The organism is Planococcus sp. TJ-201 (assembly GCF_058268495.1).
Map to the genome: position 1 here is coordinate 1 of NZ_JBZDOG010000003.1, position 57,671 is coordinate 57,671.

Genomic DNA, 57,671 nt, shown 5'->3' on the forward strand with positions numbered 1-57,671 from the left:
TGGTACGTGTTCTTCCCTCACAACAGAGTTTTACGATCCGAAAACCTTCGTCACTCACGCGGCGTTGCTCCGTCAGACTTGCGTCCATTGCGGAAGATTCCCTACTGCTGCCTCCCGTAGGAGTCTGGGCCGTGTCTCAGTCCCAGTGTGGCCGATCACCCTCTCAGGTCGGCTACGCATCGTCGCCTTGGTAGGCCATTACCCCACCAACTAGCTAATGCGCCGCGGGCCCATCCTGCAGTGACAGCCGAAACCGTCTTTCCGTGCCGCCTCAGGAGAGGCGGCAAACTATTCGGTATTAGCACCGGTTTCCCGGAGTTATCCCGATCTGCAGGGCAGGTTGCCCACGTGTTACTCACCCGTCCGCCGCTAAACCAATGGAGCAAGCTCCAATGGTTCCGCTCGACTTGCATGTATTAGGCACGCCGCCAGCGTTCGTCCTGAGCCAGGATCAAACTCTCCATTATAGAGTAGTATTGATTGCTCAAATACTTGCTGGCGTTTCGCGGTCCGAAGACGCGCGATTCGCTCGTGATCTGCATACGCTGATCAGTAAGTTTTGCGCGGGCCGTTTTGCGCGGCCGTTGCTGTTTGTTGACGTTTTGCTGTTCAGTTTTCAAGGTTCAATTTGTTTGCCGCGCTCATTGGCGACTTGATTAATATACCATGCTGACATATGAGAGTCAACAGTTTATGCAAAAAACTTTGGTTTTATCGAAAACTTCTTTTGAAGTGAAGATCTCACTATTTTTATTAGAGTAGAATCACAGTGAAATTTAAGATCTAGAACCTTCTCAAAAAACATGGATTGTAAATAAAAAGCAAGATGGGCTTTAGCCGGTAGTGAAAGATATCAAAAACTGAATTAATAACTCACACCTCTATTCAGGATACTAATAAAGTTCTAGTAGCATCAGTTTCACTAACAGCAGAACAGTTAGCCCATTAATTTAAGTTAAGACAGTAAAATTTCTGCACCGTCTAACACCCTCTGGCACGTGCTATTGTTCCAGACACTATAAAATAGCTTTTAATTCTCACACACCATCTGCGCTTCTATATTTACTAAGACAATCCTAGAGATCTATTCGTTCCAGAATAAAATAATACTTTTCGTTAGTAAAAAATTTTGCTGCCAAGGATTGCCATATCCAACTGCTATGGAAATTTTTATCTGGAGGCTGCATAAAGAGAGAATTGAGGCAGCTCTTTAAAGGTGCTTGTCTATCAGACGCTTCATTGATAGGAACCAGACAACTCACTGTATAATTTTTAGCATAAAAAACCCGCTGAATAGCATCAGCGGGCGGCAAAGTTATTTTTATTCTTCGTCTTCTTCTGGAGTTTCTTCTATATCATCAATCTTTTCATCAGCAACAACATCTTCTGCTTCATAGACATCTGCTTCTGCACTTTCTTCGATCAATGTTTTTTCGACATCCTCTTCAATCTCTTCCAGATCTTCAGGGATCTCAATATCTTTTTTGACTTTAGCCACAGTCGCGACAATCTCATCGTCACCGAGACGAATTAACCGAACACCTTGTGTGCTTCTGCCTGTTGTCGAAATATCGTTGACGTCCATGCGGATCAATATTCCGTTAACGGTGATCAGCATGATGTCCTCTGTTCCATTAACAGTCCTAACAGCTACAAGCGGTCCGTTTTTATCCGTGATCTGACACGTTTTGATTCCCATGCCGCCTCTGGATTGGACACGGTACTCAGCTTCTTTGGTCTGTTTGCCGTATCCTTTTTCGGTGATAACCAGTACGTTGTCGTTCGGATCCAAAATCTCCATGCCGACTACTGCATCCCCTTCACGAAGACGGATGCCTCGAACGCCACTGGCTGTTCGGCCCATGCTGCGAATGTCGGTTTCAGGGAATCGGATCAAGGCGCCATTTTTTGTACCAATAACCATTTCCTTGTTGCCGTCTGTTAACTTAACTGAAATCAGCTCGTCTTCTTCGCGAAGGCTGATGGCAATCAAACCATTTTGGCGAATATTGGCGTAATTCGTCACAGGGGTCCGTTTGCTAATGCCTTCACGTGTCGTAAAGAAGAAGAACGCATCTTCTTTAAATTCGTTGACGCGTATTACGGCTGTAACTTTCTCTTCTTTGCTGATTTCCAATAAGTTAACCAGCGGCAAGCCTTTGGCAGTACGGCCGTACTCAGGAATCTGATAGCCTTTTTTGCGGTACACTTTTCCTTTGTTCGTAAAGAACAAAATGGTGTCGTGTGTCGACGTATACAGCAAATGTTCCACGAAGTCATCTTCGTTGGTGCCCATTCCCTGCACTCCGCGCCCGCCGCGTTTTTGGCTGCGGTACGTGTTTGCCGGCAAACGTTTGATATACCCGTTGTGCGTCAGCGTTAATACTGAAGCTTCCACTGGAATCAAATCTTCGTCTTCGAACATTTCCGCTCCGCCAGTCGTAATTTCGGTTCTGCGTTTATCGCTGAAGCGCTCTTTGATTTCAAGCATCTCTTCCTGGATGATTTCAAGAATGCGGTGTTCATTCGCTAGAATGTCACGAAGTTCTTCAATCAATTTTACGAGGCCTAAATACTCTTCCTCGATTTTATCGCGTTCCAATCCAGTTAAACGCTGCAAACGCATGTCTAAAATCGCTTGCGATTGGCGTTCAGTTAAATTGAAATCGGTCATCAATCCATTGCGTGCCTGCTCGGCCGTTTGTGAACCACGGATCAAGGCAATGATTGCATCGATGTGATCCAATGCAATCCGAAGACCTTCCAGAATGTGGGCGCGGTCTTCTGCTTTGGTCAATTCAAATTGGGTACGGCGGCGAATGACCACTTTTTGGTGCTCCAGGTAATGGAAAAGAATTTCTTTCAAGCCCAGAACTTTCGGATGGCCGTCTACCAGCGCCAGCATATTGATGCCGAAGCTCGTTTGCATCGCGGTTTGCTTGTATAAATTATTCAATAAGACACTTGCGCTGGCATCTCTGCGAACTTCGATGACGATGCGCATGCCGTTGCGGTCAGATTCATCCCGCAGATCGGTGATGCCGTCAATTCGCTTATCGCGAACCAATTCAGCAATCTTCTCGATCAAGCGGGCTTTGTTTACCTGGTAAGGAATTTCGTTGACGATGATGACTTCCTTGCCATTGGCTTTTGTTTCGATGTCGACAACTGACCGCACGAGGACGGAACCTTTACCCGTTTCATAAGCACGGCGAATGCCGCTGCGGCCAAGAATGATGCCGCCTGTCGGGAAATCAGGGCCTGGAATAAATTCCATCAATTCTTCAGTCGTGATGGCTGGGTTATCAGCCAATGCCAACACTGCATCAATGGTTTCACCCAAATGATGCGGTGGAATATTGGTCGCCATCCCAACTGCTATACCGGAAGTTCCGTTTACTAGCAAGTTCGGGAAACGGCTCGGCAAAACAATCGGCTCTTTTTCCTGGCCATCATAGTTATCTCTATAGTCAATTGTGTTTTTATTTAAGTCGCGCAGCAATTCCATGGAAATCTTCGACATTTTCGACTCCGTGTAACGCATCGCTGCAGCTGAATCTCCATCAACAGACCCGAAATTTCCGTGTCCGTCCACCAGCATATAGCGGTAACTGAAATCTTGTGCCATGCGGACCATGGTTTCATAAACAGCTGTGTCACCGTGAGGATGGTATTTACCAATAACGTCTCCCACAATACGCGCTGATTTTTTATAAGCTTTGTCTGAGGTAATCCCCAAATCGTACATTGCATAAAGAATGCGGCGGTGAACCGGTTTTAACCCGTCACGCACATCCGGCAAGGCACGGGATACGATTACGCTCATTGCATAATCCAAAAAAGAAGTTCGCATTTCCGTACTTATGTTTATTTCTTCAACACCACTGCTAGGCCGTTCAGCCATACCCGCAGCCTCCTCTCAACTCTACATCACTTAAACGTCCAGGTTTTTAACGTATTTCGCATTTTCTTCGATAAAGTTACGGCGTGGTTCAACGTCGTCTCCCATTAAGATGTGGAAGGTTTCGTCCGCTACCATTGCATCGTTTAACGTGACTTGCAGCAAAGTCCGGACATCCGGATCCATTGTCGTGTCCCATAGCTGTGTTGCGTTCATTTCTCCCAACCCTTTATACCGCTGAATATTCGGCTTTGGTGTTGGAGACAATTTTTCAAGTGCATCTTTTAATTGCTGATCTGTATACACGTAATCCACGTGCTTGCCTTGTTTGATCTGGAACAATGGCGGCTGGGCAATATAAATATAGCCAGCTTCAAGCAACGGGCGCATGTAACGGAACAAGAACGTCAGCAGCAAGGTACGGATGTGAGCTCCATCGACATCCGCATCAGTCATGATAACGACTTTATGGTAGCGTGCTTTTGCCAAATTGAATTCTTCACCGATTCCTGTGCCCAGCGCCGTAATGATGTTGCGAATTTCAGCATTGGTGAGAATACGGTCAAGGCGGGCTTTTTCTACGTTCAGGATTTTTCCTCGAAGCGGCAAAATGGCCTGGAAATGACGGTCACGGCCAGATTTGGCTGAGCCTCCCGCTGAGTCACCCTCAACGATGTAAATTTCACTGATTTTAGGATCGCGTGATGAACAGTCGGCCAGTTTACCTGGAAGACTTGAAACTTCCAGTACCGATTTGCGGCGTGTAAATTCACGGGCTTTTTTAGCAGCCATCCGTGCGTGTGAAGCCATAATTCCTTTTTCAATGATTTTTCGCGAAACGGATGGATTCTCCAATAAGAATCGTTCAAATCCGCCAGAGAATAAATTATTGACGATGGTGCTGACTTCCGTATTGCCTAATTTTGTTTTTGTCTGACCTTCAAATTGTGGATCCGGATGCTTAATCGAAATAATTGCAGTTAATCCTTCGCGCACATCGTCGCCCGTCAAATTGAGGTCCTGCTCTTTCAACATGCCATTTTTGCGGCCATAGTCATTGACTACACGCGTCAAAGCGGTTTTAAAGCCGGATTCATGCGTTCCGCCCTCGTGGGTATTGATATTATTGGCAAAAGAAAAAATATTGGCTGCATAGCCGGCATTGTATTGCATCGCAACTTCCACGGTAATGCCTTCCCTTTCAGCTTCGACGAAAATGGCTTCTTCGTGCAGCGGATCTTTTGTTTTGTTTAAATGCTCCACGTAGGACTTGATGCCGCCTTCAAAATGATAGACTTTTTCTTTTTCTTCCCCTTCGCGCTCATCTTTTACGACGATTTTTAAGCCACGGTTCAAATAAGCAAGTTCGCGCAGGCGATGATCTAAAATATCAAATTCATAAACTGTGGTTTCTTTGAAAATTTCCGCATCCGCTTTGAAACGGATCGTTGTGCCTGTATGATCGGAGTCTCCGATGACATGCAAGTCTTCGGTGACTGCACCGCGTTCAAATTTAATATAATGTCTTTTTTCATCACGGTTAACGTAAACTTCCGTTGTCTCAGACAAGGCATTTACTACTGAAGCACCTACACCGTGAAGGCCACCGGATACTTTATAGCCGCCGCCGCCAAACTTACCGCCGGCGTGCAGTACAGTCATGATAACTTCAACTGCCGGGCGTCCCATTTTTTCCTGCATGCCCACGGGAATTCCACGGCCGTTATCTTCCACGCGGATCCAGTTGTCAGGTTCAATCGCAACTTTGATTTCGGTACAGTGACCGGCCAAAGCTTCATCTATGCTATTGTCGACAATTTCCCATACTAAATGGTGAAGCCCTCTCGAACCCGTCGAACCAATATACATTCCGGGTCTTTTTCGAACAGCTTCCAATCCTTCTAATACTTGTATTTGACTCGCTTCATAGGACTCTTGTAAACCTTTTTCTTCCATAGCCATTCCACTCACCTGCTCTTTCTTACGCATTTCTAATCACTCGTGTCCGATAAAATTTTATAAGTGCAATCTTTACTTACAATCGGCCGCACAAAAGCAGCCGGCATCTTATTTTTGTATGGGATGACGGCAAACGTTCTAACTATTCGAAAGACATACTGCGCTAATCAACAGATTAACGCACAGTCACACCTTGACTGTGCCGTTGGTAACTTCAAAAAGACGGGCACTTTGGATTGTTTCGTGCTGGATGCCTTCGACACTTGTCGTTGTGACAAAGGTTTGGACAGACCCTTTAATCGTATTCAGTAAATGAGATTGTCTGTAATCATCTAATTCAGAAAGCACATCATCAAGCAACAGTACTGGCGCTTCTCCGACTTCCTGCTTGATTAACTCGATTTCAGCTAATTTTAAGGATAAAGCCGTGGTCCGCTGCTGTCCTTGCGAACCATAAGTCTGGACATCGTACCCATTAACAAAAAATTGGAGTTCGTCCCGGTGAGGACCTACGAGCGTCACTCCTCGTTCGATTTCCCGTTTCCGGACTTCTGCCAGTTTTTGCTCTAAAAAAGACGCCATTTCTGCAGGCGTCCATTCGGGCTTTAAACCACTGATCGGTTGATAGCGGATTTGAAGTTGTTCCAGCCCTCGGGAAATGCCGTGATGGATCGGTTCGGCCCATTTCTGCAAAAGTTCCATAAACTGATACCGTTTGCGGATGATTTTGACAGCCGATTCGATAAATTGTTCTGTATAGACATCAAACATGACATCATTGATGGTTTGTTTCCCATAATGTTGCTTCAATATATGGTTTCTTTGTTTAAGCAGTTTTTGATAAGTAACCAAATCATGCAAATACACCGGAGAAATCTGGCCAATTTCCATATCAATAAAACGTCTCCGTACTTGCGGGCTTCCTTTGACCAAGTGCAAATCTTCAGGTGCAAACATGACAACGTTTAATTGGCCAACATAATCGCTCAGCCTGCGCTGTTCGAGATGATTGACTTTTGCTTTTTTCCCTTTTTTTGACAAGGTAATTTCAAGGGGAAGTTTGCCGTATTTACGGAAAACATCAGCTTTAATTTTACCATATTCGGCCTCCCAACGGACCAATTCTTTGTCATTGGATGTACGGTGGGATTTAGCCATGGATAAAACATACAAGGATTCCATGATATTGGTTTTACCTTGTGCATTTTCTCCTATAAAGACGTTGATCTCTGGAGAAAATTCCAGCTCTAACGATTCATAGTTTCGATAATTGACAAGCTCGAGACGGTCAATCCGCATCGAAGCTCATGCCTTCAGCGGTCACAATACGAAAATCTCCAAACTCTGGAATATTCACCAGATCATTTGGACGTAGCTTGCGCCCTCTGCGGTTTTCAGCTTCACCATTTACAAAAACTTCGTGTTCGCCTAAAAACCATTTGGCCATTCCGCCTGAACTTATTGTATCCGTCATTTTTAACAATTGCCCAAGTGTTATATATTCAGTCTCAATCCCGATTTCTCTCAAAATGCACTCATCCTTCGATTCATAGTCTATCCCTCTATTTTACCCTATTTTAGCTAAAAAGTAAAAAGGATAGCCTAGATGGCTATCCTGGGGGTCTGTTTTAAATTTAATATGTTCGGACGGGAAGAATCAGCTGCAAAATCGAGTCGTCCAACGCTGATTTCAAAATGAACGGACGCATCGCTCCAGTAAACTGAATGACCACATCTTGTCCATCGATTGCTTTTAATGCATCCATCATAAATTTAGCGCTAAAAGAGATTTTCAGTTCTTCTCCTTCAATGCTGTGAGCCTGCAGCTGCTCTTCTACTTTCCCTACTTCAGGTGAGTTAGAAGAAACTTCTACTTCGTTTCCAGCGCTTGCTGAAAAACGAACAACGTTATTGCGTTCTTCCCTTGCGAGCAATGACGCCCGGTCAATTGCCTGCAGGAGCGAACGGCCGTTTACAGTTACGGTAGTTTTATATTCTGCCGGGATTAAACGAGTTGTATCCGGATAGTTCCCTTCTAATAGACGGGAAAAGAAAAGAATGTGCTTAGATTTGAATAAAACTTGCTGATTGGTCATAACGATTTCAACAGCTTCAGAAGTGTCATCCAAAATTTTATTCAACTCAGTCAAACTTTTCCCAGGAATTACAACGCTGTATTCCCCTTCTGGCAAAGTTTCCAATTTCGTTTTACGGCGAGCCAGTCGGTGACTGTCAGTTGCTACACAAACAAGTTCTCCATCTTTTACTTCCCAATGGACGCCTGTTAAGACAGGACGCGTTTCAGAACTTGATACCGCAAAGACTGTTTCACGGTTAATGGTTTTTAGCAGATCTGCCGGAATCGTAAACAGGCGGTCATCTTGAATATCCGGTAATTGTGGATAATCCATTGAATCCAAGCCAATTAGGTGGAATTCGGATTTTCCTGAACGGATATGCGTTTGGAAATTCCCTGTAATTTCGATTTCTACTTCATTTGTCGGCAGCTTACGAATGATTTCGCCGAATACCTTAGCTTGAAGAACAATGCTTCCTCCATCTGTTACTTGGATGATTTGTTCTCCATCTTCTTCTGCTGGGATAAATGTTTGGATCGTGATATCAGAATCACTGCCCGTCAATCTCATTCCATCTGAAGAAACATCCATTTTAATTCCCGTTAAGATCGGAATTGTGGTTTTTGAACTTACTGCTTTCATTACATCGTTTAATCCTTCAACTAATCGCTCACGTTTTATCTCGAATTTCATTCTCGAACCTCGCTTATATATATATTTTATTTAAGGGCTTTTAAAGTAATAGTAGTAGTAGGGGCTGTGAATATGTGGATAAGCCACTTAGAGCCAATAAAAGCAGCTTATCCACATGTAGACAGCCTGTGCATAAACTGCTTGCTAATTTATTGGGTTATCCACAACTCTTTTTACTTGCCAAGCGCACTTTTGATGTCCTTGACGTCTTGCTGAAGCTGCTGATTGTCTTTCAGCATTTTAGAAATTTTGTCATGTGCGTGAATAACCGTTGTGTGATCGCGTCCGCCAAATTCCTCGCCAATTTTAGGCAAAGAGAAATCCGTCATTTCACGGGACAGGTACATAGCGACCTGGCGTGGGTAGGCAATATCTTTTGTGCGGCGTTTTGTTTTAAAATCTTCTAATTTGACGTTAAACTGCTCACCGACTGCGTTTTGGATGTCCAAAATGGTAATAACTTTCGGTTTTGAGTTCGGCATAATATCTTTTAAAGCTTCTGCAGCTAGTTCAGCACTCATGTCGCGGTTGATCAAAGAGGAATAAGCCACAACGCGGATTAAGGCCCCTTCAAGTTCGCGAATATTCGAGTCGATGGAATTGGCGATGTACGTCATGACGTCGTTTGGAATATCCAATCCATCTGCTTTTGCTTTTTTGCGCAAAATTGCAATTCGTGTTTCCAAGTCAGGCGGTGTAATGTCCGTGATCAAGCCCCATTCAAAGCGGGAGCGAAGTCGGTCTTCCAGTGTCGGGATCTCTTTTGGAGGCCGATCACTGGAAATAATGATCTGTTTGGATTCTTCGTGCAAGGTGTTGAATGTATGGAAAAATTCTTCCTGTGTCTGCTCTTTGCCCGCTAAAAACTGAATATCGTCAATAAGAAGAATGTCGACACCCCTGTATTTGTCGCGGAATTCGCCTGTTTTGTTGTCACGAATGGAATTGATGAATTCGTTTGTAAACTTTTCCGAAGACAAGTAAACCACTTTGGCATTCGGATTGTGTTCCAGGACATAATGTCCAATTGCGTGCATTAAATGCGTCTTGCCAAGTCCAACTCCCCCATAGATAAACAGCGGGTTATAAGCTTTTGCCGGTGCTTCGGCCACGGCCAAAGATGCGGCATGGGCAAAGCGGTTGCCTGAACCAATTACAAACGTATCGAAAGTATATTTCGGATTCAGCATGCCAGGCAAAAACTCTTGCTGCTGGTCTTGTCCCGGTTTAACTCGAGGTGCAGGGAGTTGAAAATCATCCATATCCTGATCTTTGGGCACAACAAATTTGATCATCATATCATCACCGGTGGAATCCGATAAAATTCCAGTAATCAAGTGTACGTAGTGGTTTTCCAACCAATCACGTGCAAACGAATTCGGTGCTGAAATAGTGACTGTATCATCCTGGTAGGATAAAAGTTTTGTCGATTTTAACCACGTTTCAAAACTTGGTTTGGAGATTTTAGTTTCAACTTGGGCTAAGACACTCGACCAAAGTTCGTCTAAGTGTTCCAATAGCTCTTCTCCTTTATATATAACTATATTTTAAAGTATATCATACACAAAATCACAGCTTGTGGATAACATTTGCAAACAAGGTGGTGAATAACTATCCACACCTTACCCACAATTTGTGGATAACTTATTTAGGGTGAAAACTATTAACAAGTGAAAACAAGTTAATGTTACCAAAAAAGATGAGACAATACAAGAAGTTCTTTAAGTTATCCACACATCTTTTTTTGCTCACACCAGAACTATCCACAAGGGGTTTGTATGTTAAAAAACTGTAGATAAGGCATGTGGATAAATATTTTTGAGAAAAAAATAGTGCACAGGCCATCAAGAGAGAAAGGAATGATCTGTGTATAACTTAAAAGGGAAGGAGGAGGGAGATTCAGAAGGCTTTTACAATAAGACGTTGACATTTATACCCGTACGCCTTTATAATAGTCGAGACTGTCTTTAGTAAAAATAGTTAACTCTTATTATAGGAGGTGTCACATATGACATTGCGCACATACCAACCAAATACACGCAAACACAGCAAAGTACACGGCTTCAGAGCACGTATGAGCACAAAAAACGGACGCAGAGTAATAGCTGCACGCCGTCGTAAAGGAAGAAAAGTATTATCAGCTTAAGTCCACTGACCGCATCAGTGGTCTTTTTTTCTTTTCTGCACGTTTTTGTCGGAAAAGCATTAAAATAAGCAGGTGAAAGAATGAACAAGCACCAACGGATCAAGAAGAACAAAGAATTTCAGCAAATATTTAAAAGAGGAAAATCTTTTGCGAATCGGCAGTTCATTGTTTACGTATTAAAAGATGAACAAACCGAATTTCGCTTAGGATTGTCCGTCAGCAAAAAAGTAGGGAACGCAGTCGCCCGCAACCGCATTAAACGCTATATCCGGCAAACTTTCTTGGAATTGAAAGATGACTTATTGCCGAATGCAGACTACATTATTATCGCCCGACCACAGGCGGCCACATTGGATTTTCACGAAAGCAAGAAAAGTCTTGAACATGTATTGAAGATCGCACGCGCATTGCCCAGGAAGTAGAAGACAACACAGAATAGATGTTATTATAGAAGTAATTGAAATTAGTTTGGGGGAAGAAGGGTGAATAAGAAATTAGTTTTGCTTATTTCACTGATTGCAGTAACGTTGCTGCTTTCTGGCTGTACCGAGTTTGATCAGCCGATCAGTGACCAGAGTGAAGGGTTTTGGAATGAATTTATCGTTTGGCCATTGGTATCAGCCATTGTATTCTTCAAAGATTTGCTGGGAACTTACGGCTTCGGAATTATCGCAGTTACAGTCATCATCCGGTTGGTAATGCTGCCATTGATGATCAAACAAACGAAAAGTTCAAAACGTATGCAGGAAGTACAGCCTGAGCTTGTGAAGTTGAAAGAAAAGTACAAGTCAAAAGATGCCGTTACGCAGCAGAAGTACCAAAAAGAAATGATGGCGCTGTTCCAAGAAAAAGGCGTGAATCCAATGGCGGGTTGTTTGCCTGTATTGATTCAAATGCCGGTTCTGATCGGTTTCTATCATGCAATCAGCCGCATGAACAGCACACCTGAAATCGATTTGGGCTCATTTCTGATTTTCCCACTGGCAGAACCAAGCATTATTTTAGCTATTATTGCTGGATTGATGCAGTTTATCGTTTTGCGCACGGGTCCAACAATGGACAATCCGCAAATGAAAATCATGATGTATTTCATGCCGGTAATGATTATCGGATTTGGTATTGTCTTGCCATCCGCACTAACACTTTATTGGGTTATCGGGAATATCATTTCGCTTATCCAAAACTTGTTCATCTACCGTCCATGGGAGAAAAAAGAAGTACCTCAGCAGCAACCTGTTAAAACGAAAGCAGGAGGGGTTAAAAAGTGAAACAGATTACGCAAACGGGTCCAACTGTTGAAAACGCGATATCTGAAGCATTAGAAAAACTCCAAGTTACACGTGAAGAAGTAAGCATAGAAGTTATTCAGGAAGAAAAAAAGGGGTTCTTCGGTTTCGGCGCCAAAAAAGCAGAAGTTGAAGTTACTGTTATTGAAAAAAACCCGCTTCCTGAAAAAGAAAAATCGAATGCTGCAGCAGAAAAAGCGGTTGAAATCGACGAAATACTTGAGGTTTCGCCTGCAAAAGAGGAACAAGCGGAAGAAATTCCTGCAATCTCGAATGAACAGGCGATTCAAGAAACAAAAAACTACATCCAATCGATTGCTAAAGGGATGAAAATCGATGATTTATCGATTACTCATGAGCATCGAGGCAAAAAAGTTAGTTTTTATTTGGAAAGTGACAAAGTCGCCATGCTGATCGGCAAACGAGGACAAACTTTGAACTCTCTTCAGCAGCTGGCACAGCTTGTTGCCAACAAATACTCCAACCAATTCATGATGGTTCAACTGGACGCTGAGAATTACCGTGAACGCCGCCAGGAGACGCTGGAGCAATTGGCGGATCGAATGGCCGACAAAGCCATTCGGACCGGTGGACGGGTTCAGTTTGAACCGATGCCATCATACGAGCGAAAAGTCATTCACCAAGCATTATCAAGACGTTTAGACATTGATACGCATTCGGAAGGGAAAGACCCCAACCGTTATCTCGTCATTGAACCACATAAATAAGATGAAGTCCGCCGACATGGCGGGCTTTTTTTATGCCGAATTAATGAAATTTATCAAAACAAAGCACTGTGTCTTTTGATTTCGAGTACTTTATGCTATTGTAGTATGTTAGAAAGCCATGTGCATTTACTGGTTGTCCACATGTGGACAACTTTTTTAGAGTGTAAATTAAAGTTATGAACATATATTTTGGCATTCGGGTTGTTGCGCTGCTTTGTTTTTTATCCACAGCTGGCGCTGCTGCTTTTCTCAAAAGGGGGAACCATCATGGAATTCGATACAATTGCTGCCATATCAACACCGAGCGGAGAGGGAGCAATCGCGATTGTTCGTCTGAGCGGTCCGGAAGCTGTTGCTATTGCAGATAAGCTGTTTCGGGCTGCCAGTAAGAAAGCATTGGCTGCTCAACCTACCCATACCATCCATTACGGTCATCTTGAAGATCCGGCAACAGCGGAAGTAGTGGAAGAAGTTATGGTGTCGCTGATGAAAGCGCCCAAAACGTTCACACGTGAAGATGTTATTGAAATCAACTGCCACGGCGGAATTGTATCGGTCAATCGAGTGCTCGAGCTAGCATTGCGTGCAGGAGCCAGGCTTGCGGAGCCAGGCGAGTTCACAAAACGGGCATTTTTGAATGGCCGCATTGATTTGTCCCAGGCAGAAGCCGTTATGGACCTGATTCGTGCGAAGACGGACCGTGCCATGGATGTTGCACTCAACCAGATGGAAGGGAAACTGTCGAAACTGATTGGGACGCTGCGTCAGGCCCTGTTGGAATCGATTGCCCAAATGGAAGTGAATATTGATTACCCGGAATATGACGATGTAGAAGAAATGACGCGTCCAATTATGCTGGAAAAATCAAAATGGGTCCGTTCGGAAATTGATAAATTGCTGAAGACATCCTCGCAAGGGAAAATTTTGCGAGAAGGACTTTCAACCGTCATTTTGGGGCGTCCCAATGTTGGGAAATCTTCTCTATTAAACAGTTTGGTTCAGGAAAATAAAGCCATTGTCACAGAAATAGCGGGAACAACCCGTGATATAATAGAAGAATACGTAAATGTCCGCGGTGTGCCGCTGCGCTTGGTCGATACGGCAGGAATTCGGGAAACCGAAGACATTGTCGAACGGATTGGCGTTGAACGGTCACGTAAAGTGTTGAAAGAAGCCGATTTGATTCTTTACGTATTAAATTATGCAGAATCATTGACTCCTGAAGACGAGCTGCTGTTTGAAACGGTAAAAGATATGGACTATATTGTCGTTATCAATAAAACCGATTTGCCGCAAAAAATCGATCTGGAACAGGTGCAGAAACTGGCCGGTGATAAATTACTGGTGACAACTTCCCTAATCGAAGAAGAAGGCATCGATCAGCTTGAAGAAGCCATCGCTGACTTGTTTTTCCAAGGGGAAATCGAAGCAGGGGACATGACCTATGTGTCCAATGTGCGCCACATTGCATTGCTGCATCAGGCTCACCAAACCATCTCAGATGCCATAAATGCGGCTGAAATGGAAGTTCCTGTAGATATGATTCAAATTGATGTCACTCGAACATGGGAAATTCTTGGGGAAATTATTGGAGACACCGCAGATGACGGCCTCCTGAACCAGTTATTCTCTCAGTTCTGTCTAGGGAAATAAAACTCGAAGGGAATGAACGAACATGCCACAATACGAAGCAGGCACGTTCGATGTCATCGTAGTAGGAGCTGGACATGCAGGAGCAGAAGCTGCTCTTGCCTCAGCACGAATGGGCGCTAAAACGCTTGTTTTGACGATGAATCTGGATATGATCGCATTTATGCCATGCAACCCATCCATTGGTGGGCCCGCAAAAGGCATTGTTGTACGTGAAATTGACGCACTTGGCGGAGCCATGGGACGCGTTATCGATAAAACACACATTCAAATGAGAATGTTGAATACAGCAAAAGGACCGGCTGTCCGCGCGCTGCGTGCACAAGCCGACAAAGTGCTTTACCAGCAGGAAATGAAACGCCTGATGGAAGAAGAACCAAATTTAACGTTGCACCAGGGCATCGCTGAAGAATTAGTTGTCGAAGATGGCAAAATCCAAGGATTGATCACGCAAGCAGGGGGCATTTACCGTGCTAATTCCGTCGTTATTACGACCGGAACATTCCTGCGCGGCGAAATCATCATCGGGGATCTGCGTTATTCAAGCGGACCGAACAATCAGCAGCCTTCCATTAAATTGGCAGAAAATCTGGAGAAGCTCGGCTTTGAAACGGTTCGTTTTAAAACGGGAACGCCTCCACGTGTCAACAGCAACAGCATTGACTACAGCAAAACCGAAATTCAGCCTGGCGATGATGTGCCGCGTGCCTTCAGCTACGAAACCACTGAATACATCACCGATCAGCTGCCATGCTGGTTGACTTATACAAACGAACAGACGCATCAAGTCATTGACGACAATCTTCACCTGTCGCCAATGTATTCGGGAATGATTAAAGGAACTGGACCGCGCTATTGTCCTTCGATTGAAGATAAAGTCGTCCGTTTCAACGATAAACCGCGCCATCAGATTTTCTTGGAGCCTGAAGGCCGTAATACGCGTGAGGTTTACGTACAAGGCCTTTCAACCAGTTTGCCTGAACATGTTCAGCGGAAGCTCTTAGAATCGATTCCGGGGCTTGAGAAGGCTGAAATGATGCGTGCTGGCTACGCCATCGAATATGATTCCATCGTACCAACGCAATTATGGCCGACATTGGAGTCAAAACGGATTGAAAATCTTTATACAGCAGGGCAGATCAACGGAACTTCCGGCTACGAAGAAGCAGCTGGCCAAGGACTGATGGCTGGGATCAATGCAGCAGCTAAAGTGCTCGGCAAAGAAGAAGTTATTTTGAGCCGTTCGGATGCTTATATCGGTGTTTTGATCGATGATTTAGTGACAAAAGGAACCAATGAACCTTATCGTTTGCTGACTTCCCGTGCAGAATACCGGTTATTGCTGCGCCACGATAACGCAGACATACGGTTGACTGAACTGGCTTATGCAATCGGCATGGTCAAAGAAGAACGCTACGTGAAGTTCCTGGCGAAAAAAGAGCGCATTGAAGAAGAAATCAAACGCTTGAGAGGCATTATAATCAAGCCTAATGAAATCACCCAGCAAGTGATCCGGGACGCTGGAGGCAGTGAATTGAAAGATGGCATTCGCGGAGCGGATTTGTTGAAACGCCCAGAAATGACATACGACATGATTTCACAGCTGACTGCCTCAACCGTAGAGCTTGAAGATGAAGTCAAAGAACAAGTCGAAATTCATATTAAATACGAAGGCTATATCGAAAAATCATTGCAGCAAGTTGATAAACTCAAGAAGATGGAAAACAAGAAAATTCCGGAAAATATTGATTATCATGCAATTTCGGGAATTGCGACCGAAGCACGCGGCAAGCTGACAGAGGTTCGTCCGCTGTCGATTGCACAGGCTTCCCGCATCTCCGGCGTAAATCCGGCTGACATATCCATCTTATTGGTGTATATTGAACAAGGAAAGATTGCGAAAATCTCAGTTTGATCTTAAAGGCATAAGCTAGACAACAAAATGGGCTGGCGCATACCAGTCCATTTTCTTTTACATAGAACGCCCGTGAAAAAGAGGGAGGAAGCCAGCTTGAATGAACAACAGTTTAAAGAGGCCCTCAGTGAAAAGGGGATCCTTTTGACCGAGCAGCAGCTAGAGCAATTTCGAATTTACTACAAGGAATTGGTTGAATGGAACGAAAAAATGAACCTGACAGCAATAACAGAGCAACCAGCCGTTTACTTAAAACACTTTTATGATTCGATCAGTGCCGCATTCTATTTGGATTTCACAAAGTCGATGAAACTTTGCGATGTCGGAGCGGGAGCCGGATTCCCCAGCATTCCACTAAAAATTTGTTTTCCTCATATTGAAGTGACGATTGTCGATTCATTGAACAAGCGCATTCAGTTTCTGGAGCATTTGAGCAGTAAGCTTGAACTTAATAAGATGCAATTCGTCCATTCAAGAGCAGAAGATTTTGGACAGTCACTGCACCGTGAAAGCTATGATTTGGTAACAGCGCGTGCTGTAGCTCGATTGTCAGTTTTGGCTGAATTATGTGTCCCACTTGTTAAAAAGGGTGGAGTATTTGCGGCCATGAAAGCTGCATCTGCTGCAGACGAATTGGGCGACGCGGAAAAAGCATTGCAGAAACTTGGGGTGGAATTGGAAGCTGTACATTCATTCCTTTTGCCGATAGAAGAAAGTGAACGCTATATCCAAGTTTTCAAGAAGTTCAAAGAAACGCCAAGAAAATACCCACGAAAAGCGGGCATTCCTAATAAATCTCCCATTTCTTAATGTTTCACGTGAAACAATTTACTCTTTAAGGAATATCGGTGATCTAGATTCAGCAGTAAAGTGAGCAAGTAAAAGGTGGTGCTTGAGGATGAAAAGTCCTTTTTCCCGTTTCTTCGGAGGCGGCGATAAAGCAAATGAGACAGCGAAGAAAGAAGCGACAGAACCTAAGTCTTCAGAAGAAGTATTAAAATTGCCACTCGATAAAATACACGCCAATAAGTTTCAGCCAAGAACCGTATTTGATCAAGAGAAGATTGAAGAACTGGCACGAACGATTCATGTTCACGGCGTCATCCAGCCGATTGTCGTTCGGAAATCTGATACTGAAGGGGAATACGAAATCATTGCTGGAGAACGGCGTTTCCGTGCCATGAAGTCCTTGGATTGGAAGGAAGTCCCGGCAATCCTTCGCAATCTCAGTGATAAAGAAACTGCTTCCATTGCCTTAATAGAAAACCTGCAACGGGAAGAGTTGACATCAATTGAAGAAGCTCATGCCTATCAAAATCTGCTGGAGATTCAGGAAATTACGCAGGAGGCACTGGCGCAGCGCCTTGGCAAAGGACAGTCAACGGTAGCCAATAAGCTACGGCTTTTGAAATTGCCTGAAGAAATTCAAACGGCTTTGCTCAATCGGTTATTGACGGAGCGGCATGCAAGAGCGCTGTTGCAAGTCAAGGATGCCGAAGCACAGAAAAAGCTATTCGATGAAACAATCGAAGAAAGCTTGAATGTAAAACAGCTGGAAGCAAAAGTGACGAAGCTGCTTTCGGACGATCCCCAAAAGCCAAAGTCTCGCAGAAAAGCAGTTAGTCGAGACGTACGAATTGCAATGAACACCATTAAACAGTCTTTGGATATGGTTTCCCAAAGTGGCATCGATTTGACCACAGAGGAAGAAGAACATGAAGAATATTATCAAATCACAGTGAAAATTCCAAAAAAGAAATTATAAAGTGCTCTTTCCAGTATGGAAAGAGCTTTTTTAATGGCTTTGTCATCGTATTGTTGAAAAATTTTGATACAATAAAGAAATGGGAGCCTAACAGAATGGCTAAAATACTGGTTCCGCAGTAAAATGAAGAGAAGATTAAAGAAAGTTGGTGCAAGTGTGGGTAGAACTATTGCGATCGCCAATCAAAAGGGCGGCGTAGGAAAAACAACGTCTTCAGTGAACTTAAGTGCCTGCCTTGCTTATTTAGGCAAAAAAGTTCTATTAATAGATATAGATCCTCAAGGAAATGCCACTAGCGGAGTAGGGGTAAACAAAGGGGATGTCAATCAGTGCATTTACGAAGTGTTAATTGACGATGTCGATGTAAAAAGCACAATTATGGAAACAAAAGTAGAAAATTTGCATGTGGTTCCTGCCACAATTTCTCTTGCGGGTGCTGAAATTGAGTTGGTGTCGACCATTTCAAGAGAAGCACGCCTGAAAAATGCCTTGGAAGAAGTCAAAGATATGTACGATTACATAATCATTGATTGCCCGCCTTCATTAGGATTGCTGACATTAAATTCCTTAACAGCGTCTGATGCCATTATTATTCCTGTGCAATGCGAGTACTATGCGTTAGAAGGACTAAGCCAATTATTAAGTACTATTCGCTTAGTGCAAAAGCATTTAAATCATGATTTAATGATTGATGGTGTCCTATTAACAATGCTGGATGCGCGGACAAACTTGGGAATTCAAGTAATCGAAGAAGTAAAAAAATATTTCCAGGACAAAGTCTACAAAACAATCATTCCAAGAAACGTAAGATTGAGTGAAGCACCGAGCCACGGAGAGCCAATTATTATTTATGATCCAAAATCCAGAGGCGCAGAAGTGTATTTAGAATTGGCGAAGGAAGTGATTCATAATGGCTAAAGGATTGGGAAAAGGCATTAATGCATTGTTTCCAGGTGAGACAATCAATGAAGCAGACAAAGTGAACCAAATCAGTGTCGGTGAAATCCGGACGAATCCTTACCAACCAAGAAAAATTTTCGATCAGGCTGCATTAGAAGAATTGGCGGAATCCATTAAAGAACATGGAATTTTACAGCCGATTGTTGTGAGAAAAGCTGGTGATAAATTTGAGCTGGTTGTAGGAGAACGCCGATTCCGCGCAGCCAAATTGATTAAATTAAAAGAAGTTCCAGCCATTATTAAAGAGTTGACCGATCAACAAATGATGGAACTTGCTATATTAGAAAACCTTCAACGGGAAGATTTAACGCCGATTGAAGAAGCAGAAGCCTACCAGAAATTGATGGAAGCTTTAAACTTAACCCAAGAACAGCTTGCTTTCCGCTTAGGCAAGAGTCGTCCTCATATTGCCAACCATGTCCGTCTTTTGGCTTTGCCTCAAAATGTCCGCAAACTTATCTCTGATAAAGAGTTGTCAATGGGACATGGACGTACGTTATTGGGGTTAAGAAGCAAAAAACTGATTCCTGAAACAGCAGAAAAGGTAGTCAAAGAAAACTTGAATGTTCGTCAACTTGAGAATTTAGTTCAACGTTTAAATGAAGATGTTCCACGTGAAACAATTGAAAAAAAGAAAGATATTTTTATAGAAGAAAAACAATCTGAACTTAGAGATCGCTTCGGTACAAATGTGCAAATTAAGAAAAACAAGAACAAAGGCAAAATTGAAATCGAGTTTTTCTCGGAAGATGATTTGGAACGTATTTTAGAATTGTTAAGCTAAAGAGTGCCTATTTCCCAAAAGGGGAATAGGTTCTGTTTTTGAAAAAGAGTATGTGCAATAACTAAAGTGCAGGGACTTATTCTTTTAAAAAGAGGGAGAAGAGAATAAGTTGATAAAAAGAACCTTGTAAGGGGGAGAAGCAGTGGTTCTGTTTGGGACGTTGATCAATGCGCTTTTAATTGTTGTGGGAACCATTTTAGGAAGGGCTCTACGTAATATTCCTGAAAAAATGAAAGAAACGGTCATGTACGTTATTGGGCTGGCCGTAGTTGTCCTTGGACTGCAAATGGGATTTGAGAGCCAAAATTTCGTTATTGTCATCATTAGCTTAGTGCTGGGGGCCGTTCTTGGGGAATGGTCAAACATAGATGGTAAACTAAATGCATTTGGCCATTGGATTGAACGCATGCTGGGAGCAAAGGAAAGCAAAGGCAGCATCGCCCAAGGTTTTGTTACCGCAACATTGATTTTTGTCATAGGTGCGATGGGAATCATTGGAGCAATGGAAAGCGGCTTGAGCAATGAACATGGAGTCTTGATTTCGAAAGGGATTATTGATGGTTTTACGTCCATCGTTCTGGCCTCTACGCTCGGCTTTGGCGTTTTGCTCGCCGCTATTCCGGTATTTGTGTACCAAGGTTTGATTGCTTTGTTTGCAACTCAAATTAGTTTGGCCATCCCTGCGGATGCACTTGACATGTTCATCATGGAAATGAGTGCAACGGGTGGAGTTATGATCGCAGCCATTGGTTTGAATATGATGGGGGTCACAAAAATTAGAGTAGCAAACTTGTTGCCGGGAATATTGGTAGTTGGAATCGTGGTTACGGTTATTTATAAATTTAATTTGATGTGAAGGTGAAAGAGTGAATGTTGAAAAAATAACAGAGCAAGTAATGGGTGTTCTTTCAGATGAAGCAATGTGGATAGGCTTAGTCGTTATTTTTCTAAAAGTGATTTTGATAACGGTAGCAGCGGTGATTTTAGTGAAAGTGCTGCGTGTATTGATCCGCAAGACTTTTTCGGTCCGAATTAAAGGCCCGATGCTGTATAACGAACGGCGGCAGCAAACCTTATCGAAACTATTATCGAATGTCGTGGCCTATGTAGTTTATTTCATAGCAGGTGTTTCGATTCTGTCGACGTTTACCATTGATATTACCGGTTTGATTGCCGGTGCAGGGGTGTTGGGTCTGGCAATCGGTTTTGGTGCTCAAAACTTGGTGCGGGATGTTATCACCGGTTTCTTTATTATTTTTGAAGATCAGTTTTCGGTAGGGGATTATGTTCGCATCGGCGCGGCTGAAGGAACTGTGGAAGAGATTGGATTGCGGACGACAAAAGTAAAAGCGTGGACCGGTGAATTGTTTATTTTTCCGAATGGCACGATTACGGATGTTGTAAACTTTTCCATCCATAATTCCATTGCAGTGGTCGACGTCAATATTTCGTATGAATCGGATATTACACGCGTTGAGAGTTTAATTATGGAGTTTTTGGACAGCTTGCAAGACCGCTATGAACAAATCATTAAACCGGCGGAACTATTGGGTGTCCAAAACTTAACGACAACTGAAATTGTCATGCGTATCACCGCAGAAACTTTGCCAATGCAGCATTTTGCTGTGGCCCGAGGGATGCGCCGTGATTTGAAGGATTTCCTGGATCAGCGCGGTGTTGAAATTCCTTACCCGCGTATGGTAATGATGCAGCGTTCTCCGGAAGAAGCTGCAACCGCAAAAGATGTGAAAGTTTAAAAGAGGGAGGCAAACTCATGGAGATGAAAGAGTTTGGACTGAACGATGTAGTTGAAATGAAAAAAGGCCACCCGTGTGGAGCCAATGCCTGGAAAATTATCCGTATGGGAGCTGACGTCCGCATTAAATGTGAGGGCTGCCAGCACAGCGTTATGCTGCCTCGTGTGGAATTCAACAAAAAGATGAAAAAAGTTTTGGTTAAAGCCGAAGCGGAATGAAAAATGGACAATTTCAAGTTTCGTTCTTATAATGAAATGGTTGTGTAAAAAATAATTCGTTTGATATAGAGGAAAGGTTGTGAATCCTATGGCATTAACTGCAGGGATTGTAGGATTACCAAACGTGGGGAAATCCACATTATTTAATGCAATTACGAAAGCGGGAGCCGAGGCGGCAAACTACCCGTTCTGTACAATAGATCCAAACGTCGGGATTGTCGAAGTTCCAGATGAGCGTCTGAACAAATTGACAGAATTAGTGGATCCGAAAAAAACTGTACCAACAGCTTTCGAGTTTACTGATATTGCAGGAATTGTTGAGGGCGCCAGCAAAGGCGAAGGTCTGGGCAACAAGTTCTTGTCTCACATTCGCGAAGTTGATGCAATTTGCCAAGTGGTTCGCTGCTTTGCAGACGACAATATCACGCATGTAACTGGTAAAGTAGACCCGATTTCCGATATTGAAGTCATTAACCTGGAATTGGTGTTGGCGGATATGGAAAGCATCGAAAAGCGTATTGTGCGTGCTGCAAAATTGATCAAACAAAGAGACAAAGATGCAGTTGCAGAAGAACCTGTCTTGATGAAACTACGTGAAGCTTTTGAAAACGGCGATTTGGCGCGTTCGATCGAATTCACAGAAGATGAGCTGCAGATTGCCAAAGGATTCAACTTATTGACACTCAAACCAATGCTTTATGTAGCAAACGTTTCAGAAGATGAGATCGCAGATGCCGATAACAACGAATACGTTCAAAAGGTTCGCGAATTCGCAGCCAAAGACAATGCCGATGTTATCGTAATTTGCGCGAAAATCGAAGAAGAAATGGCTGAACTGGAAGACGAGGAAAAAGAAATGTTCCTTGAAGAGCTGGGCATTAAAGAATCTGGGTTGGATCAATTGGTTAAAGCTTCATACAGCCTTCTTGGATTAGCCACTTACTTTACGGCCGGCGTTCAAGAAGTACGTGCATGGACATTCAAAAAAGGCATGAAAGCACCACAATGTGCCGGCGTTATCCACTCTGACTTCGAACGCGGATTTATCCGTGCCGAAACGGTTGCTTACGAAGAACTGGTTGAAGCCGGATCAATGGCATCAGCGAAAGAAGCCGGAAAAGTGCGTCAAGAAGGCAAAGAATACATCGTCAAAGACGGCGACGTTATGTTATTTAGATTTAATGTCTAAAAGCGAGGATGGCCGTCAAGGTTCGACAGGTATAAGGCGGACCAGCAGAGTGGCGTTCTTTGCCACGTCGCTGGGGTGACTTATGACCCGAGAATCTGGCCACCGCAGCTGGATAGAACTAAAAGCGGAGGCGCCTGTCCAGTCCCGACAAGCGCTGGAGACCTTGCAGGTAATGGCGTATTTTGCCATTGCAGGCAGGGTCGAAGCGACTCGAGGGACTAGGCGCCGCAGCTAGATATACTAAAAGCGGAAACGACAGCTGGAACACGAAGTACCAAAAACTAAAAAAAACCGGGTGCAGTGCTGCATCCGGTTTTTGCATGGAGGAATAGGAAATGTTGTTATTTGCATACGGAACGCTGAAACGCGGCGGGAAGTATCATTGTTATTTGGAAGAAGCGGAATTAGTGGAAGAACAAGCGACGGCAAAAGGAAGCCTATACGATACTGGAATGGGCTATCCGGCCATGGCATTAACGGGCAGCGGGCAGGTTGAAGGGGAAGTCTATGAAATTCCGGATGTGTTGTGGCCGGCATTGGATTACTTGGAAGATTACGCTGGTAACCCTGATACGGATTTATATGAAAAAACGACCATTGAGGTAGAAGCAGGCGGCAAATCTCTGGAAACAGTTGTGTATGTTGCAAAAGATAAAAAACTGCTGAAACAGCATATTCCAACAGGAACGTGGGAAGTCGAACAATTTGTACGATAGAAAAAAGCGCCGCTGCTAGTCGGCGCTTTCGGATTCAGGATAGTGATCGTAAACATGAAGGCGCGGCAGTGCAGGGTCATCAATGATCCAGGCCGCGTTTTTTTCTTTGCGCAATTCTCGGTACATGATAAAATCTCCAAACGCTCCCGCAGTCAGCATGGCACCCAGCAGCACCAATACTTGGCTGTCAAACCAAAATCCCAAAACTGTCGGGATGAAGGCAGTGGTCCAAAATGGCAGCAGCATCACTTTGCGCATGGCGCGATTTTGGACGGGGTGTGTGGTGGTGGCATAAGCGATGCCCATTTTCAGGTTGAAGCCGTAATTCAATGAAGAAACCGGGACTTTTCCAAAAAGGACAAAGCCAATCAAATGGAAAACTTCATGAACCACAATCAACACTGCGTAGCCCACTGCAAAGAAGAGGATTCCACTCAAAGAAAAATGGAATGCTAAAGGCTCGTTTAAAAAATGGTAGGCCGTTGCAAATGCGACCAGCAAAAACAGGTTGAACCAAAGGGCTTTGGGAGCTATTTCATCCATTTTTAACTCAATGATGTGGGAAGGGGTCATAGCTTCACGTCCTTCTGTGTCTGTACAAAAAGTATAGAGGATTTCTCCTGCAAAATCATGCTTGCGAGCCTATATGAGATGTGATACAATACAGTGATGTGAGTAATATTTATGAATTGCTTGCTCCTTGCCCGCTGGATACAGCAGGGCCCAAGTCCATGAGGAGGTGACAACACGATGAGAGAATATGAATTAATGTATATCATTCAGCCTGCAATTGAAGAGGAAGCGAAGAAAGCTCTAATTGAGCGTTTCAACGACATCCTTACTTCTAACGGTGCTGAGATCATCGAGTCGAAAGAGTGGGGTAAACGTCGTTTAGCTTATGAAATCAACGATTTACGTGAAGGTTTCTACCAAATCGTAAAAGTAAACGCTGGTTCTGAAGCTATCAACGAATACACACGTCTTGCGAACATTAACGAAGACATTATTCGTCATATCGCTGTACGCAAAGACGCGTAAACAGGATACTGGCACTGCAATTTTTTTGACTTGAAGGAGGTTGAATTCTGATGATTAACCGAGTTGTTTTAGTCGGAAGACTGACAAAAGATCCAGATCTTCGTTACACACCAAGCGGCGCGGCAGTTGCCCGTTTTACACTAGCTGTAAGCCGGACATTCTCGAACGCTCAAGGTGAACGCGAAACTGATTTCATTAATTGTACCGTTTGGCGCAAACAAGCTGAAAACACAGCGAATTTCCTGAAAAAAGGAAGCTTGGCTGGCGTTGAAGGCCGCATTCAGACAGGTAGCTACGAGGGACAAGACGGGAAACGCGTTTATACGACAGAAGTAGTGGCAGACAGTGTTCAATTCCTTGAACCGAAAAGCGCCAATACGGACCGTTCACAAGGACAGCAGCCTTCCTATCAACAGAACAACCAATCACCGAGTCCAAGTCAGCAAAATCATACTCGTGTAGATGAAGATCCATTCTCAAGCGGCAGCGGCCCGATCGAAGTATCGGACGACGATTTGCCGTTCTAAGATGAATTGAATCTGACGATCAACTTTTAAGTAAAGGAGGTAATTCGATATGGCACCACGTCGCGGAGGAAAAAAACGGAAAAAGGTTTGTTACTTCACTTCCAACAACATCACGCACATTGACTATAAAGATACTGACCTTTTGAAGAAATTCATTTCTGAAAGAGGAAAAATCTTGCCACGTCGTGTTACAGGCACTAGCGCTAAATGGCAACGTAAGTTGACAATCGCTATCAAACGCTCTCGTATCATGGCACTTCTACCGTTTGTTGCGGAAGAAAGATAATTAAAGAAAAGCGAAAGCACCCGGAATTTGGGTGTTGGCGTCTGGACGATGATTTCAAAAAGACCGGGAAACCGGTCTTTTTTTTATGCGGTAAAACAATAATGCAACGCCAGAAGGAAGAAGTTGCCCGAGTATGATGGTTGTTAAGACACAGGAAGATTGATTTTCGAATACAAGCATGCGATAAAGCAATTCGACAAACTAAAGTGCTGTACGCTTTGTGTCACCTTCTGCCCTCGGGCAATTATGCTTTACCACGGAACCGCTCGTTTTGTTCAGATTCTTGAATCATGGTACAATTACAAGGATGAAATCTGCCCGAAAGAGGGGAAAAAACAGTCATATGCAAAATCAACAAACGAGACAACTTACAAACGGGGCAATGATGGCTGCGGTGTTTACGGTCCTGCTGGCAATCTCGGTGTACGTGCCTGTTTTGAGTTTAGTAAGTACTTTGATTCTAGCATTGCCGGTCGCTTGGTATAGCGCCAAGTATCCATGGAAAGCTTCTGCGCTCTTCGCATCGGTCTGCCTGGTACTGTCGTTCATCATTGGCGGTCTTTTATCAGTACCGCTTGCACTGATCCATGTGCCGTTGGGCTTAGCGATTGGTATTTCAATTTATTATAAAAAAAGCAAATTATTCATGTTCATGGGTGCCAGCATTGTATTATTGGTGTCCTTGATGGTCCAATACGTGGCTTCGATTGCGTTGTTTGGCATTAATGTCCTGGAAGAGTTTTCGGCCATGTTCGATCAATCCTATGAACAAACAGGTTCATTAATGGAACGTTTTGGTGCTACGGAAACATCCATGGAAGAGTACAATGAACTTGTTGCGCAACTGCAGTTTTCGTTTGAAACGCTGTTGCCGGTTTTATTGGTGCTTGGGGTTTTCATGTCAGTGTGGGTGCTTTTGCTGATCCTGTTGCCAATCTTGAAACGTCTTGGAATCGCAGCTCCTAAGTTCCCGCCGTTTCGAAACATGAAATTGCCAAAATCTGTTTTATGGTATTATTTAATCGTATTGCTCGTTTCGCTGTTATCAGAACTTGAACCTGGAACGATGGCATATATGATTTTTATTAACGCAACCGTGTTGCTTCAATTCTTACTGTTTTTGCAAGGTGTTTCTTTCTATCACTTCTATATCCATCAGGAAGGCTGGCCAAAATGGGTGACGGTGCTGGTAACGATATTGGCATTGCCGCTGCAATCATTTACGAGTATTGTCGGAATCGTGGACCTTGGATTCGATATCCGGGGTTGGGTCAAGCGGGCACACGAGTTTAAAGGAAAATAAGGAGCTGAAGAATAATGTCGGCTTTTTTTAGAAAAAGAAAACTTCGATATCCGCTGATCGCATTGCTGTCTCTTGGTATGGCGGCAGCGATTCTGATTTCGCTTTGGTCGGAATGGGCAGCTGGAATTTTTACGCTGCTCTTTACGCTCGCCTTTACGGCGGCGTGGGTGACGGAAAAAAGAGTGTACGAAGCCACTGAAAAACACATCGAAACCTTGTCCTACCGGATGAAAAAAGTCGGAGAAGAAGCACTGCTGGAGATGCCGATTGGAATTTTGCTGGTCAATGATAAATACAACATTGATTGGGCGAATCCTTATATGACATCGACACTCGAGTACGATACGCTAATTGGCGAGTCTCTCTATACACTGTCGGATGATTTTCAAGCACTTGTGAAATCTGATGACGAAAAAGACGCGATCATTACCTTGGGCGGCCGAAAATACCGCGTTTACTATAAAGCGGATGATCGGTTGTTTTACCTTTTTGATATTACCGAGCAACTGGAAATTGAGACGCTTTATCACGCAGACCGCACTGTCATCGGCATCTTGTTTATTGACAATTACGATGAGCTTGCTCAGGGCATGGATGACCAAACGCGCAGCAATTTAAACAGTTTGGTGACATCGCTCGTCAATCAGTGGGGGGCGACGCAAGGCATTTTTGTCAAGCGCATTTCGTCTGACCGCTTTATGGCGGTTTTTAACGAATCGATTTTGACAGAGCTGGAACAGTCGAAGTTTGCTATTCTGGATGACATTCGTGAAGTAACGGCCAAAGACAATTTGGCTTTAACTTTGAGCATCGGGGTAGGTGCCGGTTCCGGATCGCTGGTTGAACTTGGCGGTTTGGCTCAATCGGGCTTGGACTTGGTACTCGGCCGCGGCGGAGACCAGGTTGCCATTAAGCATCCAAGCGGAAAAGTGAAATTTTACGGCGGCAAGACCAACCCAGTTGAAAAACGGACCCGGGTTCGGGCGCGCGTTATTTCGCATGCATTGCGTGACTTGATTCAGGAAAGTGATCAGGTATTTGTTATGGGCCATAAAATGCCCGATATGGATTCAATCGGCGCCGCAGTCGGCGTGGCCAAAATGGCGGCTATGAATAAAGTCAAAGGTCGGATCATCATTGATTTTGATGAATACGACCGTAGTGTCATGAGGCTGATGGAAGAAATCGAAGGGGCACCTGAGCTGTTTGAGCAGTTTATTACACCAGAAGAAGCTTTGGCAGACATGACCGAGCATTCATTGCTGGTCATCGTGGATACGCATAAGCCATCAATGGTTATCGATGAACGGGTCTTGCAGCGGATGGAACGGGTCGTCTTGATTGATCACCACCGCAGAGGCGAGGAGTTTATTACCAATACGATGCTGGTTTATATGGAGCCTTACGCTTCTTCAACTGCTGAATTGGTGACTGAACTGATTGAGTACCAGCCAAAGCACGAAAAACTGTCTATGCTGGAAGCTACCGCAATGCTTGCAGGAATTATTGTGGACACGAAAAGCTTTACGTTGAGGACCGGTGCACGGACATTCGAAGCCGCGTCTTACTTGCGTTCGAATGGAGCCGATACAGTGCTCGTCCAGCGCATCCTGAAAGAAGATTTGGAAACTTACGTTGAACGTGCGAAAATTGTCCAGACCGTGGAATTTGTCAGCAACGGCATTGCCATTGCCAAAGGAGAACCTGATCGTGTTTACAGCCCGGTGTTGATTGCACAAACCGCCGATATCCTGTTGACCATGAAAGACGTCAATGCCTCTTTTGTGGTGGCTGAGCGATCAGAAGGCGGCATTGGCATCAGTGCGCGTTCACTCGGGGAAGTAAACGTCCAAATCATTATGGAGAATCTTGGCGGCGGCGGCCATTTAACCAATGCAGCCACCCAGATGCCAAATGCAACAATAGACGAAGCCGTGAGACAATTAAAAGCGGTCATCTTGGAAGATTATGAAGGAGGAACAAACGAATGAAAGTAATATTCTTGAAAGACGTAAAAGGCAAAGGCAAAAAAGGTGAAATTAAAAACGTAGCGGATGGCTACGCACATAACTTCCTATTAAAAAACAACTTGGCAATTGAAGCCAATCAGGCAACGATCAGCAAATTGGATGGCCAGAAGAAAAAAGAACAAAAAGAAGCAGATCACGAGCGTGAGGAAGCGGAACAGCTAAAAGAAAAGCTAGAAAGCCTGACAATCGAATTGACGGCTAAATCCGGAGAAGGCGGGCGCCTTTTCGGTTCGATTACAACAAAACAAGTAGCAACCGCCCTTGAGAAAAAACACGGCATTAAATTGGACAAGCGCAAAATGGATTTAGACGATGCAATCCGCGCGCTTGGCTATACCAACATTCCTGTAAAATTGCATCAAGATGTGACCGCTACGCTTCGAGTTCATGTTACTGAAGAAGCGTAAGGTGGGAGATTGATGAACGAAGCAATTGATCGCGTCCCCCCACACAACCATGAAGCCGAACAATCGGTCATTGGCGCCATCTTTTTAGAACCGCCTTCTCTTATCACAGTTGCTGAAATTGTGATGGCAGAAGATTTTTACCGGATTGCCCACCAAAAGATTTTCCAGACGATGCTGAATCTGTCAGATCACGGAAAAGCGATAGATGTGGTAACCGTGACAGAAGAGCTTTCTGTCAAAAAAGAATTGGAAGACGTCGGCGGTTTATCCTACTTAACAGAAATCGCCAACGCCGTGCCAACGGCAGCAAACGTCGCGCATTACGCCCACATTGTGGAAGAAAAAGCGCTGCTGCGCCGGCTTATCCGGGTAGCGACAACGATTGTGGAAGATGGCTTTACCCGTGAAGACGAAGTGGAAGCCTTGCTTTCCGAAGCGGAAAAGAAAATGATGGAAGTATCGAGCCGGAAAAAAGCCGGTGACTTTACCCACATCAAAGATGTCTTAGTCAAGACTTATGACAACATTGAACTGCTGCATACCCGTAAAGGGGACGTTACGGGCATCCCTACAGGCTTCCGTGACCTTGATAAGATAACAGCAGGGTTTCAGCGCAACGACCTTATCATCGTGGCTGCACGGCCTTCTGTTGGTAAAACGGCTTTCGCTTTGAACGTTGCGCAAAACGTTGCGACGAAAACCGACGAGAACGTCGCCATCTTCAGTCTGGAGATGGGTGCTGAACAGCTGGTCATGCGTATGCTTTGTGCTGAAGGCAATATCGATGCGCAGGTGCTGCGTACAGGTGCGCTTCAAAACGAAGACTGGCGCAAGCTGACGATGGCAATGGGCAGTTTGTCGAATGCCGGAATTTTCATCGACGATACACCGGGGATCCGGGTCAATGATATTCGCGCCAAATGTCGCCGTCTAAAACAGGAATACGGCCTCGGCATGATCATGATCGATTACCTTCAGTTGATCGCGGGACCCGGTAAATCCGGCGAAAACCGCCAGCAGGAAGTATCGGATATTTCCCGTTCTTTGAAAGGGCTGGCGCGTGAGTTAGAAGTGCCGGTCATCGCATTGTCTCAGCTGTCCCGTGGAGTGGAGCAGCGGCAGGACAAGCGGCCGATGATGTCGGATTTGCGTGAATCCGGAAGTATTGAGCAGGATGCCGATATTGTATCCTTTCTGTACCGCGAAGATTATTACGACAAAGAAACCGAAGACCAAAACATGATTGAAATCATCATTGCCAAACAGCGTAACGGCCCGACCGGTACGGTAAAATTGGCATTTGTGAAAGAATACAATAAATTCGTCACCATCGACTGGAGCGAACACGAATCCGGTGGAGACTTTTAAACACGAACATTAAATGTGGTAACACATTTATACGTTCGTGTTTTCTTCTGTTTTGTATTGACGATTGGTCATTCTATTGGTACAATAAATACTGTTTGAGACAGGGCATATGCCTAACGGAGGTGCGGACGATGACATCAGTCGTAGTAGTAGGAACGCAATGGGGAGACGAAGGAAAAGGGAAGATCACTGATTTTCTATCTGAACATGCAGAAGTAATTGCACGTTACCAAGGCGGGAACAACGCTGGACATACCATTATTTTTGGTGGAGAAACGTACAAATTGCATTTGATTCCTTCAGGGATTTTTTATAAAGATAAAACATCGGTTATCGGAAACGGCATGGTCGTGGATCCGAAAGCGCTTGTGAAAGAATTAAAAGGCCTGCATGACCGTGGAGTGACAACGGAGAATTTGCGCATTTCCAACCGTGCACACGTCTTGTTGCCATATCACATCAAGCAGGACGAAGTGGAAGAAGAGCGCCGCGGAGTAAATAAAATCGGAACAACAGGCAAAGGCATCGGCCCTGCTTATATGGACAAAGCAGCACGTGTCGGAATTCGCATGGCGGATTTGTTGGATCATGTTGTGTTCGAAGAAAAACTGCGTATGAACTTAAAAGAGAAAAACCGTCTGTTCGAGAAGTTTTACGAAACAGAAGGATTTACTGTAGAAGAAATCATGGAAGAGTATTACGCATATGGCCAGGAAATCGCCAAATACGTAACGGACACATCAAAAGTGTTGAACGATGCCATTGACTCAGGCCTGCGGGTCCTGTTTGAAGGCGCACAAGGCGTTATGCTCGATATCGATCAAGGGACGTATCCATTTGTTACATCTTCCAACCCGGTAGCGGGCGGAGTGACAATCGGTGCGGGTGTTGGCCCGACAACAATTCAGCATGTTATTGGTGTCTGCAAAGCCTATACATCGCGTGTTGGCGACGGACCGTTCCCGACAGAATTGCATGACGAAGTGGGTCAACAGATCCGCGAAGTCGGCAAAGAATACGGAACCACCACTGGACGCCCACGCCGCATTGGCTGGTTTGACAGCGTGGTAGTGCGCCATGCACGCCGTGTCAGCGGTTTGACGGATTTGACGGTTAACTCGATTGACGTGTTGACAGGCCTTGAAACGGTGAAGATTTGTACAGCTTACCGCTACCAGGGAGAACTGATCACCGAGTACCCAGCAAACCTGCGTATGCTGGATGAGTGCGAACCGGTTTATGAAGAACTTCCAGGCTGGTCGGAAGATGTGACAAGCTGCAAATCATTGGATGAACTTCCTGCAAACGCGCGCCATTACTTGGAGCGCATCTCTCAATTAACAGGCGTTCAGATTTCGATTTTTTCAGTCGGTCCTGACCGTAACCAAACGAATATTGTAACGAGTGTGTGGAGATAATTTTTAATAGCAGTAGATGAATCGGGTTAATTGATTTGCTGGGGTTGCTATTCCGCATAACAACTCCGCTTTCCTGCGGACTTGCGCCGAACTAACTCGGCCTAAACGTCCGAGTGGATTTCGGTCCCGCGTTATTCCGCGGGAGTCTCCGTTGTTATGCTCCATAGCTAAGTGATTAATGGTCTAAAGAGCAAATTCTACAATTCATCGTTACCATTTTTATTAAGCAGTCGCCTTTGGCGGCTGTTTTTTTGCCGTTCACTTTTTAGAGAATAAAAGAGGAAGAAAGAGATGGATAAGGTCTGTATGACAAAGAAAAGGCTGTGGTGTAACACAGCGCTTGTATGGCCTGCTTGGGTTTCCGGGAGTGCCCAAGGTGCACAGCCGCTGAATAGGTGCGAAACGGCCTAAAGAATGATAAAGTATAGGGTAGTAAAGAGTGTTCAATGGACAAAATAGGGTGTACGTGGAAAGAAAAAAAGGGGAGAAAAATGATGAGTAAAACAATATTGGTTGTAGACGATGAGAAGCCGATTGCAGACATTCTGCAGTTTAACTTAAAAAAAGAAGGATTTAATGTAGTGTGTGCATATGATGGAGACGAAGCAATCAAGATTGCGGGAGAAATTCAGCCAGACTTGATGCTGTTGGATATTATGCTGCCAAACCGTGACGGCATGGAAGTGTGCCGCGAAATTCGCAAAAAGTTTGATTTTCCAATTATCATGTTAACAGCCAAAGACTCGGAAATCGATAAAGTGCTGGGCCTTGAATTGGGTGCAGATGATTACGTCACAAAGCCTTTTTCGACACGTGAATTAATCGCGCGCGTAAAAGCGAATTTGCGCCGCCAAAATATCGCGCCCGCAGAAGACGAAGGGCAAAATTCAAACGATATTCAAGTGGGTTCTTTGACGATCCAACCTGATGCGTATCTTGTGCTAAAGCGTGAGGAAACCATCGAATTGACGCACCGTGAATTCGAATTGCTTCACTACCTCGGCAAGCATATCGGCCAGGTCATGACCCGCGAGCACTTGCTGCAGACGGTATGGGGCTATGATTATTTTGGCGACGTCCGAACCGTGGATGTGACCATCCGCCGCTTGCGTGAGAAAATTGAAGACAACCCGAGTCATCCTGCGTGGATCGTGACGCGCCGTGGTGTCGGGTATTATTTGCGAAATCCTGAGCAGGAGTAATTGAATGTCAAAAGTTAATTTTTTAAAATCGATACACGTAAAATTTGTGTTAATTTACATTTTGCTGATTCTTTTGGCCATGCAGATTATTGGGCTTTATTTTGCCCAACAGCTGGAAGAAACACTGAAAGGGAACTTTGAAAGCTCCATTAGAGACCGAATGGAAATTATCGAGTTCAGTGTCCGTGAAGAAATGATCAAAGAGCGGACAGATGAAGATTTGACGCTTGAGCAGACGCTGCGAACCGTTTTATACGGTTTCCAGTCGGACGATCTCATTGAAATACGAGTCGTCGATACGCGCTACAGCATTCTGGCCTCATCAGACATCGAGAGCCAGTCATTGGTTGGGCAACGTTCGACCACTGATTTGGTGCGGCGCTCTATTGTCGGCGAAACCGAGCTGGAGCAAACGTTTGTTGATGAAGAAAGCGATGAGCGGATTTGGGTGCGGACTCAGCCAATTATCGCTGCAGGCGGAGAGATTCTCGGAACCTTATATGTCGTGGCGGAAGTTGAAAATGTCTATGATCAAATGGACGATATCAACTCGATTCTTGCAGTGGGTACCGCGATTTCTCTGGTCATAACCGCAATTTTAGGGATTTTGGTTGCCCAAACCATTTCCCGGCCGATTGCGGATATGCGGAGGCAGGCACAGGCGATGGCCAAAGGGAATTTCTCTCGTAAAGTACGGGTTTACAGCGATGACGAAATCGGTCAGCTTGCCCGTGCCTTTAACCATTTGACAAACAGGCTGCAAGAATCCCAGCAGTCAACGGAAAGTGAACGCCGCAAATTAGCATCGGTTCTTTCCAATATGACAGATGGTGTCTTGTCGACCGATCGACGTGGACGAATTATTTTAATCAATGATCCAGCATTGCAATTGTTGAATGTTTCACGTGAAACGGTGATCAACCGGCCAGTCACCAGCGTCTTGGGGCTGGAGGAAGAATACACCTTTGAAGATTTGATTGATATGAAAGAAGCAGTGACACTTGATTTTAGTTCGTATGAACAAAGCACCTTATTGCGAACGACATTTTCAGTCATCCAAAAAGAAACAGGATTTGTTAACGGACTGATTGCGGTTCTGCACGACAACACAGAGCAGGAAAAAATTGATATTGAACGCCGCGAATTTGTGGCCAATGTATCTCATGAATTAAGAACGCCGCTCACGACGATGCGCAGTTATTTGGAAGCTTTAGCTGATGGCGCATGGCAAGATCCGAATCTTGCGCCGAACTTCCTGAATGTGACGCAAACAGAAACTGAGCGGATGATCCGGCTCGTTAATGATTTGCTGAAGCTGTCGAAAATGGATTCGAGTGAGACGGAATTGAGCAAGGAAATGGTCGAGTTCAATGTCTTTTTCAATCGCATCATTGACCGGTTCGAAATGTCGAAATCGCACAAGGTTCACTTTGATCGGCATTTGCCGAAAGACCAGTATTTTGTGGAAATCGATCCTGATAAACTAACCCAAGTAATTGACAACATTATCTCCAATGCCTTGAAATATTCTCCAGAAGGCGGCAAAGTCCGCTTTGACATGACGGTGGAGGAAGGTTTCCTTCTGATTCAGATTAGTGATGAAGGAATGGGAATCCCGAAAGAAAATGTGGATCGCATTTTTGACCGGTTTTACCGTGTTGACCGGGCACGTTCGCGTGAAATGGGTGGTACCGGTTTAGGGCTGGCCATTTCTAAAGAAATGATTAACGCTCATGGTGGCGTCATTTGGGCGGAAAGCAAATACGGAAAAGGCACAAACATCTTCTTCACGCTGCCTTTCGAGATGGATGATGGAGGAGGTGAGTGGGATTGAAATATGTAGAGCAAATTAAATCAGGTGCTTTATTTCTACTGATCTTACTCAGTCTGGCATTGACGTTCACGATCTGGACGTTCACTCCTTCCCACGAAACCATTGAGCCGCCGACTACTGTCGATGAGCCAATCGCAGACACTAAAAATACAGAAGAAATTGTGCGTCCGGTAAAGCTGCTGTTCCATAATGGGGAAGCCGTTACCGGAACGACTGACCAAGGTGATGTCCAGCTGCTGCTTGATGCACTGGAGCAATGGCAAATTGAGGATGTCCGAGTGGTGCAGGAAGAAACGACTCCTGATACGATGGAATCTTATATGCACAGCTCGAACCGGGCAGTTGTCTACTATCCGGGTCTCATCCCATTTCCGGTATTTGACACAATGACGAACATTAACGATACAGCAATTCCAGAATCGTCTTTTGACCGGATCGTTATCGAATGGGATGCACCTGCCAACGATCGACCGGCCCTCTATTTCATCAATACGGTATCCGGCAGAATCTATAAAGCGGCTATTCCTTCTGAAAGCTTGAGACAATTCCAGACGGATATCTTAACAGAGGCTTCAGAGTACGAAACTTATATCACAAATGAGTCAATTGGTGCTTTGCCCGTCTATGTGCAAGAAGGCGAAGTCGAGAAAGCAAGTGTTGATTATTTGCCGGAAGACACCCTGACTTCACAATTTGCGGAAGCTCTATTGGATGGACCGGCATTGGAATTGTCCGCTGATTTAACGACTCAAGAATACACAGGCAATTCCGGTGCGTTTATAAGGGAAAATCCCAACACGAAAAGCATCAGGTATATTCAACCCAGAGCCGAAACATCCGATCCAGCAATTCCATCCGATTTATTGTTCGATTCTTTTAGCTACGTCAATGGGCATGGCGGCTGGACAGATCGCTATATTTACACCGGCATGAACTCAGTCAGGCAACAAATCGAGTATCAGATGTATGTAGCCGATTTCCCGGTTTTCAGCTCGACAACGGCGACGTCTCTGGACCTTACCTGGGGAATAGACGAAGGGGAAGAGCAGGCTTACAGCTATAACCGGCCGGCCTACCAACTGGACTCTGAAGTGGAGAGAAGCATGACGGTTCTTGCCTCGGGCGAGGAAGTGTTAAACACCCTCACCCAACTCAATAGTTTGGATTTATCCACTATCACGGATATCACTCCCGCTTACAAATTGACGCGCAGTGAAGATGGGTATTTGATTACGCTCGAGCCCACCTGGTATTTTGAAGCAGATGGAATATGGACGGAAATGACGAGTGAAATGACAGGAGGACGCGAACTTGGATTGGAATAAAACCAAGACCATCTTTATTATTGTCTTTTCTATTTTGAATGTCTTTTTGTACTCCTTGTATTTGAATCGCTATACAGAAGCTGAAAATCTAGAAGAACTCGCGGAATCCTCAGTGGACGACAAAATGGATCTTGATAACATCACCTATTCGAAACTTCCTGAAGAGGTGGAAAGCATGCCTTATATTCGCGGCGAAACAAAAGTTTTCACCGCGAATGATGCACCTGCCAGAAACGTTCAGGCCAGTGTTCAAGATAGCAAAAAGTTGCAGATTGCTTATCCAGAACCTGTTTCGCTAACAGGAGAAGCGGAAAGTGCAGATGCTTTAAATGCGTTCGTTGAAGAAACGGTCCACGAAGGCACTGCCTACAAACTATGGAAAATTGATGAAGAACAAAACAAAGCCGTATATTTCCAAACTTTTGGCAGCGACATGCTATACTACAGCGAAGATGGAAAAGTAACGGTGTATTGGAACAACGATGGAGATATTGTCCGCTATGAACAAACGATGTTCACGGACATTATTGAAAATCAGGAGCCAAAGGAATTGGTATCAGCCATCAAAGCGATTCACACGCTTTACCAAAAAAATGAACTGGAACGCGATTCCGCTATCAACAAAGCTGAATTGGGCTATTCCGTCCATGTACAAGTATCGGAAAATCGTCAAATGTTTGTCCCAACCTGGCATATTCAAGCAGAACTTGCAGATGGCAGCCGTGAAGATTATTTTATTAATGCTGTCAAAGATGGCGTGATTGAGTTGAATGAAGAGGAAGAAGTAGAAGTAGAAGAAGCAGTAGAGTAAGGAGATTTTTGCTATGCAATTCAGTGTACTAGCCAGCGGCTCGAGCGGCAACGCCACTTATATCGAAAACGGGGAGCATTCTTTCCTGGTCGATGCGGGACTTAGCGGCCGCAAGATGGAAGAGCTGTTTGCGGCCATCGGCAAAAAAATGAGCGATTTGGATGGCATTCTGGTCACCCATGAACATAGCGACCACATCAAAGGTCTTGGCATCGTGGCACGCAAGCACAAAGTGCCGATCTATGCCAACGCCAAAACATGGACCGCAATGGACGGGCTGGTCGGAGCAATTCCGCTGGAGCAGCGATTCCATTTTGATATGGACACGGTAAAGACTTTTGGTTCGCTTGATATTGAATCGTTCGCAGTTTCGCATGATGCCGCTGACCCGATGTTTTATGTATTTCATGCAGGAGGACGGAAGCTGTCGTTGATCACGGATACGGGATATGTCAGCGACCGGATGAAAGGCATTATCCAGGCTTCAGATTCCTATGTGTTTGAAAGCAACCACGATGTGGGCATGCTGCAGATGGGCCGCTATCCGTGGTCTGTCAAACGCCGAATTTTAAGCGATGTCGGACACGTTTCAAACGAAGACGCGGCAGTAGCAATGAGCGAAGTACTCGCTGAAAAGCCGACGCGCATTTACCTGTCGCATTTGAGCAAGGACAACAACATGAAGGACCTCGCGCGTATGAGCGTCGAGCAGACCCTGCAGACAAAAGGCATCATTGTCGGAGAATATGTCGATCTTCTCGACACCGACGCCAATGTGCCGACTAAATTGATTGTAGTATAACCAACAGCCGGAAGCGGATTCGCTTCCGGCTGTTTTTTTGTGGAAAGTAGAGCCGGATGTCCATTGCGATGGAGGAGCATATGTTTGTCCTTCGCCCTGCATTCCCATCAGTCTAGCTAACTCCAAAATTCCAGTAAGCCTAGTTAAGAACAAACAGATCAAACATCCACTATACGATTTTTGCAAAGAAAAATGGACATATTTATACTTTTTTAGACACGACTCCGACTGTTCCAGCTTGCTTTGTCTGTTTCGAATTTCTACACTAAGGTTAAACAAATAGAAGAATGAGGAAGGATGAACGCAATGGGCTATTACAATCAAACCCCACATGGCCGCCAGAGGCCAAGCCGTTTTGGGACATTTGCTGCAGGTGTGGCCGGAGTAGCGGCTGGTGCTTTGTTGGTATGGTTATTGTTTTACTCGATGCCGGGGCTGATACCGGAGAATAATGGCAATCAGACGCAAATCGTCCAACAGGATACTGAGGGACGTTCCGAGTCAGTTTCCGTTGATATTACAACAGATGTGACTGAAGCGGTCGAGATTGCGGCAGATGCCGTTGTAGGGGTCACCAATTTACAGGCAGCCGGCGATTTCTGGTCCCAGCAATCGCCTGAACAGGAGCAAGAGGCCGGCACAGGATCAGGAGTTATTTATAAAAATGACAACGGCACGGCACATGTGGTGACCAATCATCATGTGATCGACGGCGCCAGTGGCATCGAAGTGACCTTGTCGGATGGTACTAAAGTGGAAGCGACAGTGGTCGGGAGTGATATTTGGACGGACCTTGCCGTTCTGGAAATGGATGGAGCGGATGTACAAGCTGTAGCCCAATTTGGTGACTCGGATGCCTTGAAACAAGGTGAGACGGTCATCGCGATTGGCAATCCCCTCGGCCTTGATTTTTCCGGTTCTGTGACAACCGGCGTGGTATCCGGTACAGATCGTGCCGTTCCAGTGGATTTGGACGGGGATGGCCAGGAAGATTGGCAGGCAGAAGTGCTGCAGACCGATGCCGCAATCAACCCCGGCAACAGCGGCGGGGCATTGGTCAATTTGGCCGGCCAGCTGATTGGCATCAACTCAATGAAAATTGCCACCTCATCTGTGGAAGGCATCGGGTTTTCGATTCCGATCAATTCCGCTATGCCGGTTATCAGTTCGCTTGAAGCAAACGGAGAAATGATCCGGCCTTCTATGGGCATTACGCTGCTTGATTTGCTTCAAGTGCCGCGTGTGGACCGTGAAGAGACCTTGAACCTTCCTGAAGACGTCAGAGAAGGCGTTGTCGTTAATTCAGTGGTAGAAGGATCAGCTGCAGAGGCAGCCGGTTTGGAGCAGTTTGACGTCATTGTGGAGATGGATGGTGTTGCGATCACGGACATCATCGAGTTGCGCCAGCATTTGTATAACGAAAAGACAATTGGCGACACGATGACCGTCAGCGCTTATCGCGATGGAGAATTGATGGAGTTTGAACTGGAGCTTGTTGATAATTCAGCGTTATAGAGTAAATAGTCAGCCTGTGTAGAATTCGATTCTATGCGGGTTTTTTTGTTTTTTAAGAAATCACTTCAGATGGACGTTTTCCGCGGGCATGGCCTCTGCCGCTTCCCTCGCTGTGCTCCGTCACTGCTCCCGCTGGAGTGGCCGCCTTACGTTCTTTCAGAGTGTATAGAAGTTTAATAGATTATTTTGTTACTATGCTTTAGTGTAATACTATTCAAATATGCAAATCTGAGGAACCACTTTCAGAATGCAATGTTCGGAAAAGGAGAAAAGAGCGTGTGGATAACTTTTTTGATGTAAATTTATTATTAACAATCCACAGAGGGATAAAAGCTTCGCTATCCGTAGCTCTTTTCTTCTGTTAAAATGGGTTGTGGATAAAAGAGAACGAAATGTGTATAACTGTGTGGAATATTCGGAAATCGAAAGAGGTGGAAAAAATGGAGATTAAATGCTGTAAAACCCATGTGGAGCATGCCTTAGACATGTTTGTGGCTGAGATGAAAAGCTATCCAATACTTACAGAATTATCAGAAATAGAAAAGTTATCCACAAGATGTGCTTACTGTGAAGAGGCTGCAACGTATCTTGTGGCAAACGCCTGATCGGGCACAAGATGTAGAAATGGCTGTGGATATGTGTATAACATTTGTGGGTAACTTGTTTGTAAATTTATTGTGAAGGGGGATAACATGTGAATATCTCAATTATCAGTGTCGGGAAGCTAAAAGAGAAATATTTAAAATCCGGCATTGAAGAGTACACAAAACGGCTCGGAAGCTATACAAAAATAAATGAAATTGAAGTAGCCGATGAAAAAGCGCCAGAGCAATTGAGCGAGGCGGACATGGAAATCGTCAAAAAGAAGGAAGCAGAGCGGATTTTGGCCAAAATTTCACCCGATGCCTATGTTATTGCCTTGGCAATCGACGGCAAAATGAAAACTTCCGAACAGCTGGCAAAAGACATCGAATCGCTGATGATCTACGGCCGCAGCAAAATTGTCTTTGTAATCGGCGGATCGTTGGGGCTACATGATGAAGTGTTAAAGAGGGCGGATGAGAAGTTGTCGTTCTCGAAGATGACGTTTCCACATCAATTGATGAGGTTGATTTTGGTGGAGCAGGTGTATCGGGCTTTTAGGATTATGAAGGGAGAACCGTATCATAAATAAAGGCAAACTATTAAGGTACTCCAGCAGGTCCCGTTAATATTTATTAGCTGAAATAGAGCTTATTGACCAACTATGTAGCTGCTAGCTGCTATCCGAGCGCTATCAAGTCAAGGCCAATCACAGTAGCACGAATAAGGGGACAGGGGCTTTGTCATAAGACAAAGCCCCTGTCCCCTTAATCTATTTATTTTAATGAGTAGCCGCCATCTACGACTATTTCTGCACCGTTTATATAGGATGCTTTGTCTGAAGCTAAGAAGAGAACGACTTCTGCAATCTCACTTGGTTTCCCGTAACTTCCCCTAGGGTGTCCCTGTGATTGTTTTTCATAATTCTCTTTTCCGCCATATGCTTTAATGGCCAGGTCGGTTTCTGTAGGGCCAGGGGATATGCAATTGACCCGGATTCCTTGATTCGCAAAGCGAAGTGCGGTGCTTTGGGTCATTGCGACAACGGCAGCTTTTGTCCCGCTGTAAGCTGGCAGCATCGGATTGACCTTGTCGTTTCCAAGGATCGCTGCATTATTGATGATGACTCCATTTTTTTGCTTACTCATCACGACTAAAGAATATTTCATGTAGGCGAAGATCGCCGTTTGATTGACGGCAAGTAAATAATTCCAGTCGTCTAGCTTTACACGAGACAATGGCCCCATTCCTGTAGACAGAATACCAGCATTGTTGAATAGAATATCAACAGTATGCCCATCATTTTCAAGTGCTTTAAAAAAGCTTTCGATTTCTTCCACGTTTTCGTTATGGACTTGGGTAAAATGAGCCTTCCCGTTGCATTCACTCTCTACCTGAGAGCCTTTGGTGCCATCTCTTCCAGTAAAATGAACGGTAGCCCCTTCTTTACAAAAGAAACGAACCACTTCCTTGCCAATTCCATCCGTTCCACCATTCACAATCACTACTTTGTTTTCGAACATCATGAAAACCCCTCCGAACGTCATAATAAAGTCTGTTTATTCAGTATATAGCATTCGCACCACCGTAGGAAATCTGAGTATTCATCACTCGATGGGACATGGACGTTATCTAAATATAAAGGATTCGACGCACACTTTTCCCTTCATTATGTGTGAGTCGTTCATGTTTAGTTCGCTCATCGGTTACTTTCCATCCCACCAAAAAGAAGCGCTAGGATCATACTCCTGGCGCTTCTTCACATAGAAATCTTTTACAATGTTGCTTGCTCATTAAACACCTTCACACCGGCTTCCGCAACTTGCACATCATGCGGCACGGCACTCCCGCTGACGCCTATTGCTCCCGCTACTCTACCGTCAATGAGAAGGGGGATTCCTCCGCCAAACACGACAAGACGCCCGTTGTTGGTTGTATTTAACCCAAAAAGTTCAGCTGCAGGTACGGTCGCATCCGCCAGATTACCTGTAGGCATTTTCAGAGCTACAGATGTCCATGCTTTGTTTTGGGAAATGTCGATACTCGCCAACCACGCATCATCCATCCGATGAATGGCCACTAGATTTCCGCCATCATCCACCACCGAAATAACCATGGAAATGCCAAGTTGAGCTGCTTCTTCTTCAGCACCAGCAATAATTTTTTTTGCCAATTCCAACGTGATTTTGTTCATGGGAATGGACCTCCTTGTTTTTCTGTGGGCTTATAGGAAAACACGTTACTTATTCAAATTTCCGTGGGGATCAATGACAAATTTTTTGGAAGCGCCTTGGTCAAATTCAGCATAGGCCTCTGGTGCCTGGTCTAAAGAGATTACCGTTGCGTTTACCGCTTTGGCAATTTGCGCTCTCCCACTTAAAATCGTCATCATTAAGTCGCGATGGTATCTCATAACTGGCGTTTGGCCTGTTACAAAAGTATGTGCTTTTGCCCAGCCAAGTCCTAAACGCACCTTCAAGGTTCCATTTTTTGCATCTTCATCGGATGCGCCTGGATCACCAGTTACATAGAGTCCGGGTATGCCAAGGCGTCCACCTGCACGAGTCACTTCCATAATGGAATTTAATACGATAGCGGGTGCTTCACCAGCTCCCTCGCCATGTCCGCTGGCTTCAAAGCCGACGCAATCAATGGCGCAGTCAACCTCCGGGACACCCAGAATTTGAGCAATTTGTTCTCCGAGATTCGCATGTTCCCGAAGGTTTACGGTTTCACAGCCGAAACTATGGGCTTGTGCAAGGCGCTCTTTGTTTAAATCCCCTACAATCACAACAGATGCACCCAATAGTTGGGCAGAGTGGGCAGCGGCTAAACCTACAGGGCCAGCCCCGGCAACATAGACAGTAGCTCCTGGTTTTACACCAGCACTCACGGCACCATGATAGCCTGTCGGAAAAATATCAGAAAGCATCGTTAAATCAAGTATTTTTTCCATCGCCTGATCTTTATCCGGAAATTTCAGCAACTGAAAGTCTGCGTAAGGGACCATGACATATTCCGATTGGCCGCCAACCCATCCGCCCATATCAACGTAGCCATAAGCAGATCCCGGACGGTCCGGGTTTACGTTCTCGCAAATATGCGTATCTTGCTCTTTGCAGCTGCGGCAGCGGCCACAGGCAATATTAAATGGTACAGACACGAGGTCTCCTTTTTTTATAAATTCAACATCCCGGCCCACTTCAATGACTTCACCGGTAATTTCATGGCCGAGGACAAGCCCTTCAGGAGCTGTCGTCCGACCCCGCACCATGTGTTGGTCGCTTCCGCAAATATTCGTGGTAACGATTTTCACAATCACGCCATGCTCGCATTTGCGCCCGACGTTTAACGGATTTACCCCCGGGCCGTCTCTAATGATTAATTCAGGGTAACTGATGTCTTCAACGGTTACATGTCCAGCACCTCTGTATACCACCGCTCTGTTTCCTGCCATCCTTGTCATCTCCTATCCCATTTTTTCACACGTAAAATGCCAGCACCAAAGAGAGAATCAAAACGTTTTACCAAGAAAAGAAATCTATATATTCTGTTTATTCTAAATTACAATTCTTTTTATTGGAAGAACGCACTTTTTTGTGAGAAGGTTACCAAAAGGATACTTTCAGGAATAGAAGGGAAGGAGCAGCCCAATGGATGAGTTACGGTCAGAAATAAAAAGAGAAATTGAGTGTGGCGAATTTAATTGCGAAAAAGAACTGACCTTATCGATTATTAGTGGCAAATGGAAAATCATCATTATTTACTATTTAGAAACAGAAGGTACTTTACGATTTAGTGAGATTAAACGATTGCTTCCAAAAATTACGCATAAGGTATTAACCACGCAAATCAGAGAGTTGGAAGAAGACGGGATTGTTCATCGGAAAGTATTTCCTGAAGTTCCATCGAGGGTGGAATATTCCCTAACAGATTTAGGGGAAAGCCTCATTCCAATCGTTTTGCTGATGGACGAATGGGGAAAGAAGAACATCAAACACTTTCCTATTGCTAAAAATGTATGAGGATCCTTCGTGGGATCCTTTTTCATTTTTGAAAGTATCAGCAAGTCCTCGGTTCATTAAGAAATGGTATTTAGGGTACATTGCGAAGAACCCAAACCTAATCTACTTGATGATAATTCCTTTTTCACCTATAGTTAGTTTGATTGATAAACAAAGTTATTAAATGAAACCAGTTTTATTTACACAATTCAGCAACGCTCAAAAAATGGAGGGATGAACATGCAAAAGGTAGTCGTAACAGGTGGAAGTGGCCTGCTGGGCCGGGACGTGATAAAGGAATTTTTGGAGCATGGCTATGAAGTTGTCAATGCAGATATGAAGCATCCAAAAGAAGCGATTTGCAGAACGGTAATCACGGATTTGACGAATCTCGGTGAGGTTTATGGTGTGTTGGCTGGTGCCGATGCGGTGGTTCATCTTGCAGCGATTCCGGTTGCTTACTCGCATCCGAACGAAGTGACGTTTCAGAATAACGTCATGTCCACGTATAACATTTTAGAAGCTGCGGGGAGTTTGGGGATTAAAAAAGCGGTCATTTCATCCAGTGAGTCTTCATACGGCATTTGTTTTTCAACGCAAAATTTAACTCCACAGTATGTACCGATAGATGAGGCACACCCGCAATTGCCGGAAGAAAGCTACGGCTTGTCCAAGATTGTCAATGAAAACACTGCCGACATGATCGAACGCAGAACAGGCATGCAGGTTGTATCGTTCCGGTTGGGAAATGTTATTGCACCTGAAATGTATTCGAATTTCCCTGGATTTATCCACGATCCGGAACAGCGGAAAACCATTTTGTGGAGCTATATTGATACCCGTGATGCTGCTAGTGCTTATCGACTGGCCGTGGAAACGGATGGACTTGGTTCTGTTGCCTTGAATATCGGAGCAGATGAAACCAGTATGGACATCAAGAGCAAACAATTGATGGAAACATGCTATCCGGATGTAAGCGAATTTAAAAAAGAACTGACAGGCTACGATCCGCTGTTAAACAACGAGAAGGCCAAGCAGCTTCTGAATTGGAAGCCTGTTCATAAGTGGAGAAATTACGTAAACATATAAATAAATTAAGAAATTCAGATAAGGGGTGCAAACATGTCAAATCCGATTCAACCAACAACTACCTTACATAACGGGGTAAAAATGCCGTGGCTGGGCCTGGGCGTCTTTAAAGTAGAAGACGGTGCAGAAGTCGAACAGTCCATAAAATCGGCTCTTGAAGTAGGCTACCGCAGCATCGATACGGCCGCTATTTATGGAAACGAAGAAGGTGTCGGCAAAGCGCTTGCTGAAACCCATGTTCCGAGAGAAGAATTGTTCATTACGACAAAAGTGTGGAACGCCAATCACGGCTATGATGCCACTCTCGCCGCGTTTGATGAAAGTATGGGGAAACTGGGCTTGGATTACTTAGATCTGTATTTGATTCATTGGCCCCTTCCTTCAAAAGGGAAATTCGCAGAAACGTGGAAAGCGCTTGAAAAGCTTTATAAAGATGGACGCGTTCGTGCCATTGGCGTGAGCAACTTTAAAGTTCATCACCTTGAAGAAATTATCTCCAACTGTGAAGTGGTGCCGATGGTCAATCAAGTTGAGTACCATCCGCGATTTAATCAACGAGAACTCCACGGTTTTTGTAAAGAGCATGGCATCCAACTCGAAGCCTGGTCTCCGTTAATGCAGGGGGAATTGCTGAATGATCCGGTGTTGATGGAAATTGCAGAAGAATACAACAAGTCAACAGCTCAAATTATTATCCGCTGGGACATCCAAACGGGAGTCGTGACGATTCCAAAGTCAATAAAAGCTCACCGTATTGCTGAAAATGCAGGTGTTTTTGATTTTGAAATTTCCCCGGAAAATATGGACAAAATCAATGCCCTGAATAAGGATCAGCGTATGTTCGCGGATCCGGATGAGTTTGATAGAGTGTAGTCTCAGATTATAGTGAAAGAGCACCAGAAGCCAACGAGCTTTTGGTGCTCTTTTTTTGGATGCAGCATGGATTTATAAATGAAGTGGATATTCGTAAAAGTATTCCAATGGAGTGAAACGTGCATATGGCGGGTATTGAGAAATAATGCAGATATAAGATTTTGTTTTCAATTCAACTATTTGGGAAGGAAAGGTGAAGAGACATGAAAATCATTGTGTTCGGGGCCACAGGCGGTGTGGGCCAATTGGTTGTGAAGCAGGCAATCGAAAGCGGATTTGAGGTCACTGCATTTGTGCGGACACCCGCAAAGTTGAAAATTGAACACGAAAATTTAACGGTCGTTCAGGGAGATGCCTTTCATCCAGAAAGAGTCGCAGCGGCAATAGCAGGCCATGACGCGGTCGTTTCCTGCTTAGGTTCTAATCAAGGGATGAAGAAATCGACTGATCTTCAAGACATGATCAAAAATATTGTGGCAGGCATGCTGCAGCATGGTGTAAAACGCATCGTCTACACCGCGTCTGCGGGAATCTATGACGAACTGCCAGGCGTAAGCGGGAAACTAATGATGGGCGTGCTTAAAAATGCACTCACAGATCACCGGGCTGCTGTCGATCATATTGAAGCACATGGACTAATCTACACATTTGTCAGACCAATGGGGTTAACCGACGGGACTTTTACAGGGACATACAAAGAAGCAGCGAAAGGCGTTCCCGAAAAATCGAAGTCCATATCACGTGCGGACGTTGCCCATTTTATCGTAAAAGTTTTAAGGGATCCACAATATGAAAACACATCGATTGGCATCGCTAATTGAATGGCGTAAAGTCATGAACAAGACTATAGAGCAAAGGGGGAGCTAAAATGATTAGCGACACAGATTTAAAACATTTGCGGCGTTGTGTGGAATTGGCAGAAACAGCCTTGGAAAAAGGCGATGAGCCATTTGGGTCCGTCCTTGTTTCGGCTGCTGGAGAAGTGCTGTTTGAAGACCATAACCACGTGGCAGGCGGGGACCATACGCAGCATCCGGAGTTTGCGATAGCAAGATGGGCGGCAAATCATATGTCTCTAGAGGAAAGAAGCAAGGCGACGGTTTATACTTCCGGGGAACATTGCCCGATGTGTGCCGCGGCACACGGCTGGGTCGGTTTGGGACGGATCGTCTACGCCAGCTCGTCGGAGCAATTAGCCGGGTGGTTAAGCGAATTGGGCGCTGCGCCATCCCCTGTCCGGAATCTCTCTATCGGAGAAGTGCTCAAGGATGCGGCAGTAGAGGGTCCGGTTCCGGAACTTGCAGAACAGGTCCACCAGCTTCATCGCCGACTGTATGCCGCAAGACGTTAACGGCCAATCTTTTAAGGTTACTTTCTCGACCTAAAATATTGTTATAATGAAAGAGCACCAAAAGCTACAATAGCTTTGGATGCTCTTTTTTTGTATACATCATGGACTTACAAGTTAGGGAGTTGGAATTCAAAATGAATAAAAAAGATATAGCGGACATTCGCAAACGATTTAAACTGGATACCGATTTATTAAAAATCGCTGAAATTTATAACATTTACATCCAGCAGGAAAGCAATGAGATTTTTCACGAGGAAAGCCGCTCGTTTTCGATGTTGGACCGGGAGCAGCAAGAGCTGTTCTTTAACAATTTTAAAAAGGTATTGGGCGGAAAGCTCGATGCCAAAATGTTTGAAGTGAAGTTCCAGCCGCAAGAAGAAGGGCAGGCAGACCACACGCAGCGGCTTCTGTATGAAGGGCTTGAGGCAAAAGAAGTTGCTGAATGGAAAGAGAATATGCAGCGCATTGCTTTGAAAATGGTGGAAGACCGGACCTATGAAAAGGATATGGTCGTCACGTTCATTCGCGGAAACTACTCGAAAACGACAAGACGCCAGCCCGATGAAACAGAAATCGACATGCGCGATGAAGTGTATACGACTTCATTTATTCTTTGCAGCATGAACCAAACCGAACTGCCGAAAAGTTCGCTGGTATTTGATTTTGTCGAGAAAGAATTCAAGTCGAATGTACTGGTTGACCCGGTTATCAAACTGGCTTCTCCAATTGGCGGGTTTTTATTCCCAAGCTTCACGGACAATTCCGCAGACATCCACCACGTTCTGTATGCGGCGGGCAAAGCGAACAAGCCGGATTTTCAGTTTATCGAGAATGTGTTAAACGGCGACGAGATCATTACGGCGGAGGAAGAAAAAGCGGTATTTGAAGAAATCGTTAAAGCCGTCATTGGCAGCGACGAAGTGAATTCCAGAACGCTCGCTGGCGTCTACGATGAAATCAACCAGATGCTGGTTGTCGCAGAAGAAAGTGACGATGATGAAGAGGAAGCGCCCATTTTGGACACGACTGAGATTACACGTGTATTAAAGGCAAGCGGCGTCAAGGACGTCAGTCCGGAAAAAGTGGAAAGGGCATTTCAACAAGTCGTAGAAGATAAAACTTACGAAATGAAAGCCAGCCATATTGTTCCAAGCTATTCGTCCAAGTCCATCAAAATCAGCACGAAAGTCGCCAATATTGCGATCAGCCCCCAAGACTTACGTTACGTCAAAGAGGTGAACTATAACGGCAAGCGCTGCATTTTGATCGAAGTGGAAGAAGACACAATGATCGAAGGGTTTAAGCTGCTTGCGGAGGAAGAGTTGGAGTAGCAGGAAAGTAAAATGTATTGAACTTGAAAAAACCTCAGTGAGCCCTGTTAAAAGGAGCCCAGTGAGGTTTCTTTTTTCATTGGCAATCACGTCCACCACATCTCCCCAACTGATTCTTTCACCATCACGGGCTTTAAATTCTCTACCGCTTTCGTAAAGCCTTCGTTGATCGACATCAGCCCATCTTCGTGTTCAATGCTCACTACGTAATCGTAATCGTAGAGGCGTAAGGTGCTGATAATGTCGGCCCAAGTTTTTTGGTCGTGGCCAAATCCGACGGTGCGGAAATACCAGGAACGGTCTTTCATCTGCGAATAGTCGGTCATATCCGTCAGGCCGTTTCGGTTGGTGTTGGCTTGGTCGATGACGGTATCTTTGGCATGGAAATGATGGATGGCGTTTTCACGTCCGAGAATTTTGATGGCTTCCACGGGATCGATACCTTGCCACCACATATGGCTTGGGTCCAGGTTGGCGCCGATTGCAGGACCGCACGCTTCCCTCAGCCGCAGCATGGTGGCAGGAGTATGGACGGAAAAGCCGCCATGCAGCTCCAAGCCAATTTTAACATTGAGCGATTCAGCCAGGCTGTTTTTCTCTTTCCAGTATGGAATCAGCTTTTCTTCCCATTGCCATTTTAAAATTTCCTGGAAATCGTTTGGCCATGCAGCGATGGGCCAGTTGGGGTACAGCGCATTTTCGTGGTCGCCCGGACAGCCGGAAAACGTGTTAACAACAGGAACTCCGAGTTTTGATGCCAGTTGCATGGTCTTGGTGAGCAGCTCATCTGCCTCATCTGCAATCTGTTTTTGCGGGTGAAGCGGGTTGGCGTGGCAGCTGAGTGCGCTGATGATCAAGCCGGCGTCCTTAATTTGCTGATTGAACCCTTGCTGTTTGTTGGCATCATTCAGCAGCTCGTCCAATTTGCAATGGGCATTTCCCGGGTAGCCGCCTGTGCCCAGCTCGATGGCTTCAATGCCTTTTGAAACCACATAAGCCAGCATGTCTTCAAAGCTCCGGTCGGAGAACAATACAGTAAAAACTCCCAATTTCACGAAAATCACTCCATTCTAGTTTTCTGAATATACCGTCATGTAAACCATTACATTTTTAACATATAGAAAAATTCGCTCTAAATCAATGATTTTTTCATTAAAAATTCTTTGTTGACAGATAATTCAGAATAATTTATGATGAAAATGTAATCGATTTCATTTCAACGCATGCGTGTCGTGTCAGAAAGAAGGAAGCAATATGGCAAACATCCAACAAGTGGCCAAGCGTGCAGGGGTCTCAGTTGCAACCGTCTCTCGGGTGCTCACCGGAAAAAATATTGTTACAGCAAAAACCAAGCAGAAGGTGGAGGAGGCGATCCAATCCTTAAATTATGAGCCAAGCATGCTGGGCCGAAACTTGCGGAATTCGGAAAGCCGCATTGTGCTGATCCTGATTCCGACCATTTCCAATCCTTTTTATTTTGAAATCATCAAAGGAATCGAGAACATGGCACTCAGCCAAAACTACAGCATTTTGTTATGTGAAACGGATTCGAAGCCCGAAAAAGAGGAAATCTATTTCGACTTGCTGCGGAAGAAGATGGCGGATGGCATTATTTCAATGGATCCCGCAGTGAACGTAGAGACCTTGAAAGAACTGGCCGAAAACTACGCCATTATCCAATGCAGTGAATATGGAGGCGGCATTGGCATTCCGTACGTCACCATCGACAGCGAAGAAGCATCGTACCGTGCAGTCAAGCATCTCATCCAAATGGGACATCAAAAAATTGCGCTGATGAATTCAGATGAAAAGTTCCTTTATGCGCGTGAGCGGCGAATGGGGTATGAGCGGGCGCTCCAAGAACACGAGATTCCGTTCAATCCGGATTATGTTCTCTATACACAAGAATTGGGTTTTGAACAAGGCCAGCAGGCGCTGAAGAAAATTCTGAAACTGGAAGATCGGCCAACAGCCGTGTTTGCCGTATCAGATTTATTGGCAATCGGTGCCCTTAAAGAAATTAATGCTGCGGGCCTCCATGTACCAAATGATATCGCAGTAGCCGGTTTTGATAACATTGATTTTTCCAATATGACCAATCCGGCACTGACCACAGTGGCTCAGCCAATGTATAAGATGGGAACCGTGGCAGCGCGGATGCTGATCGAGAAAATACAAGGAAAACCGGTAGACAGCGTCGTGCTTGGCTATGAATTGGTCGTCCGGGAATCGACTACCGGATAAGGTGGCTGAGATAGGCGCACTGATTTTAGCCTTTAATGTAACCGTTTACATCTGCAGGATAGCTTTTAAAAAACTGAAGGGGTGGATAAAGTGAAGAAGTTATGGATCATTTTATTGTCTTTCATCACTATTTTTGTATTGGCAGCATGCGGCGAGGAGGCAACAGAGGATGCCGTCTCGACCGATGAAAACGGAGGAGACGAACAATTGACAATCGGCATCTCTCTTCCTTCGGCAACACATGGCTGGATGGGAGCATTAATTGAAAGTGCAGAACAACAGGCAATGGAGCTGCAGGAAAGCGAAGGCATTGACTACGTCATGACCAATGCCGCCGACCCGAATACGCAGGCAAACGACGTGGACGATTTGATTGCACAGGAAGTGGACGTGATTGTCATGCTGCCGATCGAATCTGCGGCGTTGAGTCCAGTGGGGCAAAAAATTAAAGATGCAGGCATCCCATTGGTCATCGTTGACCGGGAACTTGAAAATGATGCAGCAACGGTAGTCGTTAAAGGAGACAATGAAGGAATTGGCGTCAATGCCGGACAATATTTTGTGGAACAATTGAACGGCGAGGGCAAAATTGTGGAGATTACTGGTCCTCCAAGTTCGGTAACCGAACAGCGAGGTGCTGGATTCCAAGAAGCTGTTGCTGGCGAGCCAGGAATGGAGATCATCGCATCTCAAAGCGGAGACTTTTCTACGGAGACTTCCTTGGAAGTCATGCAAAACATTTTGCAGGCCAACCCAGAAATTGATGCCGTCTTTACACAGGATGATGGCATGGCGTTAGGTGTCTTGCAAGCCATTGAAGAGGCCGGCCGTACCGATATCCAATTTGTCACGGGCGCAGGTGGAGCGAAAGGCGTCTTTGAAGATATCCAAAACGACGGGCTCATGAAAGCGACTTTCCTTTACTCGCCGACGATGGTAGAAGATGCGGTAACGATCGCAGCCGATCTTGCACAGGGCGAAGAACCGGCTGAATCGATGGTCGTGAAAGAAGCGACGCAAGTAACAAGTGAAAACGTAGAAGAATATTACGATCCAGATTCGAAATTTTAAACGGACTGCCAGGAAATGCAGTGGAGTCATTGCATTTCCTCTTTTCCTATAAGGAGGTACCGACATGTCTTCCAATCCCTTTGTAACAATGACCAATATTGAAAAATCGTTTAACAGCGTGCCGGTGTTGAAAAAGGTAACGCTGGAAGTGGAACAAGGTGAAATCCATGCGCTGCTTGGAGAAAATGGGGCAGGCAAATCAACGCTGATGAATATTTTAGGCGGTGTCCACCAACCGGACAATGGACAAATTTTTGTCAAAGGAAAAGAAATCAGCATGGCCAGTCCGCATGTTTCACAGGCGCAGGGCATCAGCTTTATTCACCAGGAACTGAATATGGTCGGCGACTTGAAAGTGTATGAAAACATGTTTCTAGGTTCAGAAATTCGCAATAAAATCGGATTTTTGAACGTGGAAGAAATGTGCCGCCAAACCCGGGAAATTTTAGCGGAACTTGGCGTATCCATCAATCCGAAAGAGTATGTCCGCAACCTGGCAACTTCCTACAAGCAATTGATTGAGATTTCAAAAGCTTTGCTGCACAAGTCTCAATTGATCATCATGGATGAACCGACGACCTCGCTCGCCGAACATGAAGTCAGCCGGCTATTTGAACTGATGCGCAACTTGAAAAAATCCGGTGTTTCCATCATTTATATTTCGCATAAGTTAAAGGAAATCCAGGAAGTATGCGACCGGTACACGGTTTTGCGGGATGGCCAACTGGTCAAGACGGATGTCATGGAACATGAAAACCTGGAAGTGATCACCAAGCTGATGGTAGGGAAATCCATTTCACAGGAGCGGTATGTGCATGAACATAGCTTTGGAGACATGGCATTAGAAGTCCAAGGCTTGACGAGTGCCGGCTTGTTCAAAGACATCAATTTTACTGTGCAAAGAGGACAAATAGTAGGATTTACGGGCCTGGCGGGAGATGGCCGGACAGAGCTTTTTGAAAGCTTGTTTGGCTACCGGAAAAAATACGCGGGTACGATAAAAGTGAAGGGCCAAGTTGTGAAGATTAATCATCCGCGAAAAGCTCTGCAGGCGGGACTGGGCTATGTGCCGAAAGACCGGAAAGAAAATGCTATTATCAAAGACTTGAGTGTTATCCATAATATGAGTTTGTCCTCGATGGGGAACTTTGAGCGCCTGGGGTTTATCCAAGATAAAAAAGAACAGGAGACATTTAACACGTACAAAAAGATGTTAAATATTAAAGTGCACAATCCGCGGATCACCATTGATAAATTGAGCGGCGGAAACCAGCAAAAAGTCATCATTGCCAAGTGGCTGGAAGCGGAAACGGATATCCTTATTTTCGATAACCCGACACAAGGCATCGACGTAGGCGCCAAGCAAGAGATTTATCAGCAGATTTTGGCGTTGGCGAAGCTCGGCAAAGCCATTATCATTTTGTCCTCGGAAGCTCCTGAAGTAATGCGGATTTGCCATAACATCCATGTCATGTATCACGGGGAAATCGCGGCGCATTTTACGGGCGATGACGCAAGCGAAGAAGAAATCATGCATTACGCCACTGGAGCGAAGAGGGAGGGAGAGAAAATTGGCTAATATCAATACAAAAGAATACAGTCCGGAATCTCCGAATATGAAAAGCCGGATGACCTGGCTGTGGTCGGAATACAGTGTCATTATCGCATTTGTCATTATTTTTATCGCGGCCACTGTGATGAATCCACGTTTTTTGGATATCAATAACCAATTGAATATATTGATGCAAGTGTCGATCATCGGGATTATCGCGCTTGGGATGACGGTAGTCATGTTGTCAGGTGGCATCGATTTATCGGTCGGTTCTGTTTTGGCCCTTGCTGGTGTTGTATCCGTATTGGCATTGAATGCATCTGGCAGTATTTTAGTGGGTGTTTTCACCGCACTTTTGGTTGGCTCGTTTGCGGGGTTCTTGAATGGCCTAATGGTTGCAAAAGGCAGGATTGCCTCCTTTATTGCGACGCTTGGCATGATGGCAGGGGCGCGTTCAATTGCGCTGTATATCGCAGAAGGCGGCAGTGTATCCGGTGAAGTCAGTGGATTTACCGCCATTGCCAACAGTGATTTTTGGATTTTTGATGTGCCGGTCATTATTTTCTTCGTAATGGCAGTCGTGATTTATGTATTGATGCACAAAACCCGCTTTGGCAGGTATGTCTATGCTCTTGGATCAAACGAAAAAGCAGCGATGCTGTCAGCAATTCGCATAGACCGCATCAAAATTGGTGTTTATACGCTCATTGGGACGCTGGTTGGGGTTGCAGCAGTCATCGAAACTTCTCGCCTGAATTCGATTTCTTCTTCCAGTTCGGGTGCGCAATATGAACTGGATGCCATTGCGGCTGTTATTATTGGAGGGACACGCATGACCGGCGGCCGAGGAAAAATAATCGGAACAATCTTCGGCATTCTCATTTTGGGCATCTTGAACAATATGATGAATTTGATGAATGTTTCGCCTCACCTTCAAGGATTTGTTAAAGGGTTGATCATCATCATCGCTGTTGTGTTCCAGAAAAGAGAATAGGGGGAAATGGAATGGGCATCAAAGTAGGCATCATCGGGTGCGGGTCCATTACAAAAATGCGCCATGCACCGGAATACACCGCCAATCCTTATGTGGATGAAATCGTTTTTTACGACCGCAACCTCGACCGTGCCGAAGCGATGGTGGAATTGTTTGGCGGAAGTCTTGTCCAGAGCGTCGACGAGCTGTTTAACGATCCCGACATCGTTGCCATCAGCGATTGTTCGTCGAATGAGCACCACCATTTGTTTTCGACTCAGGCGCTGTTGAGCGGAAAACATGTGCTGTGCGAAAAACCGATTTCGTTGACGGCAGAAAACGCACGCACCATTTTAGCTGCTCAGAAAAAGTCGGGTAAAAAGCTGATGGTGGATCATAATCAGCGGTTTACGCGTGCGCATCAAAAAGCGAAAGAAATCATTGCCAGCGGAGAGCTTGGAAAGGTCTTAACGTTCCGAACAGCATTTGGACATTCAGGTCCTGAAGCCTGGGGCATCAATAAAACCAAGTCCACGTGGTTTTTCAAAAAAGAGCGGTCAGGATTTGGCGTCGGCGGAGATCTTGGCATCCATAAAATCGATTTGCTGCATTATTTGCTCGACGATGAAATTGTTCAAGTGAGTGCGTTTCAAGGTGCTTTGCACAAAGTGGATGAACATGGTCAGCCAATCGGAGTATGCGACAATTTGGTATGCAGCTTGGCCACCCGAAAAGGGCGCATCGGAAACGCGGCGTTCTCCTGGACGTATTACGGAGAAGAAGACAATAGCACCATTGTTTATTGCGAGAAAGGCATCATGAAAATTTATCACAACGACCGGTATCAGCTGGAAATCATTATGCAGTCGGGTGAAAAAGTAAATTATGAGCTGGAAGCCATGCAGACGAATGACAACCAGACACCCAGCGGCGTCATCGATGCTTTCATTGATTCCATTCGATTGGATCAGGAGCCCATTGTTACGGGTGAAGATGCACTCAAGTCGCTGAAAGTGATTTTGGGCATCATGGAAGCTGCCGAAACCAAGCAAGTCATCACCATCGAACAAGAGTCGCTCCTTCATCAATAAGGAGAGACTCTTGTTTTATTTTAGTATGTACGGTTTTAAAACCTAGTTGACAAGTAAGTTTTAACTATAGTCTAATATGAATAAGCTTTTTCAGCAGGTCGATTGTAGGTGGGGAAACCTTCTTACCGTTAAATCAGGCAAAGGAGGATTCACATGGTTAATGAACATTATCCCGTCATCCCGCAAGCTGAATCATTTTTTCTAAAAGGAAACCACATTGGAATTTTGTTATGCCATGGCTTTTTAGGCACACCGCAAAGTGTCAGGGAGCTAGGGGAAGCCATTGCTGCGAACGGCTACACGGTTTCCTGTCCGAGGCTTCCTGGCCACGGCACGCATTTTAAAGATCTTGAACAAGTGACCCACAACAATTGGTTTGCGCGGATAGAAGATGCATATACCGAATTGAAGCAAACATGTTCAACCGTTTTCGTCATCGGCCAATCGATGGGCGGGACCTTGAGTTTGGATTTAGCCAGCCGCTATCCGGCTATTCAAGGAATAGTCTTGATCAACCCGGCGATCGACATCCCAGCATTTGAGACACACCGCAACCAGCCAGGGTTTGACTACATCTCAGAAGACCAGCCAGATATCAAAAGAACAGATGTGGTGGAAATCACGTATCAGCAATCGCCAGTTAGGGCGTATCACCAATTATTGGAATATATGACTGCTGTCGATGCCAATCTCTCAAATGTACGTTGTCCGGTTGTTTGTTTTCAGTCGCTCGAAGATCACGTTGTGCCGCCGAGCAATACCGATTATGTTCTCAGCAAGATTCAATCAAAGAACGTGTGGAAATACGAATTGCACAATTCATATCACATCGCTTCTATGGATTATGAATTGGGTTTTATTATTGAAAAAGCTATTGGATTCGTTGAAGAAACCCTCTCTTTGCAACAGGTGACGAATTATAAAAATTAAATAGAATTTATATTTTTCGTTTAGATCCATTGTGTTTATTGCCAAAGGGATTTTTCCATGCAGATGCTGCCTGGAAGAATCCCTTTTTTGTTATCTTAAAAAGAATTTAAGTATTTTTCTGATAATAAAAGATGAAAAGGGGAAATAAAAGAATGAAGAGATGCTGCCGCCGGACGTCATGGAAAACAAAAGAAAGGAGAGAGAAATCGTGGTCAGGGAAGATCGATTATCCAGAGAGTATGAGGTCAATCCACTAACGGACATTTGGCTGCGCACACGTTCAACCGTCCGCTTTGTCATTGATCGCAAGCCCGCCACATATATCATCTTGCTCATTGTTTTGACGGGATTTGCTTCTGGCCTGATTGGGCTCATGAGTACCCGGAATGCAGACATGGAAGTTTGGGCAGCCGTTCTCCAGGCACTGATTACCGGTCCAATCGGAAGTGCATTTGGCTATTTCCTAGGTGCCGCTGTATTAACATTGGTAGGTCGGTTATTTAAAGGCAAGGCAGACTATCAGGAAATGTTTAAGGCGCTTGCCACTGCGCAAATACCGCAAATTTGGCTCTTGCCATTGCTGATTGTCTGGGCCTTTGCGTCGCCAACCACCTTTTTTGCGGACCGTACGGATGTAGAAGGCGATCCAATTGTCGTCATCATGTCTATCGTAATGGCGGTGGTGTCTGTGTGGACATTTGTCATTGTTTGCAAAGCGGTAGGCGAAGCGCATCGTGTCTCGTCTTGGAAAGGATTTTTCATCGTTGTACTGCCGGGCATCATTATCACGATCTTTGTTCTGCTTATTGTTTTTGTCCTGTTCGCTTCATTCTTTAACCAGTTGTGATGTGGAGGTGCTGCTTCCTTTTGGATGGAGTGATGCACTAAGTAATCTTTGAAATGACGATTCTTAAGTTTTGCGTATCTTGCAGAGACATTGAGAAAAAATTGGGGCAGCTTTTCCGCGTT

General features: G+C 44.9%; 56 protein-coding genes and 1 rRNA gene. 45 read left to right on the top strand and 12 right to left on the bottom strand.

All coding sequences use genetic code 11. From position 1 onward, the window contains the following. From AC4EG4_RS08400 to dnaA, 7 genes are all read right to left on the bottom strand, one after another. A 16S ribosomal RNA gene (locus tag AC4EG4_RS08400) occupies positions 1-467 on the bottom strand; the annotation flags it as partial. Between the two features lie 854 nt (positions 468-1,321). Beyond that, positions 1,322-3,904 carry a DNA gyrase subunit A gene (gene gyrA / locus AC4EG4_RS08405; RefSeq protein WP_490976755.1) on the bottom strand — a complete coding sequence of 861 codons (2,583 nt, stop codon included), beginning with the start codon at positions 3,902-3,904 and terminating at the stop codon, positions 1,322-1,324. Between the two features lie 30 nt (positions 3,905-3,934). Beyond that, on the bottom strand, positions 3,935-5,863 hold the full coding sequence (gyrB, locus tag AC4EG4_RS08410; RefSeq protein WP_490976756.1) for a DNA topoisomerase (ATP-hydrolyzing) subunit B: 1,929 nt from the start codon (positions 5,861-5,863) through the stop codon (positions 3,935-3,937). A gap of 183 nt (positions 5,864-6,046) precedes the next feature. Further along, positions 6,047-7,159 carry a DNA replication/repair protein RecF gene (gene recF / locus AC4EG4_RS08415; protein ID WP_490976757.1) on the bottom strand — a complete coding sequence of 371 codons (1,113 nt, stop codon included), beginning with the start codon at positions 7,157-7,159 and terminating at the stop codon, positions 6,047-6,049. Then, positions 7,149-7,388: a S4 domain-containing protein YaaA gene (yaaA, locus tag AC4EG4_RS08420; RefSeq protein WP_490976758.1), complete on the bottom strand. Its 240-nt coding sequence runs from the start codon at positions 7,386-7,388 to the stop codon at positions 7,149-7,151. The genes recF and yaaA overlap by 11 nt, the downstream gene beginning before the upstream one ends. Positions 7,389-7,494: 106 nt before the next feature. After that, a complete protein-coding gene (dnaN, locus tag AC4EG4_RS08425) occupies positions 7,495-8,631 on the bottom strand; it encodes a DNA polymerase III subunit beta (RefSeq protein ID WP_490987518.1) in 1,137 nt (378 codons plus the stop codon). 173 nt (positions 8,632-8,804) lie between these two features. Continuing rightward, positions 8,805-10,148, bottom strand: coding sequence for a chromosomal replication initiator protein DnaA (dnaA, locus tag AC4EG4_RS08430; RefSeq protein ID WP_142830332.1), 1,344 nt, complete (start codon positions 10,146-10,148; stop codon positions 8,805-8,807). Between the two features lie 491 nt (positions 10,149-10,639). On the opposite strand from dnaA, the gene rpmH reads away from it, so the two are divergent. The 16 genes from rpmH (at position 10,640) to AC4EG4_RS08510 (ending at position 23,745) form a co-directional block, all read left to right on the top strand. Further along, positions 10,640-10,777, top strand: a complete 138-nt coding sequence (rpmH, locus tag AC4EG4_RS08435; RefSeq protein WP_006830546.1) for a 50S ribosomal protein L34 — start codon at positions 10,640-10,642, stop codon at positions 10,775-10,777. A gap of 80 nt (positions 10,778-10,857) precedes the next feature. After that, a complete protein-coding gene (rnpA, locus tag AC4EG4_RS08440; protein WP_490976760.1) occupies positions 10,858-11,199 on the top strand; it encodes a ribonuclease P protein component in 342 nt (113 codons plus the stop codon). A 60-nt stretch (positions 11,200-11,259) separates the two neighbouring features. Beyond that, complete coding sequence (yidC, locus tag AC4EG4_RS08445) at positions 11,260-12,045, top strand: membrane protein insertase YidC (protein ID WP_490976761.1); 786 nt, start codon at positions 11,260-11,262, stop codon at positions 12,043-12,045. After that, on the top strand, positions 12,042-12,791 hold the full coding sequence (jag, locus tag AC4EG4_RS08450; protein ID WP_490976762.1) for an RNA-binding cell elongation regulator Jag/EloR: 750 nt from the start codon (positions 12,042-12,044) through the stop codon (positions 12,789-12,791). Before yidC ends, jag begins: the two co-directional genes overlap by 4 nt. 267 nt (positions 12,792-13,058) lie before the next feature. Next, positions 13,059-14,444 carry a tRNA uridine-5-carboxymethylaminomethyl(34) synthesis GTPase MnmE gene (gene mnmE / locus AC4EG4_RS08455; RefSeq protein WP_490987519.1) on the top strand — a complete coding sequence of 462 codons (1,386 nt, stop codon included), beginning with the start codon at positions 13,059-13,061 and terminating at the stop codon, positions 14,442-14,444. A gap of 22 nt (positions 14,445-14,466) precedes the next feature. Then, positions 14,467-16,356 carry a tRNA uridine-5-carboxymethylaminomethyl(34) synthesis enzyme MnmG gene (mnmG, locus tag AC4EG4_RS08460; RefSeq protein ID WP_490987520.1) on the top strand — a complete coding sequence of 630 codons (1,890 nt, stop codon included), beginning with the start codon at positions 14,467-14,469 and terminating at the stop codon, positions 16,354-16,356. Positions 16,357-16,452: 96 nt separating this feature from the next. Continuing rightward, positions 16,453-17,166, top strand: coding sequence for a 16S rRNA (guanine(527)-N(7))-methyltransferase RsmG (rsmG, locus tag AC4EG4_RS08465; RefSeq protein ID WP_490987521.1), 714 nt, complete (start codon positions 16,453-16,455; stop codon positions 17,164-17,166). An 88-nt stretch (positions 17,167-17,254) separates the two neighbouring features. Continuing rightward, the gene (gene noc / locus AC4EG4_RS08470; RefSeq protein WP_490987522.1) at positions 17,255-18,121 is read left to right on the top strand and encodes a nucleoid occlusion protein; all 867 of its coding nucleotides are present in this window, start codon (positions 17,255-17,257) and stop codon (positions 18,119-18,121) included. A 156-nt stretch (positions 18,122-18,277) separates the two neighbouring features. After that, positions 18,278-19,039 carry a ParA family protein gene (locus AC4EG4_RS08475; RefSeq protein ID WP_142830346.1) on the top strand — a complete coding sequence of 254 codons (762 nt, stop codon included), beginning with the start codon at positions 18,278-18,280 and terminating at the stop codon, positions 19,037-19,039. After that, positions 19,032-19,865 carry a ParB/RepB/Spo0J family partition protein gene (locus AC4EG4_RS08480; RefSeq protein WP_490987523.1) on the top strand — a complete coding sequence of 278 codons (834 nt, stop codon included), beginning with the start codon at positions 19,032-19,034 and terminating at the stop codon, positions 19,863-19,865. The genes AC4EG4_RS08475 and AC4EG4_RS08480 overlap by 8 nt, the downstream gene beginning before the upstream one ends. Positions 19,866-20,007: 142 nt before the next feature. Beyond that, positions 20,008-20,721, top strand: a complete 714-nt coding sequence (locus AC4EG4_RS08485) for a DUF554 domain-containing protein (protein WP_490976768.1) — start codon at positions 20,008-20,010, stop codon at positions 20,719-20,721. A gap of 10 nt (positions 20,722-20,731) precedes the next feature. Then, positions 20,732-21,622: a mechanosensitive ion channel family protein gene (locus tag AC4EG4_RS08490; RefSeq protein WP_490976769.1), complete on the top strand. Its 891-nt coding sequence runs from the start codon at positions 20,732-20,734 to the stop codon at positions 21,620-21,622. A gap of 17 nt (positions 21,623-21,639) precedes the next feature. Next, complete coding sequence (locus AC4EG4_RS08495) at positions 21,640-21,840, top strand: DUF951 domain-containing protein (RefSeq protein ID WP_490976770.1); 201 nt, start codon at positions 21,640-21,642, stop codon at positions 21,838-21,840. A gap of 88 nt (positions 21,841-21,928) precedes the next feature. Beyond that, entirely contained in the window at positions 21,929-23,029 is a 1,101-nt protein-coding gene (gene ychF, locus AC4EG4_RS08500) for a redox-regulated ATPase YchF (protein WP_490977898.1), read from the top strand. Positions 23,030-23,111: 82 nt separating this feature from the next. After that, positions 23,112-23,264 carry a hypothetical protein gene (locus AC4EG4_RS08505; RefSeq protein ID WP_490987524.1) on the top strand — a complete coding sequence of 51 codons (153 nt, stop codon included), beginning with the start codon at positions 23,112-23,114 and terminating at the stop codon, positions 23,262-23,264. A gap of 100 nt (positions 23,265-23,364) precedes the next feature. Next, entirely contained in the window at positions 23,365-23,745 is a 381-nt protein-coding gene (locus AC4EG4_RS08510; RefSeq protein ID WP_490976772.1) for a gamma-glutamylcyclotransferase family protein, read from the top strand. A gap of 15 nt (positions 23,746-23,760) precedes the next feature. Here AC4EG4_RS08510 and AC4EG4_RS08515 read toward each other — a convergent pair whose 3' ends face one another. Then, a complete protein-coding gene (locus AC4EG4_RS08515) occupies positions 23,761-24,318 on the bottom strand; it encodes a DUF3267 domain-containing protein (protein WP_490976773.1) in 558 nt (185 codons plus the stop codon). Positions 24,319-24,495: 177 nt separating this feature from the next. Between AC4EG4_RS08515 and rpsF the strand changes: the two genes are divergently transcribed. From rpsF to rlmH, 16 genes are all read left to right on the top strand, one after another. Next, positions 24,496-24,783, top strand: coding sequence for a 30S ribosomal protein S6 (gene rpsF / locus AC4EG4_RS08520; protein WP_490987525.1), 288 nt, complete (start codon positions 24,496-24,498; stop codon positions 24,781-24,783). A gap of 50 nt (positions 24,784-24,833) precedes the next feature. After that, a complete protein-coding gene (ssb, locus tag AC4EG4_RS08525; RefSeq protein WP_490976774.1) occupies positions 24,834-25,310 on the top strand; it encodes a single-stranded DNA-binding protein in 477 nt (158 codons plus the stop codon). A gap of 49 nt (positions 25,311-25,359) precedes the next feature. Continuing rightward, the gene (gene rpsR, locus AC4EG4_RS08530) at positions 25,360-25,596 is read left to right on the top strand and encodes a 30S ribosomal protein S18 (protein WP_006830564.1); all 237 of its coding nucleotides are present in this window, start codon (positions 25,360-25,362) and stop codon (positions 25,594-25,596) included. A gap of 343 nt (positions 25,597-25,939) precedes the next feature. Next, positions 25,940-26,899, top strand: a complete 960-nt coding sequence (locus tag AC4EG4_RS08535) for a YybS family protein (RefSeq protein ID WP_490976775.1) — start codon at positions 25,940-25,942, stop codon at positions 26,897-26,899. Between the two features lie 14 nt (positions 26,900-26,913). Beyond that, on the top strand, positions 26,914-28,890 hold the full coding sequence (locus AC4EG4_RS08540) for a DHH family phosphoesterase (RefSeq protein WP_490976776.1): 1,977 nt from the start codon (positions 26,914-26,916) through the stop codon (positions 28,888-28,890). Then, positions 28,887-29,336, top strand: a complete 450-nt coding sequence (gene rplI / locus AC4EG4_RS08545) for a 50S ribosomal protein L9 (RefSeq protein WP_490976777.1) — start codon at positions 28,887-28,889, stop codon at positions 29,334-29,336. The genes AC4EG4_RS08540 and rplI overlap by 4 nt, the downstream gene beginning before the upstream one ends. Before the next feature lie 12 nt (positions 29,337-29,348). Continuing rightward, positions 29,349-30,704: a replicative DNA helicase gene (dnaB, locus tag AC4EG4_RS08550; protein WP_490976778.1), complete on the top strand. Its 1,356-nt coding sequence runs from the start codon at positions 29,349-29,351 to the stop codon at positions 30,702-30,704. Positions 30,705-30,835: 131 nt separating this feature from the next. Next, on the top strand, positions 30,836-32,122 hold the full coding sequence (locus AC4EG4_RS08555) for an adenylosuccinate synthase (protein WP_490976779.1): 1,287 nt from the start codon (positions 30,836-30,838) through the stop codon (positions 32,120-32,122). A gap of 494 nt (positions 32,123-32,616) precedes the next feature. Then, positions 32,617-33,324, top strand: coding sequence for a response regulator YycF (gene yycF / locus AC4EG4_RS08560; RefSeq protein ID WP_142830287.1), 708 nt, complete (start codon positions 32,617-32,619; stop codon positions 33,322-33,324). A 4-nt stretch (positions 33,325-33,328) separates the two neighbouring features. After that, on the top strand, positions 33,329-35,158 hold the full coding sequence (gene walK, locus AC4EG4_RS08565) for a cell wall metabolism sensor histidine kinase WalK (protein ID WP_490987526.1): 1,830 nt from the start codon (positions 33,329-33,331) through the stop codon (positions 35,156-35,158). Next, a complete protein-coding gene (locus AC4EG4_RS08570; RefSeq protein ID WP_490987527.1) occupies positions 35,149-36,483 on the top strand; it encodes a YycH family regulatory protein in 1,335 nt (444 codons plus the stop codon). Before walK ends, AC4EG4_RS08570 begins: the two co-directional genes overlap by 10 nt. After that, positions 36,470-37,294 (top strand): two-component system regulatory protein YycI, encoded by an 825-nt coding sequence (locus AC4EG4_RS08575; protein ID WP_490987528.1) that lies wholly within the window; start codon positions 36,470-36,472, stop codon positions 37,292-37,294. The genes AC4EG4_RS08570 and AC4EG4_RS08575 overlap by 14 nt, the downstream gene beginning before the upstream one ends. 13 nt (positions 37,295-37,307) lie before the next feature. Further along, the gene (locus AC4EG4_RS08580) at positions 37,308-38,096 is read left to right on the top strand and encodes an MBL fold metallo-hydrolase (RefSeq protein ID WP_142830279.1); all 789 of its coding nucleotides are present in this window, start codon (positions 37,308-37,310) and stop codon (positions 38,094-38,096) included. 306 nt (positions 38,097-38,402) lie between these two features. Further along, entirely contained in the window at positions 38,403-39,611 is a 1,209-nt protein-coding gene (locus AC4EG4_RS08585) for a S1C family serine protease (protein ID WP_490987529.1), read from the top strand. A gap of 440 nt (positions 39,612-40,051) precedes the next feature. Further along, complete coding sequence (locus AC4EG4_RS08590) at positions 40,052-40,216, top strand: CxxH/CxxC protein (RefSeq protein WP_490987530.1); 165 nt, start codon at positions 40,052-40,054, stop codon at positions 40,214-40,216. Between the two features lie 89 nt (positions 40,217-40,305). Then, a complete protein-coding gene (rlmH, locus tag AC4EG4_RS08595; RefSeq protein ID WP_490987531.1) occupies positions 40,306-40,785 on the top strand; it encodes a 23S rRNA (pseudouridine(1915)-N(3))-methyltransferase RlmH in 480 nt (159 codons plus the stop codon). 184 nt (positions 40,786-40,969) lie between these two features. Here the strand turns inward: rlmH and AC4EG4_RS08600 are convergent, their stop codons facing one another. The 3 genes from AC4EG4_RS08600 to fdhA form a co-directional block, all read right to left on the bottom strand. Then, positions 40,970-41,719 carry an SDR family NAD(P)-dependent oxidoreductase gene (locus AC4EG4_RS08600; RefSeq protein WP_490987532.1) on the bottom strand — a complete coding sequence of 250 codons (750 nt, stop codon included), beginning with the start codon at positions 41,717-41,719 and terminating at the stop codon, positions 40,970-40,972. Between the two features lie 248 nt (positions 41,720-41,967). Further along, positions 41,968-42,387, bottom strand: a complete 420-nt coding sequence (locus tag AC4EG4_RS08605; protein WP_490987533.1) for a GlcG/HbpS family heme-binding protein — start codon at positions 42,385-42,387, stop codon at positions 41,968-41,970. Between the two features lie 45 nt (positions 42,388-42,432). Further along, positions 42,433-43,650 (bottom strand): formaldehyde dehydrogenase, glutathione-independent, encoded by a 1,218-nt coding sequence (gene fdhA, locus AC4EG4_RS08610; RefSeq protein WP_490976795.1) that lies wholly within the window; start codon positions 43,648-43,650, stop codon positions 42,433-42,435. 196 nt (positions 43,651-43,846) lie between these two features. Here fdhA and AC4EG4_RS08615 point away from each other — a divergent pair, with 196 nt between their 5' ends. The 6 genes from AC4EG4_RS08615 (at position 43,847) to AC4EG4_RS08640 (ending at position 48,841) form a co-directional block, all read left to right on the top strand. After that, on the top strand, positions 43,847-44,218 hold the full coding sequence (locus tag AC4EG4_RS08615) for a winged helix-turn-helix transcriptional regulator (protein WP_490976796.1): 372 nt from the start codon (positions 43,847-43,849) through the stop codon (positions 44,216-44,218). A 219-nt stretch (positions 44,219-44,437) separates the two neighbouring features. Next, positions 44,438-45,286 (top strand): NAD-dependent epimerase/dehydratase family protein, encoded by an 849-nt coding sequence (locus AC4EG4_RS08620; protein WP_490987534.1) that lies wholly within the window; start codon positions 44,438-44,440, stop codon positions 45,284-45,286. 33 nt (positions 45,287-45,319) lie between these two features. Next, positions 45,320-46,159 (top strand): aldo/keto reductase, encoded by an 840-nt coding sequence (locus AC4EG4_RS08625; protein ID WP_490987535.1) that lies wholly within the window; start codon positions 45,320-45,322, stop codon positions 46,157-46,159. A gap of 203 nt (positions 46,160-46,362) precedes the next feature. After that, positions 46,363-46,980, top strand: a complete 618-nt coding sequence (locus AC4EG4_RS08630; protein WP_490987536.1) for an NAD(P)-dependent oxidoreductase — start codon at positions 46,363-46,365, stop codon at positions 46,978-46,980. A gap of 47 nt (positions 46,981-47,027) precedes the next feature. Next, complete coding sequence (locus AC4EG4_RS08635; RefSeq protein WP_490987537.1) at positions 47,028-47,510, top strand: nucleoside deaminase; 483 nt, start codon at positions 47,028-47,030, stop codon at positions 47,508-47,510. Between the two features lie 134 nt (positions 47,511-47,644). Further along, positions 47,645-48,841, top strand: coding sequence for a DUF4317 domain-containing protein (locus AC4EG4_RS08640; protein WP_490987538.1), 1,197 nt, complete (start codon positions 47,645-47,647; stop codon positions 48,839-48,841). An 86-nt stretch (positions 48,842-48,927) separates the two neighbouring features. On the opposite strand, the gene AC4EG4_RS08645 is transcribed toward AC4EG4_RS08640, so the two are convergent. Next, a complete protein-coding gene (locus AC4EG4_RS08645; protein WP_490987539.1) occupies positions 48,928-49,896 on the bottom strand; it encodes a sugar phosphate isomerase/epimerase family protein in 969 nt (322 codons plus the stop codon). A gap of 199 nt (positions 49,897-50,095) precedes the next feature. On the opposite strand from AC4EG4_RS08645, the gene AC4EG4_RS08650 reads away from it, so the two are divergent. The 7 genes from AC4EG4_RS08650 to AC4EG4_RS08680 all read left to right on the top strand — a co-directional run bounded on the left by AC4EG4_RS08650 (position 50,096) and on the right by AC4EG4_RS08680 (position 57,549). Further along, complete coding sequence (locus tag AC4EG4_RS08650) at positions 50,096-51,085, top strand: LacI family DNA-binding transcriptional regulator (protein ID WP_490987540.1); 990 nt, start codon at positions 50,096-50,098, stop codon at positions 51,083-51,085. A gap of 90 nt (positions 51,086-51,175) precedes the next feature. Beyond that, entirely contained in the window at positions 51,176-52,156 is a 981-nt protein-coding gene (locus tag AC4EG4_RS08655; RefSeq protein ID WP_490987541.1) for a substrate-binding domain-containing protein, read from the top strand. 64 nt (positions 52,157-52,220) lie between these two features. Next, positions 52,221-53,735, top strand: a complete 1,515-nt coding sequence (locus AC4EG4_RS08660; RefSeq protein WP_490976805.1) for a sugar ABC transporter ATP-binding protein — start codon at positions 52,221-52,223, stop codon at positions 53,733-53,735. Further along, the gene (locus tag AC4EG4_RS08665; RefSeq protein WP_490976806.1) at positions 53,728-54,702 is read left to right on the top strand and encodes an ABC transporter permease; all 975 of its coding nucleotides are present in this window, start codon (positions 53,728-53,730) and stop codon (positions 54,700-54,702) included. The genes AC4EG4_RS08660 and AC4EG4_RS08665 overlap by 8 nt, the downstream gene beginning before the upstream one ends. A gap of 11 nt (positions 54,703-54,713) precedes the next feature. Continuing rightward, entirely contained in the window at positions 54,714-55,772 is a 1,059-nt protein-coding gene (locus AC4EG4_RS08670) for a Gfo/Idh/MocA family protein (protein ID WP_490976807.1), read from the top strand. A gap of 153 nt (positions 55,773-55,925) precedes the next feature. Beyond that, a complete protein-coding gene (locus AC4EG4_RS08675) occupies positions 55,926-56,702 on the top strand; it encodes an alpha/beta hydrolase (protein ID WP_490976808.1) in 777 nt (258 codons plus the stop codon). A gap of 208 nt (positions 56,703-56,910) precedes the next feature. Next, positions 56,911-57,549: a Yip1 family protein gene (locus AC4EG4_RS08680; protein ID WP_490976809.1), complete on the top strand. Its 639-nt coding sequence runs from the start codon at positions 56,911-56,913 to the stop codon at positions 57,547-57,549. The last annotated feature ends 122 nt before the right edge of the window (positions 57,550-57,671 follow it).

Excerpts from the sequence above, each read along its gene's own strand:
- gyrA (WP_490976755.1), bottom strand. The coding sequence starts at position 3,904 with ATGGCTGAACGGCCTAGCAGTGGTGTTGAAGAAATAAACATAAGTACG.
- gyrB (WP_490976756.1), bottom strand. The coding sequence starts at position 5,863 with ATGGCTATGGAAGAAAAAGGTTTACAAGAGTCCTATGAAGCGAGTCAA.
- recF (WP_490976757.1), bottom strand. The coding sequence starts at position 7,159 with ATGCGGATTGACCGTCTCGAGCTTGTCAATTATCGAAACTATGAATCG.
- dnaN (WP_490987518.1), bottom strand. The coding sequence starts at position 8,631 with ATGAAATTCGAGATAAAACGTGAGCGATTAGTTGAAGGATTAAACGAT.
- rpmH (WP_006830546.1), top strand. The coding sequence starts at position 10,640 with ATGACATTGCGCACATACCAACCAAATACACGCAAACACAGCAAAGTA.
- rnpA (WP_490976760.1), top strand. The coding sequence starts at position 10,858 with ATGAACAAGCACCAACGGATCAAGAAGAACAAAGAATTTCAGCAAATA.
- mnmE (WP_490987519.1), top strand. The coding sequence starts at position 13,059 with ATGGAATTCGATACAATTGCTGCCATATCAACACCGAGCGGAGAGGGA.
- mnmG (WP_490987520.1), top strand. The coding sequence starts at position 14,467 with ATGCCACAATACGAAGCAGGCACGTTCGATGTCATCGTAGTAGGAGCT.
- noc (WP_490987522.1), top strand. The coding sequence starts at position 17,255 with ATGAAAAGTCCTTTTTCCCGTTTCTTCGGAGGCGGCGATAAAGCAAAT.
- AC4EG4_RS08480 (WP_490987523.1), top strand. The coding sequence starts at position 19,032 with ATGGCTAAAGGATTGGGAAAAGGCATTAATGCATTGTTTCCAGGTGAG.
- AC4EG4_RS08495 (WP_490976770.1), top strand. The coding sequence starts at position 21,640 with ATGGAGATGAAAGAGTTTGGACTGAACGATGTAGTTGAAATGAAAAAA.
- ychF (WP_490977898.1), top strand. The coding sequence starts at position 21,929 with ATGGCATTAACTGCAGGGATTGTAGGATTACCAAACGTGGGGAAATCC.
- AC4EG4_RS08505 (WP_490987524.1), top strand. The coding sequence starts at position 23,112 with ATGACCCGAGAATCTGGCCACCGCAGCTGGATAGAACTAAAAGCGGAG.
- AC4EG4_RS08510 (WP_490976772.1), top strand. The coding sequence starts at position 23,365 with ATGTTGTTATTTGCATACGGAACGCTGAAACGCGGCGGGAAGTATCAT.
- AC4EG4_RS08515 (WP_490976773.1), bottom strand. The coding sequence starts at position 24,318 with ATGACCCCTTCCCACATCATTGAGTTAAAAATGGATGAAATAGCTCCC.
- rpsF (WP_490987525.1), top strand. The coding sequence starts at position 24,496 with ATGAGAGAATATGAATTAATGTATATCATTCAGCCTGCAATTGAAGAG.
- ssb (WP_490976774.1), top strand. The coding sequence starts at position 24,834 with ATGATTAACCGAGTTGTTTTAGTCGGAAGACTGACAAAAGATCCAGAT.
- rpsR (WP_006830564.1), top strand. The coding sequence starts at position 25,360 with ATGGCACCACGTCGCGGAGGAAAAAAACGGAAAAAGGTTTGTTACTTC.
- AC4EG4_RS08535 (WP_490976775.1), top strand. The coding sequence starts at position 25,940 with ATGCAAAATCAACAAACGAGACAACTTACAAACGGGGCAATGATGGCT.
- AC4EG4_RS08540 (WP_490976776.1), top strand. The coding sequence starts at position 26,914 with ATGTCGGCTTTTTTTAGAAAAAGAAAACTTCGATATCCGCTGATCGCA.
- rplI (WP_490976777.1), top strand. The coding sequence starts at position 28,887 with ATGAAAGTAATATTCTTGAAAGACGTAAAAGGCAAAGGCAAAAAAGGT.
- dnaB (WP_490976778.1), top strand. The coding sequence starts at position 29,349 with ATGAACGAAGCAATTGATCGCGTCCCCCCACACAACCATGAAGCCGAA.
- AC4EG4_RS08555 (WP_490976779.1), top strand. The coding sequence starts at position 30,836 with ATGACATCAGTCGTAGTAGTAGGAACGCAATGGGGAGACGAAGGAAAA.
- yycF (WP_142830287.1), top strand. The coding sequence starts at position 32,617 with ATGAGTAAAACAATATTGGTTGTAGACGATGAGAAGCCGATTGCAGAC.
- walK (WP_490987526.1), top strand. The coding sequence starts at position 33,329 with ATGTCAAAAGTTAATTTTTTAAAATCGATACACGTAAAATTTGTGTTA.
- AC4EG4_RS08580 (WP_142830279.1), top strand. The coding sequence starts at position 37,308 with ATGCAATTCAGTGTACTAGCCAGCGGCTCGAGCGGCAACGCCACTTAT.
- AC4EG4_RS08585 (WP_490987529.1), top strand. The coding sequence starts at position 38,403 with ATGGGCTATTACAATCAAACCCCACATGGCCGCCAGAGGCCAAGCCGT.
- AC4EG4_RS08590 (WP_490987530.1), top strand. The coding sequence starts at position 40,052 with ATGGAGATTAAATGCTGTAAAACCCATGTGGAGCATGCCTTAGACATG.
- AC4EG4_RS08600 (WP_490987532.1), bottom strand. The coding sequence starts at position 41,719 with ATGATGTTCGAAAACAAAGTAGTGATTGTGAATGGTGGAACGGATGGA.
- AC4EG4_RS08605 (WP_490987533.1), bottom strand. The coding sequence starts at position 42,387 with ATGAACAAAATCACGTTGGAATTGGCAAAAAAAATTATTGCTGGTGCT.
- fdhA (WP_490976795.1), bottom strand. The coding sequence starts at position 43,650 with ATGGCAGGAAACAGAGCGGTGGTATACAGAGGTGCTGGACATGTAACC.
- AC4EG4_RS08615 (WP_490976796.1), top strand. The coding sequence starts at position 43,847 with ATGGATGAGTTACGGTCAGAAATAAAAAGAGAAATTGAGTGTGGCGAA.
- AC4EG4_RS08620 (WP_490987534.1), top strand. The coding sequence starts at position 44,438 with ATGCAAAAGGTAGTCGTAACAGGTGGAAGTGGCCTGCTGGGCCGGGAC.
- AC4EG4_RS08625 (WP_490987535.1), top strand. The coding sequence starts at position 45,320 with ATGTCAAATCCGATTCAACCAACAACTACCTTACATAACGGGGTAAAA.
- AC4EG4_RS08630 (WP_490987536.1), top strand. The coding sequence starts at position 46,363 with ATGAAAATCATTGTGTTCGGGGCCACAGGCGGTGTGGGCCAATTGGTT.
- AC4EG4_RS08635 (WP_490987537.1), top strand. The coding sequence starts at position 47,028 with ATGATTAGCGACACAGATTTAAAACATTTGCGGCGTTGTGTGGAATTG.
- AC4EG4_RS08640 (WP_490987538.1), top strand. The coding sequence starts at position 47,645 with ATGAATAAAAAAGATATAGCGGACATTCGCAAACGATTTAAACTGGAT.
- AC4EG4_RS08650 (WP_490987540.1), top strand. The coding sequence starts at position 50,096 with ATGGCAAACATCCAACAAGTGGCCAAGCGTGCAGGGGTCTCAGTTGCA.
- AC4EG4_RS08660 (WP_490976805.1), top strand. The coding sequence starts at position 52,221 with ATGTCTTCCAATCCCTTTGTAACAATGACCAATATTGAAAAATCGTTT.
- AC4EG4_RS08670 (WP_490976807.1), top strand. The coding sequence starts at position 54,714 with ATGGGCATCAAAGTAGGCATCATCGGGTGCGGGTCCATTACAAAAATG.
- AC4EG4_RS08675 (WP_490976808.1), top strand. The coding sequence starts at position 55,926 with ATGGTTAATGAACATTATCCCGTCATCCCGCAAGCTGAATCATTTTTT.